The sequence below is a fragment of the Hafnia sp. HMSC23F03 genome (genome assembly GCF_001816025.1).
Lineage (GTDB): Bacteria > Pseudomonadota > Gammaproteobacteria > Enterobacterales > Enterobacteriaceae > Hafnia > Hafnia paralvei.
In genome coordinates this window covers 185,635-233,304 of sequence record NZ_KV824188.1, presented here as the reverse complement: position 1 = coordinate 233,304, position 47,670 = coordinate 185,635, and the positions used below count along the sequence as shown (strand labels likewise).

At 48.2% G+C, this 47,670-nt stretch carries 55 protein-coding genes, 2 tRNA genes and 1 pseudogene; 53 read left to right on the top strand and 5 right to left on the bottom strand.

Annotation, left to right across the window (positions count from 1 at the left end):
• Positions 1 to 322: 322 nt before the first annotated feature.
• The gene (gene dinB, locus HMPREF3091_RS02255) at positions 323 to 1,384 is read left to right on the top strand and encodes a DNA polymerase IV (RefSeq protein WP_035503907.1); all 1,062 of its coding nucleotides are present in this window, start codon (positions 323 to 325) and stop codon (positions 1,382 to 1,384) included.
• 63 nt (positions 1,385 to 1,447) lie between these two features.
• On the opposite strand, the gene pepD is transcribed toward dinB, so the two are convergent.
• Positions 1,448 to 2,908 (bottom strand): beta-Ala-His dipeptidase, encoded by a 1,461-nt coding sequence (pepD, locus tag HMPREF3091_RS02250; RefSeq protein ID WP_070713874.1) that lies wholly within the window; start codon positions 2,906 to 2,908, stop codon positions 1,448 to 1,450.
• A gap of 256 nt (positions 2,909 to 3,164) precedes the next feature.
• Here pepD and gpt point away from each other — a divergent pair, with 256 nt between their 5' ends.
• The 5 genes from gpt (at position 3,165) to proA (ending at position 7,997) form a co-directional block, all read left to right on the top strand.
• Positions 3,165 to 3,623 carry a xanthine phosphoribosyltransferase gene (gpt, locus tag HMPREF3091_RS02245; protein WP_035503893.1) on the top strand — a complete coding sequence of 153 codons (459 nt, stop codon included), beginning with the start codon at positions 3,165 to 3,167 and terminating at the stop codon, positions 3,621 to 3,623.
• Positions 3,624 to 3,793: 170 nt separating this feature from the next.
• Entirely contained in the window at positions 3,794 to 5,041 is a 1,248-nt protein-coding gene (gene frsA, locus HMPREF3091_RS02240) for an esterase FrsA (RefSeq protein ID WP_004095194.1), read from the top strand.
• Between the two features lie 60 nt (positions 5,042 to 5,101).
• A complete protein-coding gene (gene crl / locus HMPREF3091_RS02235; protein ID WP_070713871.1) occupies positions 5,102 to 5,503 on the top strand; it encodes a sigma factor-binding protein Crl in 402 nt (133 codons plus the stop codon).
• A 113-nt stretch (positions 5,504 to 5,616) separates the two neighbouring features.
• Positions 5,617 to 6,723 carry a glutamate 5-kinase gene (gene proB, locus HMPREF3091_RS02230; protein WP_004095198.1) on the top strand — a complete coding sequence of 369 codons (1,107 nt, stop codon included), beginning with the start codon at positions 5,617 to 5,619 and terminating at the stop codon, positions 6,721 to 6,723.
• Between the two features lie 20 nt (positions 6,724 to 6,743).
• Positions 6,744 to 7,997: a glutamate-5-semialdehyde dehydrogenase gene (gene proA / locus HMPREF3091_RS02225; protein WP_070713868.1), complete on the top strand. Its 1,254-nt coding sequence runs from the start codon at positions 6,744 to 6,746 to the stop codon at positions 7,995 to 7,997.
• 47 nt (positions 7,998 to 8,044) lie between these two features.
• Here proA and HMPREF3091_RS02220 read toward each other — a convergent pair whose 3' ends face one another.
• Positions 8,045 to 9,076: an NADP-dependent oxidoreductase gene (locus HMPREF3091_RS02220; RefSeq protein WP_070713865.1), complete on the bottom strand. Its 1,032-nt coding sequence runs from the start codon at positions 9,074 to 9,076 to the stop codon at positions 8,045 to 8,047.
• Between the two features lie 269 nt (positions 9,077 to 9,345).
• Here HMPREF3091_RS02220 and HMPREF3091_RS02215 point away from each other — a divergent pair.
• From HMPREF3091_RS02215 to HMPREF3091_RS02190, 6 genes are all read left to right on the top strand, one after another.
• Positions 9,346 to 9,421, top strand: a tRNA-Thr gene (locus HMPREF3091_RS02215).
• A 165-nt stretch (positions 9,422 to 9,586) separates the two neighbouring features.
• A complete protein-coding gene (locus HMPREF3091_RS02210) occupies positions 9,587 to 10,786 on the top strand; it encodes a tyrosine-type recombinase/integrase (protein ID WP_070713864.1) in 1,200 nt (399 codons plus the stop codon).
• Between the two features lie 380 nt (positions 10,787 to 11,166).
• Entirely contained in the window at positions 11,167 to 12,168 is a 1,002-nt protein-coding gene (locus HMPREF3091_RS02205) for a hypothetical protein (protein ID WP_070713860.1), read from the top strand.
• A 224-nt stretch (positions 12,169 to 12,392) separates the two neighbouring features.
• Positions 12,393 to 12,590 carry a helix-turn-helix transcriptional regulator gene (locus HMPREF3091_RS02200; RefSeq protein WP_070713858.1) on the top strand — a complete coding sequence of 66 codons (198 nt, stop codon included), beginning with the start codon at positions 12,393 to 12,395 and terminating at the stop codon, positions 12,588 to 12,590.
• Positions 12,591 to 12,689: 99 nt separating this feature from the next.
• Positions 12,690 to 13,205: a hypothetical protein gene (locus tag HMPREF3091_RS02195; RefSeq protein ID WP_070713855.1), complete on the top strand. Its 516-nt coding sequence runs from the start codon at positions 12,690 to 12,692 to the stop codon at positions 13,203 to 13,205.
• Positions 13,202 to 13,825, top strand: coding sequence for an ORF6N domain-containing protein (locus HMPREF3091_RS02190; RefSeq protein WP_070713853.1), 624 nt, complete (start codon positions 13,202 to 13,204; stop codon positions 13,823 to 13,825). Before HMPREF3091_RS02195 ends, HMPREF3091_RS02190 begins: the two co-directional genes overlap by 4 nt.
• Before the next feature lie 630 nt (positions 13,826 to 14,455).
• Here HMPREF3091_RS02190 and HMPREF3091_RS22805 read toward each other — a convergent pair.
• Positions 14,456 to 14,641, bottom strand: coding sequence for a YlcI/YnfO family protein (locus tag HMPREF3091_RS22805; protein ID WP_083321338.1), 186 nt, complete (start codon positions 14,639 to 14,641; stop codon positions 14,456 to 14,458).
• A 64-nt stretch (positions 14,642 to 14,705) separates the two neighbouring features.
• On the opposite strand from HMPREF3091_RS22805, the gene HMPREF3091_RS02185 reads away from it, so the two are divergent.
• The 12 genes from HMPREF3091_RS02185 to HMPREF3091_RS02135 all read left to right on the top strand — a co-directional run bounded on the left by HMPREF3091_RS02185 (position 14,706) and on the right by HMPREF3091_RS02135 (position 22,366).
• Positions 14,706 to 15,095 carry a host cell division inhibitor Icd-like protein gene (locus HMPREF3091_RS02185; protein WP_371328670.1) on the top strand — a complete coding sequence of 130 codons (390 nt, stop codon included), beginning with the start codon at positions 14,706 to 14,708 and terminating at the stop codon, positions 15,093 to 15,095.
• Positions 15,088 to 15,258 carry a hypothetical protein gene (locus HMPREF3091_RS22590; RefSeq protein ID WP_168168164.1) on the top strand — a complete coding sequence of 57 codons (171 nt, stop codon included), beginning with the start codon at positions 15,088 to 15,090 and terminating at the stop codon, positions 15,256 to 15,258. Before HMPREF3091_RS02185 ends, HMPREF3091_RS22590 begins: the two co-directional genes overlap by 8 nt.
• Entirely contained in the window at positions 15,251 to 15,484 is a 234-nt protein-coding gene (locus tag HMPREF3091_RS02180; protein WP_070713850.1) for a hypothetical protein, read from the top strand. Before HMPREF3091_RS22590 ends, HMPREF3091_RS02180 begins: the two co-directional genes overlap by 8 nt.
• Positions 15,477 to 16,268: an ORF6N domain-containing protein gene (locus HMPREF3091_RS02175; protein ID WP_070713845.1), complete on the top strand. Its 792-nt coding sequence runs from the start codon at positions 15,477 to 15,479 to the stop codon at positions 16,266 to 16,268. The genes HMPREF3091_RS02180 and HMPREF3091_RS02175 overlap by 8 nt, the downstream gene beginning before the upstream one ends.
• Positions 16,265 to 16,570: a hypothetical protein gene (locus HMPREF3091_RS02170; RefSeq protein ID WP_070713842.1), complete on the top strand. Its 306-nt coding sequence runs from the start codon at positions 16,265 to 16,267 to the stop codon at positions 16,568 to 16,570. Before HMPREF3091_RS02175 ends, HMPREF3091_RS02170 begins: the two co-directional genes overlap by 4 nt.
• A gap of 79 nt (positions 16,571 to 16,649) precedes the next feature.
• Positions 16,650 to 17,018, top strand: a complete 369-nt coding sequence (locus HMPREF3091_RS02165) for a hypothetical protein (RefSeq protein WP_004092361.1) — start codon at positions 16,650 to 16,652, stop codon at positions 17,016 to 17,018.
• Positions 17,018 to 17,638: a hypothetical protein gene (locus HMPREF3091_RS02160; RefSeq protein WP_070713838.1), complete on the top strand. Its 621-nt coding sequence runs from the start codon at positions 17,018 to 17,020 to the stop codon at positions 17,636 to 17,638. The genes HMPREF3091_RS02165 and HMPREF3091_RS02160 overlap by 1 nt, the downstream gene beginning before the upstream one ends.
• Before the next feature lie 9 nt (positions 17,639 to 17,647).
• Positions 17,648 to 18,004, top strand: coding sequence for a hypothetical protein (locus tag HMPREF3091_RS02155; RefSeq protein WP_070713835.1), 357 nt, complete (start codon positions 17,648 to 17,650; stop codon positions 18,002 to 18,004).
• Positions 17,997 to 20,717: a TOPRIM and DUF927 domain-containing protein gene (locus tag HMPREF3091_RS02150; RefSeq protein WP_070713832.1), complete on the top strand. Its 2,721-nt coding sequence runs from the start codon at positions 17,997 to 17,999 to the stop codon at positions 20,715 to 20,717. Before HMPREF3091_RS02155 ends, HMPREF3091_RS02150 begins: the two co-directional genes overlap by 8 nt.
• Entirely contained in the window at positions 20,717 to 21,058 is a 342-nt protein-coding gene (locus tag HMPREF3091_RS02145; protein ID WP_051874088.1) for a single-stranded DNA-binding protein, read from the top strand. The genes HMPREF3091_RS02150 and HMPREF3091_RS02145 overlap by 1 nt, the downstream gene beginning before the upstream one ends.
• A gap of 148 nt (positions 21,059 to 21,206) precedes the next feature.
• Complete coding sequence (locus tag HMPREF3091_RS02140) at positions 21,207 to 21,986, top strand: antitermination protein Q (RefSeq protein ID WP_070713829.1); 780 nt, start codon at positions 21,207 to 21,209, stop codon at positions 21,984 to 21,986.
• A 302-nt stretch (positions 21,987 to 22,288) separates the two neighbouring features.
• A tRNA-Ile gene (locus HMPREF3091_RS02135) sits at positions 22,289 to 22,366 on the top strand.
• A 529-nt stretch (positions 22,367 to 22,895) separates the two neighbouring features.
• Here the strand turns inward: HMPREF3091_RS02135 and HMPREF3091_RS21995 are convergent.
• On the bottom strand, positions 22,896 to 23,171 hold the full coding sequence (locus HMPREF3091_RS21995) for a DUF1883 domain-containing protein (RefSeq protein WP_083321337.1): 276 nt from the start codon (positions 23,169 to 23,171) through the stop codon (positions 22,896 to 22,898).
• Between the two features lie 264 nt (positions 23,172 to 23,435).
• On the opposite strand from HMPREF3091_RS21995, the pseudogene HMPREF3091_RS22800 reads away from it, so the two are divergent.
• The 29 genes and pseudogenes from HMPREF3091_RS22800 to HMPREF3091_RS21975 all read left to right on the top strand — a co-directional run.
• Positions 23,436 to 23,638, top strand: a pseudogene (locus HMPREF3091_RS22800) (type II toxin-antitoxin system HicB family antitoxin); the annotation flags it as partial.
• A gap of 163 nt (positions 23,639 to 23,801) precedes the next feature.
• Positions 23,802 to 24,062 (top strand): phage holin, encoded by a 261-nt coding sequence (locus tag HMPREF3091_RS02130; RefSeq protein WP_227660456.1) that lies wholly within the window; start codon positions 23,802 to 23,804, stop codon positions 24,060 to 24,062.
• Positions 24,062 to 24,589 carry a lysozyme gene (locus HMPREF3091_RS02125; protein ID WP_070713821.1) on the top strand — a complete coding sequence of 176 codons (528 nt, stop codon included), beginning with the start codon at positions 24,062 to 24,064 and terminating at the stop codon, positions 24,587 to 24,589. Before HMPREF3091_RS02130 ends, HMPREF3091_RS02125 begins: the two co-directional genes overlap by 1 nt.
• Positions 24,586 to 25,086: a hypothetical protein gene (locus HMPREF3091_RS02120; protein ID WP_070713818.1), complete on the top strand. Its 501-nt coding sequence runs from the start codon at positions 24,586 to 24,588 to the stop codon at positions 25,084 to 25,086. Before HMPREF3091_RS02125 ends, HMPREF3091_RS02120 begins: the two co-directional genes overlap by 4 nt.
• Positions 25,087 to 25,143: 57 nt before the next feature.
• Positions 25,144 to 25,683, top strand: coding sequence for a hypothetical protein (locus HMPREF3091_RS02115; RefSeq protein WP_070713815.1), 540 nt, complete (start codon positions 25,144 to 25,146; stop codon positions 25,681 to 25,683).
• Positions 25,684 to 26,303: 620 nt separating this feature from the next.
• Positions 26,304 to 26,648 (top strand): HNH endonuclease, encoded by a 345-nt coding sequence (locus HMPREF3091_RS02105; protein ID WP_070713810.1) that lies wholly within the window; start codon positions 26,304 to 26,306, stop codon positions 26,646 to 26,648.
• 86 nt (positions 26,649 to 26,734) lie between these two features.
• Complete coding sequence (locus HMPREF3091_RS02100; protein WP_035503171.1) at positions 26,735 to 27,202, top strand: phage terminase small subunit P27 family; 468 nt, start codon at positions 26,735 to 26,737, stop codon at positions 27,200 to 27,202.
• Positions 27,153 to 28,898, top strand: coding sequence for a terminase large subunit (locus tag HMPREF3091_RS02095; protein ID WP_004092336.1), 1,746 nt, complete (start codon positions 27,153 to 27,155; stop codon positions 28,896 to 28,898). Before HMPREF3091_RS02100 ends, HMPREF3091_RS02095 begins: the two co-directional genes overlap by 50 nt.
• Entirely contained in the window at positions 28,898 to 30,202 is a 1,305-nt protein-coding gene (locus HMPREF3091_RS02090) for a phage portal protein (protein WP_070713807.1), read from the top strand. Before HMPREF3091_RS02095 ends, HMPREF3091_RS02090 begins: the two co-directional genes overlap by 1 nt.
• Before the next feature lie 14 nt (positions 30,203 to 30,216).
• Positions 30,217 to 31,074 (top strand): head maturation protease, ClpP-related, encoded by an 858-nt coding sequence (locus HMPREF3091_RS02085; RefSeq protein WP_070713803.1) that lies wholly within the window; start codon positions 30,217 to 30,219, stop codon positions 31,072 to 31,074.
• A 10-nt stretch (positions 31,075 to 31,084) separates the two neighbouring features.
• A complete protein-coding gene (locus HMPREF3091_RS02080) occupies positions 31,085 to 32,308 on the top strand; it encodes a phage major capsid protein (protein ID WP_070713800.1) in 1,224 nt (407 codons plus the stop codon).
• 54 nt (positions 32,309 to 32,362) lie between these two features.
• Positions 32,363 to 32,554 carry a DUF7210 family protein gene (locus HMPREF3091_RS02075; RefSeq protein WP_070713795.1) on the top strand — a complete coding sequence of 64 codons (192 nt, stop codon included), beginning with the start codon at positions 32,363 to 32,365 and terminating at the stop codon, positions 32,552 to 32,554.
• A gap of 9 nt (positions 32,555 to 32,563) precedes the next feature.
• Positions 32,564 to 32,890 carry a head-tail connector protein gene (locus HMPREF3091_RS02070; RefSeq protein ID WP_070713793.1) on the top strand — a complete coding sequence of 109 codons (327 nt, stop codon included), beginning with the start codon at positions 32,564 to 32,566 and terminating at the stop codon, positions 32,888 to 32,890.
• Positions 32,887 to 33,231, top strand: a complete 345-nt coding sequence (locus tag HMPREF3091_RS02065) for a phage head closure protein (protein WP_070713788.1) — start codon at positions 32,887 to 32,889, stop codon at positions 33,229 to 33,231. Before HMPREF3091_RS02070 ends, HMPREF3091_RS02065 begins: the two co-directional genes overlap by 4 nt.
• Complete coding sequence (locus HMPREF3091_RS02060) at positions 33,212 to 33,601, top strand: hypothetical protein (protein ID WP_070713786.1); 390 nt, start codon at positions 33,212 to 33,214, stop codon at positions 33,599 to 33,601. The genes HMPREF3091_RS02065 and HMPREF3091_RS02060 overlap by 20 nt, the downstream gene beginning before the upstream one ends.
• A complete protein-coding gene (locus HMPREF3091_RS02055) occupies positions 33,598 to 34,005 on the top strand; it encodes an HK97-gp10 family putative phage morphogenesis protein (protein ID WP_070713783.1) in 408 nt (135 codons plus the stop codon). The genes HMPREF3091_RS02060 and HMPREF3091_RS02055 overlap by 4 nt, the downstream gene beginning before the upstream one ends.
• A 35-nt stretch (positions 34,006 to 34,040) precedes the next feature.
• Positions 34,041 to 34,499, top strand: a complete 459-nt coding sequence (locus tag HMPREF3091_RS02050) for a phage tail protein (RefSeq protein WP_070713781.1) — start codon at positions 34,041 to 34,043, stop codon at positions 34,497 to 34,499.
• Complete coding sequence (locus HMPREF3091_RS02045; RefSeq protein WP_210403536.1) at positions 34,496 to 34,759, top strand: immunoglobulin domain-containing protein; 264 nt, start codon at positions 34,496 to 34,498, stop codon at positions 34,757 to 34,759. The genes HMPREF3091_RS02050 and HMPREF3091_RS02045 overlap by 4 nt, the downstream gene beginning before the upstream one ends.
• A gap of 45 nt (positions 34,760 to 34,804) precedes the next feature.
• Positions 34,805 to 35,152: a hypothetical protein gene (locus HMPREF3091_RS02040; protein ID WP_070713776.1), complete on the top strand. Its 348-nt coding sequence runs from the start codon at positions 34,805 to 34,807 to the stop codon at positions 35,150 to 35,152.
• A 235-nt stretch (positions 35,153 to 35,387) separates the two neighbouring features.
• On the top strand, positions 35,388 to 38,384 hold the full coding sequence (locus HMPREF3091_RS02035; RefSeq protein ID WP_070713773.1) for a phage tail tape measure protein: 2,997 nt from the start codon (positions 35,388 to 35,390) through the stop codon (positions 38,382 to 38,384).
• Complete coding sequence (locus tag HMPREF3091_RS02030) at positions 38,384 to 38,722, top strand: phage tail protein (protein ID WP_004094825.1); 339 nt, start codon at positions 38,384 to 38,386, stop codon at positions 38,720 to 38,722. The genes HMPREF3091_RS02035 and HMPREF3091_RS02030 overlap by 1 nt, the downstream gene beginning before the upstream one ends.
• The gene (locus tag HMPREF3091_RS02025) at positions 38,719 to 39,468 is read left to right on the top strand and encodes a phage minor tail protein L (RefSeq protein WP_070713772.1); all 750 of its coding nucleotides are present in this window, start codon (positions 38,719 to 38,721) and stop codon (positions 39,466 to 39,468) included. The genes HMPREF3091_RS02030 and HMPREF3091_RS02025 overlap by 4 nt, the downstream gene beginning before the upstream one ends.
• 1 nt (position 39,469) lies before the next feature.
• A complete protein-coding gene (locus tag HMPREF3091_RS02020; protein ID WP_070713767.1) occupies positions 39,470 to 40,183 on the top strand; it encodes a C40 family peptidase in 714 nt (237 codons plus the stop codon).
• Between the two features lie 42 nt (positions 40,184 to 40,225).
• Positions 40,226 to 40,567, top strand: coding sequence for a hypothetical protein (locus HMPREF3091_RS02015; RefSeq protein WP_070713764.1), 342 nt, complete (start codon positions 40,226 to 40,228; stop codon positions 40,565 to 40,567).
• 33 nt (positions 40,568 to 40,600) lie between these two features.
• Positions 40,601 to 41,212 carry a tail assembly protein gene (locus tag HMPREF3091_RS02010; protein WP_130974168.1) on the top strand — a complete coding sequence of 204 codons (612 nt, stop codon included), beginning with the start codon at positions 40,601 to 40,603 and terminating at the stop codon, positions 41,210 to 41,212.
• Between the two features lie 50 nt (positions 41,213 to 41,262).
• Positions 41,263 to 44,550: a TipJ family phage tail tip protein gene (locus HMPREF3091_RS02005; protein ID WP_070713763.1), complete on the top strand. Its 3,288-nt coding sequence runs from the start codon at positions 41,263 to 41,265 to the stop codon at positions 44,548 to 44,550.
• Positions 44,550 to 44,849, top strand: a complete 300-nt coding sequence (locus tag HMPREF3091_RS02000) for a hypothetical protein (protein WP_070713760.1) — start codon at positions 44,550 to 44,552, stop codon at positions 44,847 to 44,849. Before HMPREF3091_RS02005 ends, HMPREF3091_RS02000 begins: the two co-directional genes overlap by 1 nt.
• Before the next feature lies 1 nt (position 44,850).
• The gene (locus tag HMPREF3091_RS01995; RefSeq protein ID WP_070713758.1) at positions 44,851 to 45,513 is read left to right on the top strand and encodes a hypothetical protein; all 663 of its coding nucleotides are present in this window, start codon (positions 44,851 to 44,853) and stop codon (positions 45,511 to 45,513) included.
• Positions 45,514 to 45,558: 45 nt separating this feature from the next.
• Positions 45,559 to 47,229, top strand: coding sequence for a tail fiber domain-containing protein (locus HMPREF3091_RS21975; RefSeq protein ID WP_083321333.1), 1,671 nt, complete (start codon positions 45,559 to 45,561; stop codon positions 47,227 to 47,229).
• A gap of 190 nt (positions 47,230 to 47,419) precedes the next feature.
• On the opposite strand, the gene HMPREF3091_RS01985 is transcribed toward HMPREF3091_RS21975, so the two are convergent.
• A partial coding sequence (locus tag HMPREF3091_RS01985; RefSeq protein ID WP_246839943.1) for an MmcQ/YjbR family DNA-binding protein occupies positions 47,420 to 47,670 on the bottom strand: 251 nt, incomplete at its 5' end.

The window sequence follows — 47,670 nt, the reverse complement described above, 5'->3', positions numbered from 1 at the left end:
CCTTCGCCAGTGGGCTCATGGAAATGCATTTGCTGACTGGCGAACGAAATATTTCACTGCAATCCCATAGTCACCGCAATCCCATAGGATATTGACGTTCCAAACCGGAGCGGAGATGGCGTCTCGGATAAAAGCGCGCGAGTTGAGAGCCCCCGCGCAGCTGATTGGCGAACGAAATATTACACCGGAGCCTCATAAACGTCAGGCGAAAGAAACAATACCCCGCGGCCACATCAACGGCAGACGAACAAAATTCCCCCACTTCCCATCCCCCACAAATAACCTGTATACTTATACAGTCATCAACTCCAATATTCTTTTTATGCGCAAAATCATTCATGTCGATATGGACTGCTTTTATGCCGCAGTCGAAATGCGTGATTTCCCTGAATTACGCGATGTTCCGCTGGCGATCGGTGGTAGCCGCGATCGCCGTGGCGTCATTAGTACGGCGAACTATGCAGCGCGTAAATTCGGGGTGCGTAGTGCCATGCCAACAGGGCAGGCGCTGAAACTTTGTCCCCATCTCACGTTGCGGCCGGGGCGCATGGATGTATATAAAGATGTCTCCAATCATATCCGCAGTATTTTCCAGCGCTATACGTCTCTGATTGAGCCGCTGTCGCTTGATGAAGCCTATCTTGATGTCACAGACTGTACTTTATGTCATGGCTCGGCCACGCTGATTGCAGAGCAAATCCGTAAGGATATTGCAGCAGAGCTGGATCTCACGGCATCTGCCGGTATTGCCCCAATCAAGTTCTTGGCAAAAATAGCGTCAGATTTAAATAAGCCAAATGGCCAATACGTGATCACACCTGCTCAGGTTGATGAGTTTATCCTTCAACTACCGCTGAAAAAGATACCCGGTGTGGGCAAAGTGACTGCGGCTAAGCTGAGTGAGCTTGGGCTGAATACCTGCGCTGACGTGCGCCGTTATAATTTGGCGGAGTTATTGCGCCGTTTTGGTAAATTTGGCCGCGTCTTATGGGAGCGCTGTCATGGTCAAGATGAGCGCGAAGTAATGCCCGACCGTTTGCGTAAGTCGGTCGGCGTTGAGAGAACGCTGTCGGAAGATATTCATCGTTGGGATGAATGCGAAGTGTTGTTGGAAAAGCTGTATGAGGAGTTGGAGCGTCGTTTGCGTAAAGTACAGCCTGATCTGCATATTGCTCGTCAGGGGGTAAAACTCAAATTTCATGACTTCCAACAGACAACGCAGGAGCATGTATGGCCAGTGCTTGATAAACAAGATTTATTCAAAGTGGCTCAGCAGGCATGGGATGAACGCCGCTCTGGGCGTGGAGTTCGTTTGGTGGGGTTGCACGTGACGTTGCTTGATCCTCAGCTAGAAAAACAGCTTTCTCTGGATATTGATGGTTAGCGTTAACATACAAAAAAGCCAACCCGAGGGTTGGCTTTGTTTTTTGCTAAACAATCAGAGGGACTAAGCTTTCTCTGGAATCGCTTTTAACAGTGCGGTCAGCAGCTGCCAGTATTGACCAACGCTGGCAATGTGAACCTGCTCATCTGGGGAATGTGGGCCGGTAATGGTTGGGCCGATAGAAACCATATCCATTTCTGGGTAAGGCTTTTTGAACAGACCACACTCTAGACCGGCGTGGATCACCATGATGTTCGGCGTAGTGTCGAACAACTTTTGATAGGTTTCACGCACCAGATGCATCACTGGAGAGTTAGCATCTGGTTTCCAGCCAGGGTAGCTCCCTTTAGCTTCAACGTGTGCGCCAGCCAGTTCACCCAGCGAGGTCAATTGGCTCACAACCGAGTCTTTGCCGCTGTCGATTAGAGAACGGATCAGACAGATAATTTGTGCTTCTTTGGCGTCTGTTGTCACCACACCTACGTTCAGAGAGGTTTCCACCACGCCTTTCACTTCGTCGCTCATGCGAACAACGCCGTTAGGCGTACCGTTCAACAGGGCGATGAAGCGCTGCTGGCTATCAGCCGTCAGGGCTTGAGAATCGCTCTGTGCGGATTCAACCAGAATATTCAGGTTTTTTTCTACCGCGGCGAGTTCGATTTTCAGAATGCTCAGGAAGGTTTCTGCCAGCGTTTTTAGTTTCGCCAGATTTGCCGAAGGAACGGCCAATACCGCTGTCGCTTCACGCGGAATTGCGTTACGCAGCGTACCGCCGTTCAGATTCAGTACACGCAGACCCAGCTCGGTGGCGTGGCCAGCTAAAAAGCGCGCCATCAGTTTGTTGGCATTGCCTAAACCTAGATGGATATCACCGCCCGAATGGCCGCCTTTCAGACCTTTGATCGTCAGCTTAACGATGTCATGGCTTGCAGGAACGGCTTCGCGCTGCAGCGGCAGCGTGGTGATGAAGTCGATGCCACCAGCACAGCCCATGTAGATCTCACCTTCTTCTTCAGAGTCGGTATTGATCAGAATATCAGCCTGTAACCAGCCGGCTTTCAGGCCGAACGCACCTTCCATGCCGGCTTCTTCGGTCATGGTCAATAGCACTTCAATAGGACCATGAGAAACGCTATCGTCAGCCAGAACGGCCAGCGCAGAGGCCATACCAATACCGTTATCAGCGCCTAGCGTGGTGCCACGTGCTTTTACCCAATCACCGTCGATGTATGGCTGGATGGGGTCTTTAGTAAAATCGTGTACGGTATCGTTGTTTTTCTGTGGAACCATGTCCAGATGAGCTTGTAGCACAACGGGTTTACGATTTTCCATTCCACGGGAAGCGGGTTTGCGCAGCAAGACGTTACCGACTTCATCACGTTCAACGTGGATACCTTTTTCTTTTGCCCATGCAACGATGTGCGCGGCCAAAGCTTCTTCATGATAAGAAGGGTGGGGAATAGAACAGATATCCGCAAAGATTTGCCATAGTGGCTGTGGAGATAGCTGAGACAGTTCAGACACGTTAAGTCTCCTGATGATCAGTTGTGCTGCTGACAAGAGCGACACAATAGGGGGTTAAGAGATATTCTCATTTTTTCAGAGAATACCACTATATTTGCTTATGTGGACAGACTAAGGCACTAAATCCGTCATCAGCAGTGCGCCTTTGTGTGAAAGAGGCTGGTTTTTATTGCTCTGGCTCTCTATAATCTCGCGCAACCTTTTTTCCCCCCCGACCAATCTTTAAGCCATGAATATTATGGCTGGGACACTATTAATGAGCGAAAAATACGTTGTAACTTGGGATGTGTTGCAAATGCACGCACGTAAGCTGGCTGCACGCCTGATGCCTTCTGAACAGTGGACTGGAATTATTGCGGTAAGCCGTGGTGGTTTGGTTCCTGCCGCATTACTGGCGCGTGAACTGGGTATCCGTCACGTTGATACCGTTTGTATCTCCAGCTACGACCATGACAACCAGCGTGAGCTCAAAGTCGTTAAGCGTGCTGAAGGCGATGGCGAAGGTTTTATCGTTATCGACGATCTGGTTGATACCGGTGGTACAGCACTGGCGATTCGCGAAATGTATCCAAAAGCGCATTTCGTGACTATCTTCGCAAAACCAGCCGGTCGTCCACTGGTTGATGATTACGTCATCGATATCCCACAGAATACGTGGATTGAACAGCCATGGGATATGGCCGTTTGCTTCGTTGATCCCATCAGCGCTCGCTAATTAGCCTCTGGCTATCAAATTTGATGTAAAGAAACGTCCGGCTTTGTCCGGACGTTTGTTTTTTAGCTCCCGAGTTCGTTACACTAGCTTTAGCGCTCGCTGTGCGAGATTTAGCTCCGTCGCTTCTTGTTTGCGACGGTAAAGACAGTACTCGGAGGCTGCCGTCTATCATGTCCCAAGCAAACCTTTCTGAAACCTTATTCAAACCTCGATTTAAGCATCGTGAAACATCCACGCTGGTCAAACGGCATGGGCATGTTCCACAGGCTTCGATTGCCTCTGCGCTGGAGGGAACCTCGCAGGCCAATTGGTATCGCACGATTAATCGCCTAATGTGGGTCTGGCGTGGCGTCTCACCTATTGAGATTGAGCATGTATTATCGCGTATTGCAGCCTCTACGGCAGAACGTAGCGACGAAAAGTTGCTCGACACCGTGGTGGGCTATCGCAGCGGTAACTGGATCTATGAGTGGTCACATCAGGCCATGGGCTGGCAACAGCGCGCTCAGGAAGAAAAAGATCCGCAGGTGGCTGGAGATTATTGGCTTCAGGCAGCAAATCTCTACAGCATCGCGGCTTATCCGCATTTAAAAGGTGACGATCTGGCTGAGCAGGCCGAGGTTTTGGCTAATCGTGCCTATGAAGAATCGGCCAAACTGTTGCCTTATTCGCTTAAAGAGATTGAGTTTGCCATTGACGGCGGTCGTAAGATCACCGGTTTCTTGCATATGCCGGATAACAGCAACGGACCTTTCCCTACGGTGCTGATCTGTGGTGGATTGGATATGATGCAGAGCGATAGCCATCGTCTGTTCCGCGATTATCTAGCGCCAGCAGGCATGGCGATGTTAACCATTGATATGCCTTCGGTCGGTATGTCGTCACATTACTGTTTGACTCAGGATTCCAGCCGCCTGCATCAGCAGGTCTTAAACGCATTGCCGAATGTGCCGTGGGTTGATCACACTCGTGTATCGCTATTTGGTTTTAGGTTTGGTGCGAACGTGGCGGTACGTTTGGCTTATCTGGAGCCTCGCCGTTTACGTGCGGTCGCAACTTTGGGACCGGTGGTGCACAACTTGCTCTGTGACCCGCGTATTCAGGAGCGAGTGCCTGATATGTACATCGATGTTTTAGCCAGCAGGCTGGGAATGGAGAGCATTTCGGATGCCGCTTTGCGCACTGAGCTAAGCTGTTATTCATTGAAAACGCAGGGATTGTTAGGACGCCGCTGTCAAACGCCGATGCTGGCAGGATATTGGGATCGCGATCCATTCTGCCCGAAATCTGAGGCTAAGCTAATCGTCGATTCTTCCTTGAATGGCAAATTACTGATGGTGCCATCATCGCCACTGTATGAAGGTTTTCATAAGGCTTTACATCAAGTTTGTGATTGGATTAGCGAACAATCATATTAATTTGATTGCTAAAGTTTGTAAATTTGTTAAAAAAGAGTAACCACAACAGGAGGATGCTGTATGACATTACCAGGTGGTTACTCTAAAAGCCGCTTAATCAAAAAATTTACTGCGCTTGGCCCTTACATTCGTTCGGGGCAGTGTCAGGAAGACCATTTCTTTTTTGACTGTCTGGCTGTTTGCGTCAACGTCAAACCGAATCCGGAAAAACGAGAATTTTGGGGATGGTGGCTCGATCTGGCCGCTGAGGAAACACATTTCACCTATCGCTATTCGTTTGGGCTATTCGACAAACAGGGTGTTTGGCAAGAGCAAGTTATTAAAGATCCCGAAGTGACCGAGAAATTAGAACAAACCTCGCTTAACTTCCATAACCGCCTACAAGAGCTTTTAACGACGCTCGAGATTAAAATTCAGCCAGCCGACGACTTTTCTGAAGAGTTAGTTCGCCTTAGAGCCTGATCCGGCGCAGTAATAAGTGTGCTTTTGCGTTATGCCTGTTGGCATAACGCGCCTCTCCTGATACTTTTTCTCTTTCCCCTAATTTCTCAAACACCAATAAACGGCAAAAGATTATGAGTGGCAGCCAAACCCTAGTTGTAAAACTAGGTACCAGCGTATTGACCGGCGGTTCGCGCCGTCTAAACCGTGCCCACATCGTGGAACTCGTTCGCCAGTGTGCTCAACAGCATGCGGCGGGGCATCGTATTGTGATTGTAACCTCCGGTGCGATTGCCGCTGGACGTGAGCATTTGGGCTACCCCGAGCTCCCCGCAACGATTGCCTCAAAACAGTTGCTGGCTGCCGTAGGACAGAGCCGTTTGATCCAGCTGTGGGAACAGCTCTTTTCCATTTACGGTATTCACATTGGGCAAATGTTGCTGACGCGCGCCGATTTGGAAGATCGTGAGCGTTTTCTGAATGCGCGTGACACTCTGCATGCTCTGATGGACAACCGCATCGTTCCTGTTATCAACGAAAATGATGCGGTCGCCACCGCGGAAATTAAAGTTGGCGATAATGACAACCTTTCCGCGCTCGCGGCGATTTTAGCGGGTGCCGACAAACTGCTGTTGTTAACCGATCAGGCAGGATTATTTACCGCCGATCCCCGCCATAACCCAACGGCTGAACTTATTCGTGAAGTCACCAGCATCGATGATGCACTGCGCGGTATTGCGGGCGATAGTGTATCGGGTCTTGGTACGGGCGGTATGACGACTAAATTACAGGCTGCCGACGTGGCGTGTCGCGCCGGTATCGATGTGATTATCGCGGCGGGTAGCAAGCCGGGCGTGGTTGGAGACGTGATTGACGGTGTTTCCGTTGGGACTCGTTTCCATGCGCTGGAAACACCGTTGGAAAATCGTAAACGCTGGATCTTTGGTGCGCCACCAGCGGGCGAGATCACCGTGGATGACGGTGCCGTTGCGGCTATTTTAGAGCGTGGAAGTTCACTGCTGCCAAAAGGGATCCGTGAAGTTAGCGGTGATTTCTCACGTGGTGAAGTGATCCGTATCCGTAACTTGGAAGGGCGCGATCTTGCCCATGGCGTAAGCCGCTACAACAGCGATGCGCTGCGCATGATTGCCGGTCATCATTCCCAACAGATCAGCGGCGTACTGGGTTATGAATATGGTCCAGTCGCGGTACATCGTGACGATATGATCGTGAGCATATGATCGTCAGTGAAGGAGCAACCATGTTAGAAGAAATGGGTAAGGCCGCTAAACGCGCATCCTACCACTTAGCTGTTCTTAGCTCGGCACAGAAAAATCAGGCGTTGGCGCTGATTGCTGATTACCTTGAGCAGGATAGTGAATCTATTCTACAAGCTAATCAGATGGACGTTCAGCAGGCTCGTGAAAATGGCCTGAGCGAGGCGATGTTAGACCGTCTCCAACTGACTCAGAGTCGTTTGGAAGGCATTGCTAACGATGTGCGGCAGGTATGCAATCTGACCGATCCGGTTGGCAAAGTGATTGATGGCAGCGTGCTGGACAGTGGTTTGAATCTGGAACGTCGTCGTGTGCCGTTAGGTGTGGTTGGTGTGATTTATGAAGCCCGCCCTAACGTTACCGTAGATACCGCGGCACTGTGCTTGAAAACCGGTAACGCGGTGATCCTACGCGGCGGTAAAGAAACGCATCGTACCAATCAGGCAACGGTAAAAGTGATCCAACGTGCGCTGGAGAAAGCCGGCTTGCCGAGCGACGCCGTTCAAGCGATTGAAAGCCCTGACCGAGCGTTAGTTACTGAGTTGCTCAAGCTGGATCGTTACGTTGATATGCTGATCCCACGCGGTGGGGCAGGGTTACATAAGCTGTGCCGCGAACAGTCAACAATCCCTGTGATTACCGGCGGTATTGGGGTGTGTCATATCTATGTCGATCAGGGCATGGACGTTGAACAGGCCTTGAAGATTATCGTGAATGCCAAAACCCAGCGCCCAAGCACCTGCAATACGGTCGAGACGTTACTGGTGAATCAGCATGATGCATCGCAGTTCCTGCCAGCGTTAAGTCAACGCATGCAGGACGTTGGTGTGTCACTGCACGCTTGCCCACGAGCATTACCGCTGTTGAGCCAAGGGCCAGCGCCGGTTAAGCCTGTGCAAGAGGCAGAGCTAAATGATGAATGGTTGTCGCTGGATCTGAATGTCGTCGTGGTTGATGGATTAGACGGTGCCATTGAGCATATTCGCGAACATGGGACTCAGCATTCAGACGCTATCTTGACGCGTAATATGCACAACGCCGATCGCTTCGTGCGTGAGGTCGATTCTTCTGCGGTGTATGTCAATGCCAGCACCCGCTTCACCGACGGCGGCCAGTTTGGTCTTGGTGCTGAAGTGGCCGTGAGCACGCAGAAACTCCATGCCCGTGGTCCAATGGGGTTAGAAGCGTTAACCACCTATAAGTGGATTGGCTATGGTGATGATTTAGTACGCAGTTAAATATTTAGCCAAAGTGAAAACGGCGCTTAATGCGCCGTTTTTTTGATCTACTCAGCGACTTTAATAATCAACTTACCAAAGTTTTTCCCGCTCAATAATCCTTGGAATGCGGTGATGCTGTTCTCTAACCCGTCCACAATATCTTCTTTAAAGACAATTTTTCCCTGAGCCAGCCATGTACTCATTTGGGCATAAAACTCAGGGTAACGATCGCCGTAATCCTGCGAAATAATAAAGCCTTCAACCCGCATACGTTTCTTTAGAATGGTCGACATGAATAACGGCAACCGATCTTGCTGGTGGTCGCTATGATGTCCGTTATATTGGCTGATCATACCGCATACGGGAATGCGCGCTTTGGTATTCAGCAGCGGAAGAACGGCGTCAAACACGGCACCGCCTACGTTTTCATAATACACATCAATGCCTTGGTCACAGGCTTGTTTAAGCTGATGGGCGAAGTCAGGGGCTCGATGGTCTATACATACGTCAAAGCCCAGCTTTTCAACGGCATAGCGACATTTCTCTACGCCGCCAGCAATGCCGACTGCACGGCATCCTCTCAGTTTCGCAACTTGACCGACGACAGAACCGACAGCGCCCGTTGCTGCGGCAACCACCACGGTTTCTCCCGCTTGTGGATTGCCGATATCGGTTAATCCCATATAGCCCGTAAAACCGGGCATACCCAGCAAACCTAAAGCATAAGAGGGATGCGCCATATTCGCGTCTAGCTTTTGTAGGCCTTCACCATCAGAGAGCGCATAGTCTTGCCAGCCGGTGTAGGCTAAAACTAGATCGCCTACTTGATAATCTGAGTGCTGCGATTGCTCCACGCGACATACGGTACCGCCGCAGATAACATCACCAATCGCGAGTGGGGGAGAATAGGAGGGAGCGTCATCCAAACGGCCACGCACGTAGGGATCTAAAGAAAGATAGAGCGTACGCAACAATACCTGACCCTGTTCCGGCTCTGGCTGGGCGACTTTCTCTAAGCGAAAATCCTGATCGCTGGGCATTCCCTGAGGGCGTTGCGCCAACACATAACGGCGATTAATGCGAGATGAGATAGACATAACAGGCTCCGTAACAAGTGAACGGTCATTCCACTATTCTGCATAATGGAAACTTCTTCCAGCCTAACGAAAAATCTCAGTATGTGATGTCGTTTGTGTGCGGCTTCATATGATTTTTGGATATAAACAATATCCTTAAGAACGAAATAGGTTGGAGTGTTGATTAAATCGTCATACGAAACCGGATGCCCTTGACGCTGCTAGAGAATTTCACTATCGTAATTTCCGCACTTCGGGTGATACCGATACCCAGCAAAATTTCTCCCTGTGCCGATATAGCTCAGTTGGTAGAGCAGCGCATTCGTAATGCGAAGGTCGTAGGTTCGACTCCTATTATCGGCACCATTTCAACTTCTACTTGTGTCTACCAAAATCAACAGAACCCTTCTATAATCATGCATTCGCAGCCTTTCATAGTCTCCCTTGGTCTACTGACATAGCATAAAATCTACATGCAAATGGGGGTATATATGGGGGTATTCTCTGTTCGGTCTAGTTTAGGTACCCCCAATGAAGCTAAATGCTCGTCAGGTAGATACTGCAAAGCCTAAAGACAAACCTTATAAGCTCGCTGATGGCGGTGGTCTGTACTTGCTTGTGAAGCCAAATGGCTCTCGTTACTGGCGATTGAAGTACCGCATTGCAGGTAGAGAGAAATTGCTCGCTATTGGTGTTTATCCCGATGTTTCTTTGGCTATGGCTCGTGCAAAACGTGACGAAGCGAAAAGGGGAATTGCGGGAGGTATAGATCCGAGTGAAGCTAAAAAAGAAGAAAAACAGGTTCGTGAATCCCTCGCTAAAAATACTTTCCGTGAAATAGCTCTCGAATGGCACGCTAGCAAAATTAAGAAATGGTCTGCTGGATATGCCTCCGACATTATAGAAGCCTTCAATAACGATATTTTCCCTTACATCGGTAGTATGCAAATTTCAGATGTAAAGCCTTTGGTTCTACTGAACGTCCTCAGACGAATAGAAGAGCGCGGAGCAACTGAAAAGGCCAAGAAAGTGCGTCAGCGATGCGGTGAGGTATTTCGTTATGCAATCGTGACAGGGAGAGCTGAATATAATCCAGCACCAGACTTAACTATTGCGATGCAAGGCCATGAGGCGCAACACTACCCATTCCTGATGTCTGAAGAGTTACCTGACTTTTTTAAAGCCCTTACCAGCTATAGTGGCAGCGAGATGGTTGTACTAGCTGCGAGGACTCTCATTATTACTGGGCTCCGAACGGGGGAGCTTAGATTTGGTGAATGGAGAGAGGTTGATTTTGACAAAGCTATATGGGAAATCCCTGCAGAACGCATGAAGATGCGACGCCCGCATGTTGTTCCGCTATCAACACAAGCTATAGGCTTACTTAAGAAGCTAAAAGAAATTTCTGGCAACTACCCTCTGATGTTCCCCGGACGAAATGATTCACGCAAAGCAATGAGTGAAGCCAGTATTAACCAAGTATTTAAGCGTATTGGTTATGCAGGTAAAGTCGTTGGTCATGGCTTCCGTCATACCATGAGCACTATTCTTCATGAGCATGGATATAACACGGCTTGGATTGAGGCTCAGCTGGCCCATGTGGACAAGAACAGCATACGAGGTACGTACAACCATGCTCAGTATCTTGATGGGCGCAGAGAGATGCTGCAGTGGTATGCCGATTATATAGATAGCCTTGAGTTAGGACTGCCAGCCAGAAAGAAGGCTTAATAGTTCCATTTCCTCACGTGCGTAGAAAGTAGGTCGGTTAGGTTGGTTAAGTCGGTTAATTGTTATGTTTTATAGATATATTAATTAGTTATGCATTAGCATTTAACCGACCATTACCCGACTTTGAGGTGATTTAACCGACTTCATTCATTGTGGCTGGTTATACATACAGTTTTGATAACCTAATTTGAACCATTCGACTCAATTTTGTGACCTCGGATAGTAACTGTGATTTCATACAGTTATTCTTGTTGGTAGCCTTCAATAGACTGAGGTAGACTTGTGCCCAACAAAGCTATGCCTAGGCTGATCCCCGAAAACCAGCACACCTCTACTGGCTGGCATAGTCACTAATATTGGTAGAGGGCGTGAGGTGGCGTATGAGTCAGATAGATGGTGCAGATCTTATTAACGAGCTTGAAGCTAAGTCCACTAAATATATGTGTTTAGCTGATGTGTTATTGCTTTTTAGTCAGAAGCTTAACTGCGATGTAGGGGTTGCTGCTGAAGTCCTTCTTAGCCGTATGCCTCTTGAACAAGATATAAATCCCCCTTATTTTGGACAAAAGATAGGTATAGCGACGTTCAAAAGATCTGACGGTCTACCCCTCCTTTCTAGTCTGTTGGAAGATATTATCATTGGGAAGAGTGACGTTTTTGAGGACAATCCCTTTGGTGAGTCATTATTATCTGAAAAATACTGGGAGTACTCTTTTATTATTGAAGGATTGGAACAAGCAATTTCCTTCAAATTGGATACACTATCCCAAGAGCTCCCTGATTATCTTAAGCCATACAAAACAAGAGTTGGCATTCAATTAACAGAAGTAGCTAATATTATGGCTGGTTGTAAGCCAAGAGAAGTAATAAACAGGTTACCTGAAGCTGAGATTATTGGCGGTTTTATGGCATCATTGTGGGATGCTGTAGATCATAATGTATTATCTGGAACAAATGAAGTTGTTGATTATGGTTACAATGAGGCTCATCGTGCAGATATTACTCTTCTAAAAGATGAAGTGACAGAATGGGCAAAAAAGCACGATATAAAATGGCCTTTTGATGTACCTAATAAGGAAATAGAACTAGCGGATAGTTTTGAGCAAACCATTCAAACATTAAAGACCGAAAAAGAGGAACTTGAAAAAGAGTTGCAACAACTTAGATCCAGCTCTCCGATTTTACTAGGGCACCACAGGACAGATGATCCGTTGGCTATTGCTATAGAACTACGTAACTCTGAGTGGTCGTCTTATAATGAAAACGTTCGATCCACCATCCCTTCAGCAGAATATCTTATCGCAAAGATAAAAAGTGAACATGCTATGTCAGATGCTTTAGCTAAAGCTATTGAAAAAGTGGCATGTCCCATCCAGAGATAATGCTAACCACTTAGGCCTCAGGGTTTTTTACTTCAACCCTGAGGGTAAAAGTTACTCTTAACCCCTAACCCTTTAGGGTATCGCCATCTAGTTATGGGGCAAATTACCCTCACCCTTAGGGTGAAAATAATATCCTCTGCCATTATCCCTAATAGTATGAAAAAATTAGCTATTTCTATGTAACCATATGCCTCGTAAACCGCAATAGACGTTACGAGGTAAATATGTCGCAGTCATTCATTAGATTATCTGAAGTTCAGCGCCGTACAGGTTATAGCAAGGCTTGGATCTATCGCCTTATGTCTCAAAGTAAATTCCCAGCATCAGTGAAAATTGGTTCGCGTTCTATCGCTTTCATAGAAAGTGAAGTCGATGAATGGATCAATTCCCGCATCGAAGAATCTCGCAAGGAGATCGCATAAACACCCTATGTGCATTATTTGCGAGAGTTTGCGGCTGTTTTCATTCATCCTTCGATTGCCGTCGCGACAGCTAACAAAAGCTTAAACTGAGAATAACCAATGAAACTGAAAAAAAGTCCCTTTGCTGGGGAGGGACAGACTCACTCCAAACCCATCACGAGCGGTATTTTGGTTAATGGCTTGCCTATCGAATTAGTTCGCCAATGGACCGAATATTCAACAAAGCAAAGTTTTGCCGTATCGGTATCTACTGAAGTGCGTCGTCAGTATTACCCGAATGATGCTGCATTTGGTAAGGCTATGCGTGTGGCTGGCTATGTACCGGTTCGTACGAGAAAACTAACAGGTAAGAAAGATAGCTTTTGGCTCTACCGTAAAACTGTCAATGATAAGGGGGTATGTCCACAAGAAACCGCACCGCAAAAGGCTTACAGCGTTTTTGTGCAGGCGTCAGAGCAGCCGAAAAAGGCGTTTAAGCGTGTCGCTGTCGATGGTAAATGGCTGTATGTCTATGCTGACCACATTCGTTTTTTGACTAAAAAACGTGTGCGCGTTGAGGGTAAGCAGGTCATGGGCTACACGGCTAAAGGCTTGCTGGTGGAGGTATTGGCATGAGTGCTTATTTAAATCGGCATGCTGGCCAGAATGAAATCCTTATTCAGCTTAAACAACTTCCTACCTTGGAATTTAATAGCCAACGCGTGGTGACATTCTCAATGATTGATACTGCTCACCAGCGTCCGAAAGGTACGGCGAAAGCGGCTTTTGGTCGTCATCGCTCGCGGTTCGCTCTGGGTCGCCACTTTTTTGAGCTAACTGGGGACGTAATACGTACTCAGTTGCTTTCAGAGTTTTTCCCGAAGCATACCAGCAAGGGGATTGTGATTACTGAGATGGGCTACCTGCTGCTAGTTAAGCCCTTTCAGGACGATCTTTCTTGGCTGGTTCAGGAAGAATTGGTGAATGCTTATTTCCGCTGCCAAGAGGCAGTCACTTTCCATCATGTGGAACTACCGTCATTGCAAGAGCTGGCTGCCATGCCGGTTGCTGATGCGCAAAGTACTGTAACTCGCGCAGACAAACATTCTAAGCAGCTTCATGGCTCACAGGGGAGTAATGGCATGAACCTGCGAAAGAAAGAACTCAAAGCCCTGCGTCCGGCGGAAAAGCTAGTACATGCGATGGGGCAGATTGGTTTTGATAAGTACAAGTGGGAGATTCAGCATAATGGCTAATATCTATGGGGTGTGTCCAGAAAGAGCCTCGCAGTACAAGGGCTGTGGTGATTTTGTCCAGCACACTAACCCTCTTAATGAGGGTCTGTTGCGGTTATCAATTAGTTGGGCACAAACTTTGTGCAACTCTTTTAGAGGTGTGCAAATCACAATCGGTGAAACGCCCAGTTTGAAACTGAAAGCAGATAACTCGTTGTTTGGCCTTATCTCTGTCAGAGAACCAGAATTAGTCAACCTGTTGATCCAGCTTAATTCCGTCGATTCAACGGAATCAGCTAGCTCATTGATTATGTCTAAAATCTGCACCGCAGGGACTTCACCTAATGTATTGATGAAGTCTGATTTTGGCAGTTTTCCTAGCGGGGATGACACGCATAAGACGCAAAAAGAAAAAGGCAGCGTTCGCAGCGCTGCCCTTTGGGATGATTGCTCGTTCAATCATGAGGAGAATCATTATAGTACAGATTTGGATAATAACGCAGATTTGCATTTGTATGGGACTTTAAGTCCTGCACAAACTTTGTACACCGAAATTATAGGTACGCAAAATTTGCAGGTAACTAAACGATACTCGCAAAACAACGCCGAAATAATCGGGGCAGTTCACAGCGCTAACGATATTAGCTCCGCTCAGCTTTCCGGTTCTGGTCTGGCTTTCTTGCGCTGGCGTCGTTTGATTTCGCCTTTAAGTGCAGTAATTATGTACTGTGCTGTACTCTCCCCATCCTCTTTTGTTGCTTCGACATTCTCAGCAATCTCATGGGGTACTCTAGCCTGCATTTTCTGTGACTTGTTATTTACATTATCTGGTGGCATCACTGGTTTCCTTTGTTTTAACTGGGTGCCAGTATACATCAAAAATAATTATAATATAGACTTGATGTGGGTGCCAGTTAGTGCCTATACTGGGTGCCAGTTAAGTGTTGCCGCACTTAATGCAGTCGAAGCTCCGCAGGATTGCCGTCCATGCGGAGCCTCTATCCACAATGTTATCGGAGCTAACACTATGGCATTTACTCATAGTACCCAAACTCGCCCTAAATTTACATACCTGTTCTTGGGCACCCCAAGTGATTTACCTACCTGCACACCCACTGTTCTTCGCGCTGAAGCGGACACGGAAGCAGAAGCACGTGCCAAATTTATTGATTGGGACCTGACCTTTGCAGCTCAGATCCGCACGGCTGCACCTTCTCGCCTGCAATTGTTCTCTACTGACGACGGTTTCATGTGGATCTACGAACAACGTCAGGAGGCCAGCCATGCGTAAAGCTAACCGAACTGAACCCGTTGATGCCTTGGGCAAGATCCAAGCATTGGCAGCCGCAGCCGGATACCTCGTTTCGACTGAACGCGAAACCCAGCTGTGCTTCGAGCTTATTGACCTGATTGAAGGGATCGCTAGCAAAGTGTTGGAGGAAGAAAATGCCTAACAACCATATCTATCACACTGACTCAAATGTATTGCTTGGCTTGCAACGCTCCTTAGACCTGATGAATTGCACCCAACTGATCCTCAATAGTGGCGACAAGAAAATGCAAATGTACGTGCAGTCATTAGTTGATGTCGCTCAGGAGTTGACCCAGCAGGCGGTGAATGCACTGGATTTTGGTGAACAGCCACAGAACAAAGGTGAACAGGGGGTGTGCAATGGCTAAGAAAACTGAGCTGATGGCTGTTGAAGCCAAAGATCTGCAAGTTATCGAATATCGTGGGAAGCGTGTAGCAACCACAGAGCAGCTAGCGGCGGGGTATGGCACAACGGTGATCCGCATTCAGCAGAACCACACCCGTAATGCAAACCGCTTTGTTGAAGGTAAGCACTTTTTCAAAATCAGCGGAAATGAGCTGAAGTCATTCCGACTATCTTTAAGCGAGTCGGTTAATAAACATACAACCTCATTGATTCTCTGGACTGAACGCGGCGCCGCCAACCACGCCAAGATGCTGGAAACTGATCAGGCTTGGGAATACTACAACGACCTGACCGAGTTCTACTTTACTCAGCGTGATGCCAAGGCATTATCTGCACCAGTGGAGCTATCCAAGCTAGAAATCATTCAGCTTGCGTTGGAATCTGAAAAAGGCCGACTGGCGGAGAAAGAACGCGCTGATCATGCTGAGCGAACCAAAGGCCAGATTAGCCGCAAGCGTGAGGCCTCCGCACTCGGCAAACTGAGCGCCAAGAGTCGCCGCTGTAAGGAGTTGGAAGAAAGACTCGGTGAAGGTGTTAAACACGCGACCATCAAGAAAGTCGAGAAGGCTACGGGTGTAAAGGATACCTACAAGTTTGTTCCGCTACGTAAGTGGTGTCGTGATAACGGTATGGATGCAAAGGATGTGGTTGATGATCGCTGGGGAAGCGTGAAGGCTTGGCCTGCACAAGCATGGTTGGCAGTTTATAACATCGACCTCAACGTATTATTTGGGGGTAACCTATGAGCCACATCGAAAATGTTTTATCTAGGACTGACTTAGATAAAAATAACATAGAGTCCCTGAAATATATTCGCCAGCATTCTGAAGCGGCTTACGCTGGATTAATCTCGGGGCTTGGTGCTATGGGTAATGCCATATTTTGGGCTTGCGATAATGAAAATTATACCGAGTCGGAAGCAAAAGAGGATTTACGCGGTATCGGTGAAATGATGATGTATATACCCGGCATTATTGCAGCATTGAAATTTAATGCGGATGAAGCGGACTTTAATATTAAGGAACGCGATAAAACACCGAAACGCTAACGACTATTTTCTTTTAACTATTTTCATTACGGACTCAGTCCGGGGCATCACTCGGCCTGAATCCGGAGAGGTTCATATTATGAATAAAAACATTGAATCAAATCGTAAGCACATTGCTAATGCTTTTGTGGATTATTGCAAGCGCCGTAATTGCGGCCATTCCGTCTGTGTCGTTACGGTCGGGCGCAAGCAGATTATCTTGGGTGACCTGACGGCTGACGGGGTGCATCGTTGCCTGAAGGACTGCTTTGAGGTTGAGTGCATCAAAAAATACGGAAAGGCAAGTAGCCAGAGTTTATTGGAGTCGACCTATCCGGGAATGTTGAATAAGGACAATACAAAGCTGACGCCAGAAGGGATTGAATTTATGTCATCGCTTATGGCTAACGCCGTCGAAATTGCATTAAAGGACCCGAAAGGCAATCACTTTGGATTGGAGATGTACTAATGAACAATATTATTCATACCGAATTTGGAAAAAATAAAGCTGTCGGTAAATACCGTGTAGAGGCTACTGCGGATGGCGTCAATATTATGCGCTCCAACCATAAGGGTATATTTGAACACGTCGATTTAGTGCCATTTTCCGATGTAATGCGCCGACTGGATGCTGGCGAATGGGAAGAAGAGATCACGTTGTCATTCGACATTATCAAAGCATGGGGCAGTAGCCGAAAAAGCGCAACGGACAGTGATTTATTACTGCTGTGGCGCTGGCTGATTGCTACCGCATTTATACGTGAGCAGCGCGAGGAAAACGGCACAGAGCGGGTTGAATGGCGACCGGGCGAATTCAAGGACTGTGCAATATATGTCGGCGAACATGGCAGCATGAATCTCTATCCCCTAACCGAACGCTTGGCGATGGCGAATAACATCGAAGGGGCGTTGATTGAGCGTTTTGGCCCTGAGCAAGGTGTCAAAAATGTCATCGGGTTTTACACGATGATGGTTGGTAACGATCAAGGGCTATCGAAGGTCGGGCGTGAAATATTGGCGGATTTGCACGATAGCTTCATTGAACAACTGAACCGTGAAGGTTTACCTACTGCGCCGACGGCTCATTAAGGAGGAAATATGAAACTCATTACCAAGAATTTTCGCCTGAATGCGCTGGCAAACCAGTTCTCAACAGCCATCTTCGACCTTATCCGGCAGCAGAACGGCGGAGACTGGTTCATTGTCAATGCAGACGGACAGGAGATTCGCGTGGAGGTTATTGGTGGCGTTAGCGGAATACGTGATCTGGTGGATGCGTGTTTTCTCGCGGCTCTGAAAGACATTGGCTCTCAGTGGGAGGGGATAGCTATCAAATGGCTGGCGCAGTGTGTTGTTGATGGTGAATTGTCCGAGCGGGGCATTGAACTTTGGACATCCATGCGGGCGGATATGGGTGATTCAGTCGCCAGACGCGGAGGGGCGTTCCATGCGTAATATTGACCTGATCCGTGAGGTAAAGCGGCGTTCTGCTGGTGGTTGGTCGCAGCTTTTACCTCAGTGTGGCATTGATGTCCCTGTTCGTGACGGGCATGGACCATGCCCTATCTGTGGTGGTACTGACCGATTTCACTTTATTGACGACCACAATGGTGGTGAATGGTATTGCCGTCAGTGCGACGCACCGAACCATGGGGATGGACTTGATCTGATCGCTCGAGCCAACAGCATCAACATCACCGAAGCAGCTGAAATGGTTGCTGTGGTGTTGGGTATCGGTGACCGTACAGTACAACAGGCGGGTATCGTAATCCAACCGCCGGTGAAACTCGTCAAGGCCGATAAGACTGAAAAGCCGATAGCGGACCGTGTCGCAGGGCTGCTGTTGAAAACCCATCCGGGTGATTCGCTTTACCTTGCTAACAAGGGGCTTCCAAGCCCCTTTGAAGCCCTGCTGGATGATGGATCAATGGTGCTGGTGTTGCGGTCGATTGACGGTGCTGTTACCGGTGCGCAAATCATCAAGCCGACAGGTGAGAAGCGGTTATTGTCCGGTACCCAAAAGAAGGGGGCATTTATCGCGGTGTGGCCGCTACCAGCCGCAGTTGAAACGGTAGTGATCGCCGAAGGTAACGCCACCAGCGTTACATCAGCGTTACTGATGCCTGATGCGCTGCATGTCACCGCGATTGATGCCGGTAATCTACTGCCAGTGGCACAAATGTTTCGTGAAGCCTATCCATCGGCGCGGATCATTATTGCTGGTGATAATGACTGGCACGAACCCGGTGAGGTTGATGAACACGGAAAGCCTCGGGTTAATACCGGAAAACTATCGGCAGAAAAAGCGGCTCTTTCCGTGGCTGGCTGGGTATCTGTACCGCCGACAGACAAAAAGGCGGACTGGGATGACTACCGCCAACAACATGGGCTTGAAGCAGCCGCAAAAGCTTTTGCATCTGCCCTCTATCAACCTCAGGCGGATATTCAATCCGAACCCACTAAAGGTCACAAAGAGAACGATCTCAAGCCTTACGTGGATAAACGCCGAGAAGGGCTGTACTGGGTAGAGCCCAAGTTGGACAACAGTACGAATGAAATCCTCGAAAAGGAATCATGGCTATCGACGTTAGTCAACGTTGTTGGCGTTGGTGAGGATGATGCTGAGCGCTATTTGATACTCGCATGGACACCCGAGGGAACGGACAAAGAGCGTATTGAAGCGATCCCTTTGCGCGATATTGGCGAAAAAGAGGGATGGGCAAGGATGAAGTCGGGCGGAATGCTGATCACTGCAAAAAGTGGCCTGCGTTCTCTCTTAGCCGATCACCTTCAACGTAGCGGCAACCGCGAGCTGTGGTCTATCGCTAATGCGACCGGTTGGCAGTACGGCGCTTACATCATGCCGGATGCATCCATTATTGGGCGTCCAGAAAGGCCAGTCTTGTTCAATGGTCGATCGGCAGCGGCGAAAGGTTACTGCGTAAAAGGTACGGTCGAGAGTTGGAAAGGCAGTGTTGCGAAGCTGGCTTATCGTAATCCATCAATGATGTTGGGCATTGCCTGCGCCTTGTCTGCACCGCTGATCGGTTTAGCGGGGGCTGATGGTTTTGGCGTTCATCTGTTTGGGGGCTCTTCTGCGGGTAAAACGACTACCGCAAATGCAGCCAGTAGTGTTTACGGTGAACCTGATGCGTTGAAACTCACGTGGTACTCAACGGCACTCGGCCTCGTGAACGAAGCTGCTGCACATAATGATGGTTTTATGCCGTTGGATGAAATCGGTCAGGGGGGCAACCGTCGTGCGGTGGCGGAATCGGCTTATGCCTTATTTAACGGTGTAGGGAAAATTCAAGGCGCTAAAGAGGGCGGGAATCGCGACCTTAAACGCTGGCGAGCGATGGCCTTTAGTACCGGAGAAATTGACCTAGAGAGCTACATTCGAGCCGATGGTGGGAAGATTAATGCGGGGCAATTAGTCCGACTTCTTAACGTTCCCATCAGTAAAGCGACAGAATTTCATGGCTATGCAGATGGTAAGGCGCATGCGGATGCGATGAAAGATGGGTATCAGAATAACTTTGGTGCCATTGGTCGGAAATGGATCGCATATCTTGCAGAGCACCATGAGCAGGCAGTGAAAATTGTCAGAGATTCTGAACGTCGCTGGTTGTCATTATTACCCCCTGAAGCGAGTGAGCAAGTTCGACGTGTTGCGAGTCGCTTCGCCATTCTGGATGCCGCATTGCGCCTGTCCTCCGATTTAACGGGGTGGGACGAGTCCGTAAGCCACGATGCATTGTTGCATAGCTTTAATGCGTGGGTTAGTGAGTTCGGCATGGGTAACCGCGAAGCCAAAGCATGGGTTGAGCAGGCCACTGCATTTCTACAGCAGTTTGGTTTGAGTCGGTATTTGCCTTACCCAGACTCTGATCCGCGAGATTTACCCATTAAAAACCTTGCAGGGTACCGTGTCACGAACCGTGTGACGGATGTTATCGCTTTCCACACATGGCCAACGGTATTCAAGGACGAAATAGCTGCGGGTGCTAATTACACTGCCTTTGCCCAAGCGTTGGCAGATGCGGGAATGTTGGACAAACCCAGCAAAGGTATCAGTAAAAAAACACTTAGCCACGGGGGGAAACAATGCCGGTTCGTTGTGTTGAGTTTGCCCATTGATGATTCAGATGATGAGGAGAATGACTAATGACCGCACATATTGCCGCACATGGACGCCTTGTGTCTGACGTGCAATCAAAGGCTACAACCAATGGCAACTCAATGGCATTGGCGCGTATGGCCGTGTCGCTACCTTGCCATGCCGCTGATGATGGGCAGTCCACATTCTGGCTTGCTGTCACCGCTTTTGGAAAACAGGCTGATTTCTTAGCTAAACATGGAAAAGGCGACCTCATTAGCGTTTCCGGTTCAATGAATATCAGCCAATGGACGGGGCAGGATGGGCAAGTGAACACCGGGTATCAGGTACTGGCGGATTCTGTCATTAGCGCCAAAACAGTGCGCAGTGGTGGTAGTCGTCGCCAGTAAGAGACATGGCGGCCTGAGTGCCGCCTTATCTCCTCTGAATATAGAGTGAAGCTACTTAACAATATTGATTGCAATAAATGCAATGATATTAAGTTATATTGCGCATTGTGGGATAATAAGGCATCAGAAATCCCCATAGGGTATTGCTATGAAAATCGAAAATGCGTTAAAGCACTTTGGGCCTAAAGGGATGAATATTACCGGTATGTCTGGCGGGACATCTCCCGATCGCATTAGGGGTACCGACCTGATGGCGGCGATGGGCATGGCGGAAGCGAGAGCCAGCTTTGGTATGGCGGCTTTCCTCGGTAAAAGTGGTATCAGTGCTCAAGATAAGATCCGCACTGTTGAAGAGTTGAGCAAGTACGCTTTGCGTCATGCGCCGAAACTGGTTGTTAAATCTGCAGGTAACCGGTTAGGGCAATGCATGGTCGTTCTTGCGAAACTTGCCTTTGAAGAATACGCACGATCGGCGGCGTCAATGTCGGAATGTGATAAGTGTAAAGGTGATGGACTCATCTATAGCTACCAAGATGTTGTGAAACATCCCGGCATCACGAACGCCGATGGTGAGGTCGTTTATTCTCCTACCATCAAACGCGAGCGAGTAGGTGTGTTATGCAAGCACTGCAACGGTAAAGGCAAAGTATCTCAACGCTGCCGCTGTCATGGTACAGGGAGAGTGCGGGATTTAGAGAAGTCAGCACTGCTTGGCCGACCGATAGATAAAACGTGTGAGCGCTGCTCTGGAAGAGGATATAAACGTACGCCAGCCTCTAAAGCTTACAGAGCCATTACAGCATGGGTGCCAGAATTACAGGAAAGGACATGGAATCGTAATTGGAAGCCTTACTTTGAGGCGCTGGTGGCAAAATGTGATATTGAAGAGAGTTATGCGGATAGCGTGTTTAACGAAGTGACTCGTTAGACACTGTTTGGAAACGATAGCGACAAATTAAGACATAAAACTTGCATTTTGTCCGAAGCTGGTTTAATTTGGCTAAATAGTGGGAATTTGTATCGTTTATCCACTCGCAATCATTTGAACCCGCCTAGTGCGGGTTTTTTTATTGTCATTGTCGTACTTATCCGAAAATAACGCTTAGTTATTGTAATGAATTATCTTATATGGTTATTATTCCGCTGCTGTAGCGAGCTAGCGTAGGGATGAGCGTCGTTATCATTGGTGAAAGCCAATTTATCAGCTCGTTACAGCGCCGCGCGTCCTAACCGCCACTAGCTCAGCAGGATAGAGCCGATGACCATATAAGTTGTAGGTGCGAGGTTCGAGGCCTCGGTGGCGGACCAACTATATAAATGGAAATATGGAATGAAGTCATCTAAAGATCTGTATGTATTCTTAGGAATTTGTGTTCTGATGATGGTGTTCTATTTTTCTATGGTTTTGTTCTATGAATAAGTCAGCATATCAATCAGCGAAGAAGGGGTAGCCCGGAGCGTTTGGTATGCTGCACAACTGCATGAGCCATCTTCATATAGCACCGAATACAGGTGCGCGTCTTTCAACCAGTGGAGATGGCTCAGCCGATTGTGTTGATGCTGTATTTCAGGCAGCCACAATATAGAACAATAGTAATATAAAGATTAATGATGATGTAAATGCCGTCATCCCTGTAAGCCATTCACTAATGAAAATGCTCATATCTACCTTTCGATGCCTCTGCAAATCAGTTATATTTTGATACAAATCATAAAGTGTTTTTTTTCAAAATGACATTTTGTTTTTATATATTTTATTGAATTAATATCAGGTAATGGCCTTCGAATAACTGATATGATCATTCATGTGACTTTATTTTCTGCAATACGTAATTCTCTACTTTATGGTTTTATCTCCTGATAGGATACTTATGATGGCTTCATGATATAAACATCCTGAAGTGTGAGTGTCTACTACCACATTCCAAATACCATCATACGGAACTTCAATTATCACAGGGAAATGGCTAAAAAATCCACCGTGATAATCAGCCCAGCTATCTCGGCAAAAGTGGTCGTAATGTTTTTCATTAATTAATAGAACGTTAGCTGGCTCGGAACATACCACTTTAACGTAGGTATTGGCTGTAAGATAGAGTTGAGTCAGTTTCATTTGATGGATCTCTATTGGTAAAAAAATCCCACTGCGATCCGATTCAACACAGTGGGGAGACCAAAAGTTTATAGTCACAACAACAGGGAACCTTCCTACTTGAAAAGATGCCAATACCTATAAATGGTTATCTATGGCGGCACAATAGGTGATTCATAAATTTTACTGAATAATTGATCGTAGTCATTAATTGGTTTGAATGATTTAAAAACACGATAGCATTATTGTGCTGCTAGCTTTCCTTATAGTGAGGTAACAGGGGAGTTTGTTGATGTGCCGCTTAGTGTGGCCTCAAAAGTGCTTATGCTTAATGCTTTTATTGATTCCAGCTTGACGCAAACCGAGCTGGCTAATCGCATGGGTGTCAAGAAACAAGAGATCACCCGGTAAAGCATGCGACTAAAATCGATGCGATTCAGAAAGCTATGCAGGCTCTTGGTAAGAGGTTAGAGCTCCAAGTCATTTAGCTGTTAGGTTCAAGCAAAGGCTACCTTCGGGTGGCCTTTTTCATATGTAGCGCCCAGCCAACAACCATCCACACACAAAACACTTTCTAGCTGAGAGTGGTTACGGCTGGGCGCTATTCACTACATAACCCCGCCTCGCTGGTGGAGGTGAAGGATGAAAAGAATGTACACACGTGCTGCCGATAACACCTTGCTTGCTGGTGGGCTTTCGTCATGGCTATTCAGCCTGATTAATTTCTTCTCACCCAGCGAGTGGATGGTTGTCGGCATCATTGTTGGCATTTTTTGCACTCTGGCTGGCCTTATTTCGGGAATTTATTTCCGCTGCCGCCGTGAGCGCTTATTGCGTGAGTGGATTCAAAGCCGTCAGGTGATAGCAGCTGCGCCGGTGAATGAAGAGCTGGAGATGCTGGAGCGTGATTGATGGGGACTAAAACCAAACTCAGCGCTGCAGTTCTAGCATTAATTCTCGGTGGGGCTACAGCTGACAAAATCCTTGATCAGTTTTTGGATGAGAAAGAGGGCGTTCGAACTATCGCGTATCAGGATGGGCGGGGGATCTGGTCAATATGTCGTGGATTGACACGTATTGAGGGGAAACCAGTCACTCAAGGGTTGAAGCTTTCATACAGCCAGTGCAAACGTTATGACGCCGTAGAACGTGATAAAGCCATCGCTTGGGTTAAGCGCAATGTGATCGTGCCACTATCCGAGCCAGCAATCGCGGGTATCGCTTCTTTTTGTCCGTATAACATCGGTCCCGCTAAATGCTTCCCCTCTACGTTTTATAAGAAGTTGAATGCCGGTGATCGTATTGGTGCTTGCGCCGAGATCAAGCGCTGGATATTCGATGGCGGCAGAGATTGTCGGATTAAAGCAAATAATTGCGCGGGGCAGCCGGTGCGAAGAGGGCAGGAGTCGGAGCTTACTTGCTGGGATATTGATAAATGAATACTAGATCAGCGATCACCATCGCAGTTGTAGCTGTTCTTGCTTTTGGTACCTATTACTACCACGACAAATACCAAGAGCAAACCGAAGCAATTGAGCATCTGCAGGGGGAGATTGATGGACAATCTTCGATCATTGCTGGGCAGTCTTTGCAGTTTAATCGCTTTAATCAGATAGCGGCAGCAGCGGGACAGTATGGCGTGACAGTCCAAGCCAAGGCGCAGGAGAAAGAAATTGAATACCGCAAGATTATTGAGAAAGAGCCAACCTGTGATCTGCTTATCCCTGCTGATATTGCTAGCGGGCTGCTCGGGTACACACACCGTTTACGTGCCACGGCCTTGCACGCCGGTACCGGCAACATTAACTCAGATGGTAGTGCCACCGTTGCCCCCAGCTCGATAACGTATTGTCAGGCTGTTCTGTGGATTAGGCCGCTATTGGCAACTATCGATCAGGCCAATAATCAATTAAGCTCAATTGAACGGTTGAGGTGACTCATCCAGTAGGTGTTTTCTTGTGATAGAATTAATATCTCGATATATGGAGATGTTATGTCACAGAAATTATCATTGGAAAATAATGCACGGCATGAAGCTGGGCATTGGATATCTGGGTGGGTGCTTGGTAAGGCAAGTTTAGATATTGTTCTTGTTGTGCCTGGTAATGGAAACGGTGATAGCTATTGCGATCGCGAACCTCACCCTGACTTTTTATCCTTAGACGGAATTAATAAACACCTATCCGAGCGGATTATAAATCTATTAAGTGGTGCTAAGGCAGAGAGTTATAATGGATTTGTCTTCAATCAAGATATGTTTAATTATTTAATTTCTGACTATGCTGGGGCTTGGCCTGATTATTTTATAGCTGGGGAGCTTTTCAGATATTATTATCGTACAATTCCTTCAGGTTCCAGAGATAGTTACCGTGAGGAATGGGAAAAGCTGCTGACTGCTACAGAGAAACTTATTGTTTCTAATTACCCATTTATTTCAGAGGTGGTTGCTAGGGTGCAGGAAATAAGTAAGCAGCCCGGACAAAAGATTGTTCTCAAGAAGGACGAGTTAGTTGCTTTATATAGCCGGTGCTAGATTACAATGACTATTTCTCTGATGATGGATGCTGGAGTTAGCTAGGTGTTTAGGTATTCATCAACACTATAGATAAGTAGCGAGTGTTCAAATAGTGTATTCTGTCATTTGCTTGTTACTAAAATGGAAGCGGGAAAATGAAAGAATACTTGTTAGTTTGGGAGTTCTATTCAAAGGACTGGAGTCTTTTAGGAAAGGGTAATCACATACTTAGTGTTGGGCATGATGAAATGTTTGAGGATTCCTTAGCTGAATACTGTGAAAGGATGGCAAGCATCAGAAAATCAAGTAAACAGTATTTCATCATTAGTAATTGCATACTGATATAGTTTAATGGAGGCAGTATGAGACATTGCCCTGAGTGTGGTTCATCTTCTGTGGTGAAAGATAAAAAACGAGGAGGTTGGACAGGCGACTATATCTGTGAGGATTGTGGATACAATAATTCTCTGAACGAATTTTTTTCGGAAACTGAATATAAGATGAGAAAGAAAGCAGGAACCTTGCCAAATAATGAAACTCAATAGCTAGGTTCTAATGCTATCGCCTCAATTTTGAAGATTTCAATATGTGATTATTAACCTCGACATAGTTCGGGGTTTTTCTATTTGAGGCTACGAATGAAAGGTCTACGAGTCTACGGAAGCAAATGGGATAGAGCGCGGAAAGAATTCCTGCGGCTGTACCCACTCTGTGCCATGTGCAAAGAGCAAGGCGTGATTAGCGCGGCGACCGTTGTCGATCACATTGTGCCTCACCGTCTAAAGCTAGCGATTCATTCAGGCAACCGTGAAGAGATAGCCAAAGCGCAAAAGCTTTTTTGGGATCGTAAGAACTGGCAAGGGCTCTGTACCAGCCATCACAGCTCGACCAAGCAACGCATGGAGAAACGGGGGCATGCTATCGGATGTGACGAGGATGGGCTGCCGATTGGTGCTAACAAGCACTGGGGAGGGGCGGGGTAAGAGTTCACCCCTCTCACGCTAAATGACCGCCGCTTGTGCTTTGTGTGCACAACCGCGAAATGAAAAGTTTTTTTCTGGAGGGAATTATGGCCGGAAGACGCCCAAAACCCACTCACTTAAAAGTGGTCACAGGCAATCCGGGCAAACGAAAACTCAACGAGAAAGAACCTCAGCCAGCAAGAGAAATTCCTAGCCCTCCAGCACATTTAACGGACTGGGGAAAAACAGCGTGGGGAAGAATGACGGTGCTGTTGGATGGCATGGGGATTTTAACCGTTGCAGATACGTTTGCTCTTGAACGTCTCTGTGATATTTACGCCGATATTCTACAGCTAAGAAACACCATTACTGATGAAGGACGCACTTATACCGTTCAGACCGAAGGTGGATTTCTTATTAAGGCAAACCCTGCAGTTTCCATGCTCGCTGATGCCGATCGGCGCTTTAAAAGTTATTTGGTTGAATTTGGGTTAACCCCAGCTGCGCGTTCAAAGGTACAGGTTAATGGTGGAGAAAAAGAAAAAGACCCGCTCGAAGAGTTCTTCGGTACTTGATCCCGCCACGCAATATGCCACTGATGTCACCGATGGGAAAATCCTTGCCGGGCCAGATATACGTAACGCTTGCAAGCGTCATTTACGCGATCTTGAAATGGGAACCTCTCGCGGCATCGTTTGGGATATTGAATCCGCACAACGGGCGATCGATTTCTTTGCCAAAGTTCTCAAACTCAATGGTGGAGAACATGAAGGGAAACCTTTTATTTTACTGCCATGGCAATGTTTTATCGTTGGGTCGTTATTTGGATGGAAATCCGAAGACGGTACTCGCCGTTTTCGTATGAGTTATATCGAATCAGGTAAGGGATCGGGAAAGTCTCCATTGGCGGGTGGCGTGGGCCTTTATTGCCTTGTTGCAGATAAAGAGCCGCGTGCTGAGGTTTATGCTGCGGCCACGAAAAAAGACCAAGCCATGATTTTGTTTCGTGATGCTGTCTCAATGGTTGATCAGTCGCCAGCGCTATCACAACGGATCGTTAAATCGGGTACCGGTCTGAACGTCTGGAATTTGGCATTTCTGCAAACGGGCTCATTCTTTAAACCCATCAGTTCGGATGATGGTCAATCTGGTCCACGTCCACACTGTGCACTTATTGACGAAGTTCACGAGCATAAAACCAATACCGTTGTAGAAATGATGCGAGCCGGGACAAAAGGCCGCCGTCAGGCGTTGATGTTTCTTATTACTAACAGCGGGCATGATAAAACCAGCGTTTGTTATGACTACCATGAGTACGGGAAAAAGGTTGCTGCAGGCGATATTGAAGATGACAGTTTTTTCTGTTTCATCTGCTCATTGGATGAGGGGGATGACCCGTTCAAAGATGAGTCGTGTTGGGGAAAGGCAAACCCTTCTCTTGGATACACGTTTACCGATAAATATTTGCGTGAGCAGGTCACTCAAGCTCGCGGCATGCCAGCCAAGGAAAGCATTGTCAGGCGCTTAAACTTCTGTGAATGGGTAGATGCGGCGAACCCATGGATCGGAAGTGATGTATGGATGGCACATGAAAATGATTTTGATGTTGATGACCTCGACGGTGAGGAGTGTACAGGCGGGCTGGATTTATCGGGTACGCGAGATCTCACCGCGTTAGCGCTCTATTTCCCAAAAAGAAAAAAATTGCTTGTGGAGTTTTGGACGCCAAAAGACACATTACTGGAGAGGGCGAAAACTGACCGTGTTCCCTACGATGCATGGTTAAGGAAAGGCTTCATTCATGCTCCTCCGGGGAAAGCGATTAAGTATGCTTTTGTCGCTGAGCGCATTGCTGAGTTGGCGCTAAAATTCAACATTAAAAAAATTGCGTTCGACCAATATCGGATTAAATACCTCGAGCCTGAGCTTGAAGAGGCTGGCGTAATGGTTCCTCTTGTCCCTCATGGGCAAGGATATTTCAAGGCCGCTGATTCAGGTCTTTGGATGCCTCATTCTTTGGAGCTTTTTGAAGGTCTGCTCGATGAAACTGAGCTAGAGGTTAAGTTTAACCCTTGCTTACGATGGAATGCGGCATCAGCTGTTGTTGAGGAAGATCAGAAAAAGAACCGTATCTTTGCCAAGAAAAAAAGCACTGGGCGTATTGATGGCATTGTTTCGGCGGCAATGGCAATTGGTGCTGCGGATGATGACGATGAGGATGAGGGGGATATCGATGGTTTCTTTGATGATCCAATAATGGTGGGGCTGTGATGAAAAAAAACAAAGAACCGGGGCGCGTTAAAAGCGCCCTTTTAAATTGGCTCGGCGTCCCCATTAGCTTGACTGATGGCACGTTCTGGCAGGAATGGTTTGGTGCGAGCAGCAGCGGAAAAGTGGTTACGGCAGATAAAGCCATACAACTTTCAGCGGTGTGGGCTTGTGTCAGATTGTTAAGCGAGTCAATTTCTACACTGCCACTTAAGGTCTATCAGCGTGAGGCTGATGGTTCTAGAAAGCTTGCTCAGCAGCATGCGGCCTATCAGGTTTTATGCCGTCGTCCGAACCTAGAAATGACGCCATCACGTTTCATGTTAATAGTGGTAGCCAGCATTTGTTTGCGTGGTAACGCTTTTGTCGAAAAAAAGGTAATTGGCAAAAAACTGGTGGCGCTGCTCCCGCTTTTACCACAAAACATGGTGGTAAAGCGTAGCGATAATGGATTACTGCAATACACCTATACCGAAAACGGCGCTAAGCGAGATATACCGCCCGATAGAATGATGCATATCCGAGGCTTTGGGCTTGATGGGGTATGCGGAATGATGCCGCTGCAAGCAGGGAAAGATGTGATTGGCGCTGCAATGGCTGTTGATGAGGCGGCGGCTAAGATTTTCGAAAATGGATTACAGAGTACAGGCTTCCTTTCATCCAAAGTGGCTTTAAGTAAAGAGCAGCGTGATCGGTTGCGTAAAAACCTTCAAGAGTTTGCCGGCTCTAAAAATGCCGGAAAATTGATGGTGTTAGAAAATGAGCTTTCTTACCAGAACGTAACAATGAATCCTGAGGCTGCACAACTTCTAGAGAGCCGCTCATTCAGTATTGAAGAGGTGTGTAGATGGTTTCGTGTCCCGCCGTTTATGGTCGGTCATACCACTAAGCAAAGCAGTTGGGCATCAAGTGTTGAAGGGATGAACCTGCTTTTTTTAACCAATACGCTACGCCCGTTATTGGTGAACATAGAGCAAGAGATTGCGCGTTGTTTGCTTGATGGTGATGAGGACTACTTTGCCGAATTCTCGGTTGAGGGATTACTCCGTGCTGATAGTGCTGGGCGAGCTGCGTATTACACCACGGCCTTACAAAATGGTTGGATGAGTCGTAATGATGTGCGCCGTCTTGAGAATATGCCGCCGATACCAGGGGGCGATATTTACACCGTTCAGCTTAACCTGACAGCGCTAGAAGATCTCCGCAATGGCAATCTTGTTACACAAGCTAGAGCTATAAGAAGCTTACATAGCGAAATATTCCCAGATATCCCTTTCGAACAGTCTCCCTTTAAACAGGCTGCTTAGGAGCTAAATTCTCAATGAAAAAAAAACGACTTCCGGTGGCTCCGGTGGGGCATCCCTGCGCGGGTGTTTCATGTGAGCCAGTTCCCTCAGCGTTGGAACGGTGGGATGGTGGAATAAAAGCAGCATCCACAGATGACAATAGCATCTCTGTTTTTGATGTTATTGGGCAGGATTATTGGGGAGAGGGCGTCACCGCCAAACGGATCGCTGGAGCGCTTCGTACGATGAATGGCGCTGATGTCACTGTCAACATCAACTCTCCGGGCGGAGACATGTTTGAAGGTCTCGCTATCTACAATCTGCTGCGTGAATATCAAGGCCGAGTGACCGTAAAAATACTGGGTATTGCTGCTAGTGCCGCGTCAATTATCGCTATGGCCGGTGATGAGGTACAGATTGGGCGCGGCGCTTTTTTGATGATCCATAACTGCTGGGTTGTCTCAATGGGAAACCGTCACGACTTTGCCTCATTATCGGAATATCTTGAGCCCTTCGATAATGCCATGGCAGATATTTACGCTGCTCGTTCTGGTATGGATGAAACCACTATCCATAAATTAATGGATGCAGAAAGCTATATTGGTGGAAGTGATGCCGTTGAGAAAGGTCTGGCTGATAGCCTACTTTCCGCTGATTCCGTCATCGATGGTGATGACTCGCCTGCAGCAGCATTACGCAAACTCGATGCCTTGCTAGCGAAAACCAATACACCGCGCTCTGAACGCCGAAAACTGATTAAAGCCTTATCTGGAGGTACGCCGAGCGCTACATCCAATTCCGATGGCATGCCGAGCGCTGCCGCACAACCCTCCCCTGAAACTTTAGCTCAGCTAGGTGCCGCACTTGACGGCCTAGCGAACGCATGCAAATAACGGAGTTTTTATGTCTGAAGTAAATGAAATCCTGAAAAAAGTCACCGCGTCTATTGAAGAAGCAACCAGCAAATTCAATGCCAAAGCGGAAGATGCGCTGAAAGAAGCGAAGAAGTCAGGGCAGCTCTCTGCAGAAACGAAAGATTCTGTGGATAAAATGGCCTCGGAGCTGAACGCAATGCGTGAAGCCGAAAAAACATTAAAGGCATCACTGGGTGAACTGGAACAGCATGTCGCACAAATGCCGTTGTCCAATGCGCGTGATGTGATTGAGTCCGTCGGTCAGCAGGTCATTAGCGCTGAGGCAATGAAAGCATTTGCTACCAGTGTTGAGGGAAATAAGCGTGTCAGTATCCCCGTCAATGCAGCATTAATCTCAACAGATGTTCCGGGGCAAATTGTTGCGCCGCAGCGTTTGCCGGGGATTGATACCGCACCTAAGCAGCGCTTATTTATTCGAGATCTGATTGCGCCGGGTAAAACGATTTCGAATACCATCTACTGGGTTCAACAGACAGGTTTTACTAACAAAGCTTCTGTTGTGGCTGAAAATACCACTAAACCTTACAGCGATATCCAATTTGCTGAGAAAATCACGCCTGTACGTACCATTGCGCATTTGTTCAAAGCCTCCAAACAAATCCTTGATGACTTTGCTCAATTGCAATCTTCCGTCGATGCGGAAATGCGTTACGGTCTGAAATACGTTGAAGAACAAGAAATTCTGTTCGGTGATGGGACTGGGGCGCACCTCGAAGGCATTATTCCTCAAGCCTCGGCTTATGCGGCGGCCTTTGAGGTTGAACAGAAAAATGGCATTGATGATTTACGTCTTGCGATGCTGCAAGCACAACTCGCCCGTTTCCCTGCCTCTGGTCACGTTCTCCACTTTATCGATTGGGCCAAGATCGAACTGACTAAGGACACGCTGGGTCGCTACATTTTAGCTAACCCTGCGGCGCTCACTGGGCCAACCTTGTGGGGATTACCTGTTGTGGCGACAGAGGCCGCCGCCTTCAAAGGTAAATTCCTAACGGGGGCATTTAATGCGGGGGCACAACTGTTTGATCGTGAAGAAACTAACGTTGTCATCAGTACCGAAAACGCCGATGACTTTGAGAAGAACATGATCACTATCCGTTGCGAAGAGCGCTTAGCGTTAGCCGTCAAGCGTCCTGAAGCCTTTGTGTATGGCTCCTTTACTGTTCCAACCCCACCAACCGGTGGCGCATAACTCAAGTCATGATCAATAGGCGGCCTTCTGGCCGCTTTTCATAAAGGTATCAAGATGAAACTTAAAGCGATTAAGCCGATTTATATTGGCGGGGATGTTGTGGTTGAGGGGCGTGAGTTCGAAACCAATGAACAACATGGGCGGGAATTAGAGCGTAAAGGGTATGCAGTGGAAGTGGAAATAATGGATGCTGCGGAACCTGTAGAGGCCGTAAATAGCGACAAAGGCAAGAAGGGCAAAAAATAAGGGGGCAACATGATTGATCTTGGATTGGTCAAATCACATTGCCGAATCGACTCTGACTTTACCAGCGATGATCAACTATTGAAGGTATATACAGAGGCAGCAGTCAGTTACGTTCAGTCATGGACAAGGCGGCAACTCTACCCATCTGCTGATTCTCCCGGCTACAGCGATGACCCTGACGGTATGTTGTTAAATGATGCAATAAAGGCCGCCATATTACTGTGTATCAGTCAGTGGTATAGCAATCGTGAAGGTGTTGTTGTCGGTGAAACTGTTGCTGAGATGCCGATTGCCGTTCAAGCACTGCTTCAACCTTATCGGATTTATGGTCTATGAAGCCACTCTCGGCTGGCGAGCTGAATAAACGCATTACATTGAGACGGATTGAGCAACGGCGCGGCCAACTAGGGGAGCCGCTGCCGGATGAGCCGGTAGAGGTAGCAAAGACATGGGCAAAGGTTGAGCCGATTTCTGATCGCAAGATCCGCACCTCCGAACAGCAGCAGGTTGTCCAGACCTACCAATTTACGCTGCGACCGCGCGAGGATGTTGCGCAGGACTGGCAGGTTGTTTTTGGGCAACAGTTCTTCACGGTGCGCTCAACCGATCGTACCCATGCCGATCGGCTCATCATTACGGCGGAGGCGGATATTCGTCATGATAGAACAGGCCATTAAAACAGAACTGGAAGCGCTCACCGGACTGCCGGTTTATCCCTTATTACTACCAGCCGATGTGGTGGAGGGGATCACTTATCAGTGTGTGTCCGATCCGCCACTTGAAACAGGGCTTGTGCGGACTTCGGTAGTGCGTGCGCGTTTTCAGATACGCATCATTATTCTTAATGATTACACGCGATTGAAAACGTTAGATCGGCAGATTTGGGGCAAGTGGCAGACGATACGCCACGGCTTTATTGCCGATTTTCCCGTTCAGTATGTCGAGCGCGGAAACCTACGAGAAACACCGATCCCACAAACCAGTAACCAGCAACTCTATGATCTCTTACGGGAGTATTTCATTACGTATGTCGAGGTTTCCCCATGATCACTATCGAGGTGAAAGGACTGCAGGAGCTTGAGCGGCAATTATTGGCCATGGGGGATAAGGCCGTAAAAGTGATGCGTAACGCGGGGCGCGAAGCATTGGCTCCGGTACTGGAAGATATGAAAGCGCACGCTGGATTCGACGACGCCAGCGCCGGTGAGCACATGCGCGATACCATCAAAATCCGCAGTACCAGCCGTATGAATGATGATAAGTACCTTACGGTGATTACGCTGAGAGTAGGCCCCGGCAAAAAGCACCATATGAAAGCGCTGGCGCAAGAGTTCGGCACCATCAAACAGGTGGCAGCGCCGTTTATCCGTCCTGCCATGGATTACAACAAATCCCGCATTCTTCGCGTTCTCGCCGTCGAGTTACGCGCCGGTATTGAACAAAACCAATAGCACTCGCTATACCAACCAAATGAAGAGAGAAAACGATGGCTGATGATAAAAAAACTTCGCCAGAATACGCCATGCTGCCTGCGGGTACCGTGGTGAAATGGGGCGCGGTAGGCGCTGAGGTTGCCGCGTTAAAACCGCTGATTAACTGTAAGGCGTTGGGGGCAACGGGGCAGACGGGTAGTTTTGTGGATTGCACCACGCTGATTGATACCAGCAAACAATTTATTTCTGATTTACCGGAGGGGCCTGAAAAATCGCTGGGCTTTGTTGACGATCCTGATAACGAGGATTTTGCTGAGTTCTTAAATGCCGCTGAAGTACGCCAAACGGTGCAGTTCTATATTGAGCTACCGAACCGCCGAACGGCCACAATGCTGCTGGCGTTATCTGGTTGGCAGATGAATGAAATCACCGCTCCGGCAAGTGAGGTTATCCAGATCACCGTACAGGGTAAACAAAACAACCTGAAGTGGGGTGTTGTCCCAAAGCCGTGATCAACGTATCGGTTCAACCTACTAGCGCAACACTGGCGGTAGGCGATGCGTTGGATTTATCAGTTACCGCCTCGGCAAGCAACGGGGCGCCGCTGTCTTATCAGTGGTTTAAAGACGGTAAAGCGATACCGGGTGCCAATACGAATACGCTGACTAAACCGTCCGTCACGGCGAACGATGCGGGAACCTATCACGTTGTGATTTCCTCTGCGGCATTAGCGACGGTCACCAGTTCGGACGCGGTTATTACGATTTCTTAATCTCTTATGCGGCCTACGGGCCGTTTTTTATATCAAGGACATACTATGAAAAACCTGAAAACGGCGTTGCTCACCCCTTCAGCCAATATTCTTGCCTGCCAGCTGTTTGGTGCAAACGTCTCTATTCGCCAACTGACATTGGGTGAGCTTTATGACTACGAGGAAAAACTCAAGACACTACAAGATAAAAACGATGCGCACGCAACCAGCTTGCTCGGTGCTGAGTTAGTGTTAAGCGCCATTGTTGATGAGACAGGGGCCGCTATTCCCGCTGAACAGTTGCCGACCGCCGACGAGCTACTGCGTGCTCACGCGAATACCGCGCTGCTCGATGCCAGCCTATTAGTCCAGCGCCACAGCTACGGCACGCTGGAGGATGCGCAAAAAAACTAACCGACTCCCCTCTGCTGCGGCTGATATTCACATTAGCCGATCGTTGGGGGGAGCCAGACCCGAGAAAAATTGCCGCGTTGCCTGCCAGCATTTTGCAACATTGGCGTGCGTTCTTTGCACTTGACGATCCTGCCCCGTCAGAAACCCCACACACCGATACCGAGCCTCCTTTATCAGCGTTACTGAAAAGTGATGTTGAGGCGCAGTGTGCGGATGTCATGAGGAAATTAAACCTATGAGTGATGTTGCCAGTTTAGCGGTCGCACTCCATCTCAACTCGGCAGGATTTAAGTCGCAGATTGTGGATGCATACCGCAGTGCAGAAACCGCGTCGAAAAGTTTCACCGCCAAGGCGCAGCAAGAGTCGGCTAAAACCAGCGTGGCATTGGCACAAACCGGCGCGCAGGCGCGTAATACCGGCGTTCAAATTCGCTCGTTATCTGATGCACTGAGTCAATCAGGCGGCGGATTTGAGCAGATCCGTACTATCGTGAGCAGTTTTGCATCGGGGAGCAATGTTGCCGCAGGTACGCTCGCCAATGCGTTGATCCCGAGCATTGAGCGCACGCTCACTGGGTTCGATAAGTTATCTGTTAGCTGGGATTCTCAGCGTGAGCTGGCGCGGGTATCTGCGCAGGCCAGCGCCGAGGCCGCCAGCAAGCAGATTGAAAACGCACAAGCGGCGCGAACGCAAGCACAAGCGCAGATGGCCACGGCAAAACGGAGTCGCGAAAGTGCGCAGGCATCCCGCGAGCAGGCGCAGGAATTAGCGCGGTTTTACGCCGCTCAGACACAGGTTAACCAGCAATACGGCCTTGCTGTTAGCTATCAGGATGAGTACGTCAAAATCAACCGGCAGGTCAGAGAGGCCGATCTTGCCGAGGCTAAAGCTAAGCAACAAATGGCTACGGCATCCAAGGCGGTCTTGGCAGCCGATGTGAGTGAGGCTGCGGGGAAAACGCAGCTTCTGAGTTCGCTCAACCAGATAAGTGCAGCTAACCAGAAAGTCTCATTCTCAGCGCGTGCGGCGGCGGTCAGTACCGGATTAATGCGCAGCGCAATGAGCTTGCTCGGTGGCCCTGTTGGACTGGGGATTATGGTCGCAGTGTCAGCGGCCACCGCTCTGTATACCGCGTATCAGCGCAATGAAGCTGAAATGAAGGGATTCAATGCGGCATTGATGAAAAGCGGTAACGCTGCGGGTATGACAGCCAATGATCTGAGAATTCTATCCACGCGTTTAGGGGGAACAGAAAGCGCAGTCAAAGCCGTAACAGCAGCGGCATCCGCAGGGTTTACCGGGGATTTGCTCTCTGAGGTTTCCTCTCTCGCTCAGCAAATTGAAGATGTGGGCGGAAGTGCTGATCAGTTAGTGTCGCAGCTGGGTAGCTTACGTGATGATCCATTAAAAGCGATGGAGTCTTTGACGAATCAAGGCATTGTGCTCAACGACACCATTATCCAGCAGATAGCAAGCCTAGAGCGTCGTGGGCAGAATATCGCTGCGAGCGATCTGGCACAAAAAGAAGCGGCGGCAGCGGCACAACGTAACCTAGACGAGCAGAAAAAACGCACTGATGAACAGTCAAAATCTGTGCGTGAATTAGGGTTAAGTTGGCGCATGGTGAGTGTGGCCATGGGCGACGCGGGTATTGCAGCCGCGCAGATCCAGCAGGTGAAAGTTGTTGGGGAGAATGTCAAAGAGCAGCAAAAAAAGGCTGATGAGCAGCTTAAGTTAGAGAAGAAAAAACAGCAGCAGGCGTTGGAGACACTTCGGCTGGAGAACCAACTTAATGCGGCCTATGTTGCCGGTAAAGATCCGGCGAAAGAAAGAGCCACACTGACGGATGCGCTCGAGAAAAGATACAAGGCTGGGAAAATTTCGACAGAGGAATATACGCAGACCTTAAAGGGGTTAAATAAGCAGTTTGCGGACAAGCCAACGTCTTCAAAAGCCTATCAGGAAAACGAGGGCGCAAAACGCCTCCAGCAACTCCAAGAACAAGCTGCTGTATTACGCAGTCAGCAGTCAGAAGCCGACAAGCTCACGGATTCTGAGCGCAAGCTGGTGGCCTTTAAGCAAGAGATTGCAAGCTATCAAGGCAAGCAGTTGACCGCCGGCCAGAAAAGTGTGCTAGCGATGAAAGATCAACTCAGCGCACAACTGCAAGAAAACGTCTCGCTGGAAAAAGCCAACCAGCAGCGCCAACTTGCCGTGAAGTTGCAGGAACAAACTCGGGACGCCGTTAAGCAAACGGCTTCGCTCCAGCTTGAGCAATCCAACAAATTGGCAGAAATGAGTTTATCTCAGCCTGCCTATGAACAGATGCTCGAGGAGCAAAAGATCCGTGAGGATTTTACCCAACGCCGCGTGCAGCTAGAGCAGGATGTGACAGATAAAAACTCCGCACTTTATCGCCAACAAACGGCATTTTTAGCCAGTGAGCAGCAAAAGCAGCTCGAGATTGTCCGTAGCAGTGCCGATGAACGCGCTAAAGCGGAGGGCAGCTATTCGTTGGGATTCCGCAAAGGGGTATCCGATTGGGTAACAACCTCCAAAAATGCGTATGCGCAGATGCGTGATTTGGCTGTCAGTAGTTTTGATGCCATGGCTGATGGCGTCGCGACCTTTGCCACGACGGGGAAGTTTAATTTCAGCAGCTTCGCCACGTCGGTTATCGCGGACCTTATCAAAATTCAGACCCGCATGGCGGCGTCCAGTCTGCTTTCATCCCTGTTTGGTATCGGTATGAGTGCAGCAGGTGCAGCAGCCGGTGGCGCGGCGAGCGGCTCTGGTGGTGCTACTGGCGATATGGGCATGGGGACTGGCTGGCAAAACTATGTTCCTAATGCCAAAGGGGGCGTGTATGCGTCGCCGTCGCTGAGTGCCTTTAGTGGGCAAATTGTCGATCGTCCCACTACGTTTGCTTTCGCAAAAGGCGCGGGGCTTATGGGCGAAGCGGGGGAAGAAGCCATCATGCCGCTGAAGCGTGGCGCTGATGGTGTTCTTGGTGTTCGCGGTACGGTCGAAACTAATCAGCAAACTGTGAGCGCCGCGCCACAGGTTCATATCCATATTGATGGCACAGGAAATACGGCGACCCAAGCCTCTGTGGGCTATGAGCAATTCGGTGCCGATATTGGTCGTTATGTCGATCAGCGATACCGCACATTGCGCGATCGGGACCTGCGACCAGGTGGAACTATTCAACGAGCGATAAAGGGGCGCTGATGGCTATCGAAACATTTCAGTGGAGCCCACGCACCAACGCGGCAGCGGATGCAACTTTCCGAATACGTAAAGCGCAGTTCGGGGATGGGTACGCGCAGGTGGCGGGGGACGGGATTAATTTTCGCGCCCAGAATTGGGATCTCAATTTTGTGGGAAGTGAGGCTTATATCGCAGCGATCGCGGCGTTCCTCGATCGGCATGCCGGTAGAACCTCTTTCCAATGGAAACCGCCGTTATCTCCCTTGGGGCTTTATCGCTGTGAGCAGTACAAGCCGAACGCGTTGGGCGGGGGGAACTACTCGCTTTCCGCTACTTTCATACAGGCATTTCATCCATGATTAACGCAGATATTCAAAAATTAGAGCCGGGCGATAAAGTCCGGCTTTTTGAGGTTGATGGCTCGGCCTTTGGTGCTGATGTGTTGCGGTTTCACAGTTGTACGCTTCCCTACACAGAAAAAGAGCTCATCGCAGCCGGTGGTGATGAAAACAAGCTGCCCGTGAAATCTATCTGGTGGCAGGGGAATGAGTATGGCTCATGGGCGGTGCAGGTTGAGGGGCTGGAAATGTCCACGGATGGACAGGCCGCGCAGCCGACGCTGAGCGTGTCCAATATTGACGGGCTTATCACGGCGTTATGTCTGCGCTTTGATGATATGGCACAGGCTAAAGTGACGATCCATGACACGATGGTCCACTACCTCGATGCTAAGAACTTCCCCGAGGGCAATCCTACCGCCGATCCCGAGCAGGAAAAAAAGCAGGTTTACTATATCGACCGTAAGTCGCTCGAAAACGATGAAACCGTTGAGTTTGAGCTGGCGAGCCCTGCCGATTTACGTGGCCTGCAAATACCGACGCGCCAAATCCACTCGCTGTGTACATGGTGCTCACGCGGCTGGTACCGAACAGGCAAAGGGTGTGATTACGCGGGGACGCGCTACTTTGATGAGAATGGGCAGCCGGTTGATGATCCGAGTCAGGATAAGTGCGGTGGGTTACTCAGCGATTGCCAAAAGCGCTTTGGTGAAAACAATCCTGTTCCATTTGGTGGTTTCCCCGGTTCATCACTGATAAGGCAATAGCATGAGAGAGAAAACGATACAGGCTATCGTGGCACATGCCGCAGAGGTTTATCCGGCTGAATGCTGCGGCGTGGTGGCACAGAAATCACGTGTGGAGCGTTACTTCCCCTGCCGTAATATTGCGGAAAACCCAACGGAGCAGTTTCATTTATCTCCGGAGGATTATATTGCAGCAGAAGAATGGGGAACCGTAACGGGGATTGTTCATAGTCATCCCGATGCCACCACGCAGCCGAGTGAGCTGGATAAGGCTCAGTGTGATGCGATGGCAATACCGTGGCATATCGTGAGTTATCCGGAGGGGGACTTGCGCACTGTTATGCCGCGTGGGGAATTGCCGCTGGTGGGTCGCGCTTTTGTGCTGGGGCATACCGATTGCTGGGGGCTGGTTATGAGTTACTTCCGGCAAACGCATGGCATTGTGCTTAATGATTACCGTGTTGATTATCCGTGGTGGGAGTCAGGCCGTGAAAACCTCTATCTGGATAACTGGTACGAATGCGGTTTTCGTGAGTTTAGCGGCCCACCTAGAGCGGGGGATATGGTGATAATGCAAGTCTCCGCGCCGGTCGCAAATCATGCCGGTATTCTGCTAGATGATGGAATGCTATTGCATCATATGTACGGCATGTTGAGCCAGCGTGTTCCCTACGGAGGATACTGGAAAGATCGAACTGTGAAGATAGTCAGACATATGAGCCTGATTAACCAATAAAGCTTATGGTACCCTTTGAGCATTAACTAAAGGGATACTTATATGAAAAAAACAATCGTTGTGTTGGCTATATTGGGCTTGGTTGGATGTAAAAGCTTATCTGACATTAGATCAGAAAAGCCGGATACCTCTTTCAATTCGAGCAAATCGCCTGATGCTGTGGCTGAATGTATTCTATATGGATGGCAAAGTCAGAACCTTCTTGATGGTCCGATGAAGGTATATATTCAACCAGCACCAGAAGGAAAAACTGTATACACGGACAGTTTCTTAGCTGTAGCTGATATATCAAAAGTGGAACAAAACAAGTCGAACATTAAGTTATATCTTCGTGGCTTGTATAAAAAAGATGACTTAAGGCAGATAGCCTTAAGCTGCAAATAAACCCGCAATCGCGGGTTTTTTTATGGAGATAAAATGTCATTCATAACACTCCCCGAAAGAAAATTAATATTCCATGGATTACTAATCAATGAATTTGGAAAAGAATTTACGTATAGGGCCAGCAGTGTGCCTAAGATGGTCAGTGCCGCAAAAAACTTAATTCCAAATTTCGAAAAATATTTAATGGAGGCTCACCAGCGTGGACTGACGTTTGCAGTATTTGTTGGTAAACGCAATGTTGGCTTAGATGAATTGGAAATGACTAAAGGTTCTGAGCCTATTCATTTACTTCCTGTAATTATGGGAAATAAACGTGGTGGGCTTTTCCAAACAATTTTAGGCGTTGCTTTAATTGGCGCTGCTCTAGCAATGGGGCCTATAGGTTTGGGATTAGTTACATCGACTACAGCGTGGAGTATAGGCATGGCGGGTGCATCGATGGCGCTCGGCGGTGTAGTCCAAATGCTATCCCCCCAACAAGCTGGTATTCGAATGCGACAAGATCCAGACAACAAACCCAGCTATGCCTTTGGTGGTCCAGTTAACAGTACCGCTCAGGGTAATCCTGTTGCCATCGGTTATGGTGAGCGAGAGATCGGCGGGGCAGTTATTTCCGCTGGGATATATACCGAAGACCAAAAATAAATATATCAATTCACATGACCCGCTGCGGCGGGTTTTTTTATGGGTGAAATATGATAAATGAGATTAAAGGCCATAAAGGTGGCGGTGGTGGTGGGCATACGCCTGTTGAGTCACCCGATAGTATCCAGTCGATGGCCATTGCCAAAATATTGCTCGCGCTGGGTGAGGGGGAATGGGCTGGTGGCCTTGATGGTACCAATATCTACCTAGATGGAACGCCGCTCACTAATGAGGACGGAAGCTCGAATTTCGAGGGAGTAAACTGGGAGTTTCGCCCCGGTACCCAATCGCAGGAATATATCAAAGGTGTCCCCGCTGTTGAGAATGAAATCACCATCGGTACCGAACTTAAAAGTTCAGCTCCGTGGGTGCGTGCGGTTAACAATACCCAGCTATCTGCAGTGCGTTTGCGTTTTGGTTGGCCTGCATTACAGCAGCAAAAAGATAACGGCGATGTGAACGGCTACAAAATTGAATACGCTATCGATGTGGCCACGGACGGTGGCGCATATCGCGAGGTGCTCAAATCTGCCGTTGATGGTAAAACGACAACGCTTTATGAGCGTAGCCACCGTATCGACTTACCTAAAGCGACAACCGGCTGGCAGTTGCGTGTTCGCCGTCTAACTGCCAACGCTAATAGCGGTCGTATTGCCGATACGATGAACGTTGAAGCTTACACTGAAGTTATCGATGCTAAATTACGCTATCCAAACACTGCGCTGCTCTACGTAGAATTTAACGCCAAGCAATTTCAAAACATCCCTAAAGTGACATGCCGACCCAATATGATGATCGCCAGAGTGCCGGATAATTATGATCCGGTCACGCGGCAATATTCTGGTGTCTGGACGGGCGGGTTCAAGTGGGCATGGACTGATAACCCAGCATGGGTGTTCTATGACATCCTGATCTCTGATCGTTACGGTTTAGGCCAACGCATTGACTCCACACAGGTGGATGAATCTGAGCTTTATCGTATTGCGCAGTATTGTGATCAACTGGTACCCGATGGACGCGGCGGGGATGGTATGGAACCGCGCTTTAAGTGTGATGTGTACATTCAGTCGCGTGAAGATGCGTGGACCGTTCTGACGGACTTTGCCGCGATATTCCGCGGTATGACCTGTTACGGTCAAAACCAGATAGTGACACTGGCAGATATGCCGCGAGACTTGGACTACACCTATAACCGTACCAATGTTATCAATGGGAAGTTTGCCTACTCAGCCTCGAGCGAACGCACGCGTTACACCACTGCCATGGTGGGATGGTCAGACCCAGCCAATCATTATGCCGATGCGGTCGAGTCAGTGTTCGAAAATGCATTGGTACGCCGTTATGGGGTAAATCAGACCGAGATCACGGCCATTGGTTGTACGCGTCAAAGCGAGGCTAATCGCCGTGGACGCTGGGCGTTATTGAGTAATAGCCAAGATCGAACGGTTGAGTTTTCCGTGGGGCTCGATGGCTTAATCCCGTTTCCGGGGCATATTATTGGCGTTGCCGATCAGATGCTCTCCGGGCGTGTTATGGGAGGCCGCATTAGCGGCGTTGAAGGGCGAAATGTCCGCCTCGACCGCGAGCCAGACATTAAGAGCGGTGACCGTCTGATCGTTAATTTACCTTCTGGTATCAGTCAGGCCAGAACGGTGCAATCGGTAAATGGTCGCCTTGTCACGGTGACAACAAGCTACAGTGAAACTCCGCAGGCCGAATCAGTATGGGCAGTTGATGCTGATGAACTCGCTGTGCAGCTCTACCGCGTTGTGAGTGTGGCAGACAATAACGACAACACTTACACCATCGTTGGGGCTTACCATGACCCGGACAAATATGCGCGGATTGATACCGGCGCACGCATAGACGAACGTCCCATTTCCGTTATTCCTCCGGGTGTTCAGGTGGCACCAGAAAATGTTCTTATTACCAGCTACTCGAGCATCAATCAGGGGATAGCCGTTACCACGCTGCGCGCAACGTGGAACGCGGTGAAGAATGCGATCGCTTATGAGGCTGAGTGGCGAAAAGATAACGGTAACTGGGTATCAGTCCCTCGCACCTCGGCGCTGGGTTTTGAGGTTCCTAACATCTATGCGGGGCGCTATTTGGTCCGCGTTCGTGCTATCAACGCCAGCGATATTTCTTCGCTGTGGGCAACGTCACTTGAGACGCAGCTTAACGGGAAAGAAGGAAAGCCGCCGCTCCCTATTGAGTTCAAAGCTAATCCGCTGGTTTTTGGTATACAGCTTTCGTGGAATTTCCCCGATGGGGCGGAAGATACGCTTAAAACTGAGATTCAGTACAACGATAAAAACGCTGAAGACGGAGCCATGCTTCTATCTGATATTCCGTATCCCCAGCGCAGCTATCAGCAGATGGGGCTAAGCGCGGGCCAGTCATTCTTCTATCGTGCTCGATTGGTGGATAAATCCGGCAATCAAGGTGATTGGATTGATTGGGTATTAGGAGAATCGAGCACGGATGTTGATTGGATTGCCGATGAAGTTAAAAAAGAGATCGAGCAATCGGAAGCCTTTAAGGAGATCGATAAAAATCTCACGGATTCCAACGCAAAGCTACAGGATGCTGCAGAGGCTGCCATTCAGAATGCGCTGGCAAATGATGCCGATGTACGCCGCTGGATGGCGCAGAATGGCGATCGTAAAGCGGAAATAACGGAAACCCGTCAGGTCGTTGCCACGGAATCAGAAGCTCGAGCTGCGGCGGTTGATAAGCTAAACAGTAAAACGGATAAGACTGAGGCTGATTTAACCACGCTACGCGAAACGGTGGCGACGGATATTGAAGCCATATCAACGCAAGTCACAGGGATAACGTCTACCGTTGGAGAGAATACGGCAGCTATACAGGTTCGTGGCCAGACCATATTTAATCAAGATGGGACAGGTAGCGCGGTTTACAGTATTGGGACTGGGGTGACCTATAACGGCCAATATCATGCTGCTGGATTGTCCGTTGGTGCCGAAGTGAAAGGCGGAGTGGTAAGTACGAAAATCCTCGCCAGCGCGGATCAGTTCGCGGTGTTAAATCCTGCGACTAACGGGTATACGCTGCCATTCTTCATCCAAGGCTCACAAACCTTCATTGTTTCCGCGCTCATCCAAGATGCCTCGATCACGAACGCCAAAATTGGCAGCTATATCCAGTCAAACAATTACGTGGCGGGTAAGGCTGGATGGCGCATTGATAAAAATGGTGTATTGGAAATGAACTCGGCGTTGCCGGGAGGGGGGCGATCCGTGTTCGATTCTAATGGGATGGCTGTGTATGACCAAAACGGTGTAAAACGCTTTGCTGCGGGGTACAAACCATAATGGGAAGTTACGGTGTTTTTGCTTATAACGCTAAAGGCGTTGAAACGAGCGCCATCGATGGGCGCTCTTTTTTTCTTGATAGCATCGGCATTTCGGGAGCAAACGCCAATGGCAGTAAAAGTTACCCTAGCGTGAATCTCAATATCTATAAATTAACGTACGCGATATCAGGATCGGGAGGAAGTGCCGGCGCTTATATTCACGCCAAAATCAACGGCAATAAGATTACGTGGAACAGTGTTGTTCAGGATGCAAAATATATAACGGGATATATTTTTGTTTGTTTAGTGGAGATTTAAAATGGCCTACGTTGTTGAATTAAAAAACGCAAAAGGCCATACGATTTATGACACGAGTTTGCGTAATGTCTCACTGATTTCTAGACAGCGGGTTACCGTTCCCCCTCCTCAAAATGGCGGCGTCGAAATAACCATACCTAATCCAGAAACTACGATCCCTTTTGTGCGCATTGAAGGGAACTACGAATCTAACGTTTGCTTGATCGGTGGGGTGGTCGGCAATAAGTTGAGCTTAACGCTAGCACCTCCTGCGTCTGGTTCAGCTGCGGTAACAAGCAAAATCGCCATTATTTATTTTATGGGGGTGGGGACAACCGGTATCGTTCCTGAATACGGTGCTGTTATTCGAAGCGCTTCTGGTGCCGTTGAATGGTCTTCGTTAGATAATCCCCTGTTTATTCGAACGATGGCGATTGCGGACGCTCACGCTACGCCGAATGCCAGCATGATAAGTGGACGACCTATTGCCGTTTGTCCTGCGATTACAGGAACCATACAGCGTAATGGTGGGGGCATTGCATTTAGCGTTGTCACTGGGTTTGCCAACGGTTTGCGTTCACAGGCATTTGGTAATTTCAGCGGTTCAGGTGCTTGGTATTGGAGCACAATGGTATCACCAAGATTGGATTATCAGGTTTACATCGAAACTGATTACATGGACTAATTCTTACTAACCCGCTTCGGCGGGTTTTTTATTGGAGAAAATCTTATGTCTTTATATGAGACAGGCACGATCACGGGCGCTTTAAATTCAACGACTATTAGCGGTACTGGCACGAAGTGGAGCGATGCAAAGATCGGCATAACAAATGGCTCAGTGCTGTTTGTATCTTCTAGCGCGGGCATGGATGGCGTTTATCAAATCAAGCGCGTTATCAATGATACCTCCATAGAGTTAGCCCAGCCGATCTATAAAGCATTTACCAATGCTAAATATTCAATTCTCGTTTCCGAGGCGTCCAGTACGGCTTCATTCGCTAATCAATTGGCGGCGGCACTTGGCTACTATCAAGCACAGATCGACGGCTGGCAGCAGATTATGACAGGAACGGGTGACGTGGAATTAACGGCACCGGACGGAACAAAGGTAACGATTAGAAGTTTCAAAGATAAAGCAAACTCTGGTGTAAACAGTGACATAACAGAACTTAAAGGATTAACAAAGCCTCTATCTCTTAAACAAGGTGGGACCGGGGCAATTGATGCTGCAAAAGCAAAATCAAATTTAGGGCTTGGCTCTACAGATGTCGTAACTTTCGGTCATATGAATCTTGAACGATATGATGATTCTAATGTAAGCACATCAGGCATTCTTAATTTGAATAACTATAATGCCGACGGTAGTGTCAGAAAAGCTAGAACGAGATTATACGAAGAAATAAGACAGGACGGAAAGCACTGGATAACCCTACATCTTCAAGTTGGTGATACTAATCAGTTTTGGGGATTTCAAGAGAATGGATCGTTTACTTCGCCTAAGAGTATAGTAACTTTTTGGCTGAAGACATTAAGTGACGGTGAAGGTTATTCTAACGTAAACACTGGAGCAGGCCAGCCAAACTACATTGTGGGTAAAAATTACGATAACTCTAATATTTGGTACTTTGGCAAAGGATCCGGTGCGAGTGATAACGTACAGGCGAGGAACTATGTGGGCGATTGTTCACTTGGTCTGCTTGCAAACGGGAATATAGAATTACTAACAAAAGGTAATAAGGGAGAAACTACTTTCACGGGCACTGGCACTAAACTATATAGCGGCCTTTCTAACAGGAATTGGAGAAACCAGATAAGCAATACCCCAGCAAAAGATCTTTATAACAGGTTTTGGGGAACGACAGGGCGTCCCTGCGTGTTTGAGGTTGGTTTTGATTCCACCTATTGTACTTATACTCAAATTAACACTGATGGCTCTATTCTCTTTAATGTTAATGGAAACATAACCTGTAAGACTCTCACTCAAACATCTGATATAGCACTGAAGGATAATATTGTCGCTATAGATAATGCTTTAGATAAAATCTCGCAGCTCAATGGATACACGTTTACATGGAAGGATAGTGGGCTTCCGTCTGCAGGTGTCATTGCTCAAGAAGTGATGGAGGTTTTGCCAGAAATAATCTCAACAACACGGGATGAAGCCGGATCAAATTCACCGTCGAATGAAGGTGATGCATCGTTTGAACAAACAGATGAAGGATCACGGCATTACGCTGTGGAGTACAGTGGATTAATTGGGCTTTTGATTTCAGGAATTAATGAAGAAAGACGAAACCGCGAAGAAATGGAAATAAAGGTTACCGCTCTACAAGAACGCTTAACTTCATTAGAGGAAATCTTTGATAACTTGCCGTTAAATAAAGCTCCCACACAGTCATAACAAATCTATAATTTGGCCTTAAGCGAAAAAACTCCCTGATTGTTTTGCGCCGGAGCGTATGCAAGACTCCGGCGCAGTGACAATACCAGTGGATCGCTAATGCGTTTAAGTGATTCAAATGGTTATTGTCAGGCGCGGATCAAATGATATACACACGTTTATAAGTGCATGTATATCATTAATCCTGCAATCAATTTGAGGTCAGCTCATAACTTTCGGCCAATAGGTCGTGAATCTCTTTCGGTGATAACGGACCTGAGAGTACGATACTTACCCAATGCTCTTTATTCATGTGGTAAGCAGGTAATATACCCTCTTTTTGTCGTAGGGACCCAATGTGTTCTGGCCTGATTTTAACCTCAAGAACGTCGACTTCATCATCGGTTTTAAGGCCAAGTTTAGAGCCTGACACATTCATGACTATAGCGAACCACTTTTTAC

Coding starts and splice junctions, on each gene's coding strand:
- proA (WP_070713868.1), top strand. CDS start 6,744: ATGTTAGAAGAAATGGGTAAGGCCGCTAAACGCGCATCCTACCACTTA.
- HMPREF3091_RS01995 (WP_070713758.1), top strand. CDS start 44,851: ATGGCCTACGTTGTTGAATTAAAAAACGCAAAAGGCCATACGATTTAT.
- HMPREF3091_RS02200 (WP_070713858.1), top strand. CDS start 12,393: ATGTCGCAGTCATTCATTAGATTATCTGAAGTTCAGCGCCGTACAGGT.
- HMPREF3091_RS02120 (WP_070713818.1), top strand. CDS start 24,586: ATGAATACTAGATCAGCGATCACCATCGCAGTTGTAGCTGTTCTTGCT.
- HMPREF3091_RS02020 (WP_070713767.1), top strand. CDS start 39,470: ATGAGAGAGAAAACGATACAGGCTATCGTGGCACATGCCGCAGAGGTT.
- HMPREF3091_RS02105 (WP_070713810.1), top strand. CDS start 26,304: ATGAAAGGTCTACGAGTCTACGGAAGCAAATGGGATAGAGCGCGGAAA.
- HMPREF3091_RS21975 (WP_083321333.1), top strand. CDS start 45,559: ATGTCTTTATATGAGACAGGCACGATCACGGGCGCTTTAAATTCAACG.
- HMPREF3091_RS02205 (WP_070713860.1), top strand. CDS start 11,167: ATGAGTCAGATAGATGGTGCAGATCTTATTAACGAGCTTGAAGCTAAG.
- gpt (WP_035503893.1), top strand. CDS start 3,165: ATGAGCGAAAAATACGTTGTAACTTGGGATGTGTTGCAAATGCACGCA.
- HMPREF3091_RS02080 (WP_070713800.1), top strand. CDS start 31,085: ATGTCTGAAGTAAATGAAATCCTGAAAAAAGTCACCGCGTCTATTGAA.
- HMPREF3091_RS02090 (WP_070713807.1), top strand. CDS start 28,898: ATGAAAAAAAACAAAGAACCGGGGCGCGTTAAAAGCGCCCTTTTAAAT.
- HMPREF3091_RS02015 (WP_070713764.1), top strand. CDS start 40,226: ATGAAAAAAACAATCGTTGTGTTGGCTATATTGGGCTTGGTTGGATGT.
- HMPREF3091_RS02165 (WP_004092361.1), top strand. CDS start 16,650: ATGAATAAAAACATTGAATCAAATCGTAAGCACATTGCTAATGCTTTT.
- HMPREF3091_RS02050 (WP_070713781.1), top strand. CDS start 34,041: ATGGCTGATGATAAAAAAACTTCGCCAGAATACGCCATGCTGCCTGCG.
- HMPREF3091_RS02010 (WP_130974168.1), top strand. CDS start 40,601: ATGTCATTCATAACACTCCCCGAAAGAAAATTAATATTCCATGGATTA.
- HMPREF3091_RS02115 (WP_070713815.1), top strand. CDS start 25,144: ATGTCACAGAAATTATCATTGGAAAATAATGCACGGCATGAAGCTGGG.
- HMPREF3091_RS02180 (WP_070713850.1), top strand. CDS start 15,251: ATGCCTAACAACCATATCTATCACACTGACTCAAATGTATTGCTTGGC.
- HMPREF3091_RS02140 (WP_070713829.1), top strand. CDS start 21,207: ATGAAAATCGAAAATGCGTTAAAGCACTTTGGGCCTAAAGGGATGAAT.
- HMPREF3091_RS02095 (WP_004092336.1), top strand. CDS start 27,153: ATGGTGGAGAAAAAGAAAAAGACCCGCTCGAAGAGTTCTTCGGTACTT.
- HMPREF3091_RS02145 (WP_051874088.1), top strand. CDS start 20,717: ATGACCGCACATATTGCCGCACATGGACGCCTTGTGTCTGACGTGCAA.
- HMPREF3091_RS02035 (WP_070713773.1), top strand. CDS start 35,388: ATGAGTGATGTTGCCAGTTTAGCGGTCGCACTCCATCTCAACTCGGCA.
- HMPREF3091_RS02185 (WP_371328670.1), top strand. CDS start 14,706: ATGTGGGTGCCAGTTAGTGCCTATACTGGGTGCCAGTTAAGTGTTGCC.
- proB (WP_004095198.1), top strand. CDS start 5,617: ATGAGTGGCAGCCAAACCCTAGTTGTAAAACTAGGTACCAGCGTATTG.
- HMPREF3091_RS02060 (WP_070713786.1), top strand. CDS start 33,212: ATGATAGAACAGGCCATTAAAACAGAACTGGAAGCGCTCACCGGACTG.
- HMPREF3091_RS02005 (WP_070713763.1), top strand. CDS start 41,263: ATGATAAATGAGATTAAAGGCCATAAAGGTGGCGGTGGTGGTGGGCAT.
- HMPREF3091_RS02160 (WP_070713838.1), top strand. CDS start 17,018: ATGAACAATATTATTCATACCGAATTTGGAAAAAATAAAGCTGTCGGT.
- HMPREF3091_RS02170 (WP_070713842.1), top strand. CDS start 16,265: ATGAGCCACATCGAAAATGTTTTATCTAGGACTGACTTAGATAAAAAT.
- HMPREF3091_RS02130 (WP_227660456.1), top strand. CDS start 23,802: ATGTACACACGTGCTGCCGATAACACCTTGCTTGCTGGTGGGCTTTCG.
- HMPREF3091_RS02070 (WP_070713793.1), top strand. CDS start 32,564: ATGATTGATCTTGGATTGGTCAAATCACATTGCCGAATCGACTCTGAC.
- HMPREF3091_RS02155 (WP_070713835.1), top strand. CDS start 17,648: ATGAAACTCATTACCAAGAATTTTCGCCTGAATGCGCTGGCAAACCAG.
- HMPREF3091_RS02220 (WP_070713865.1), bottom strand. CDS start 9,076: ATGTCTATCTCATCTCGCATTAATCGCCGTTATGTGTTGGCGCAACGC.
- dinB (WP_035503907.1), top strand. CDS start 323: ATGCGCAAAATCATTCATGTCGATATGGACTGCTTTTATGCCGCAGTC.
- frsA (WP_004095194.1), top strand. CDS start 3,794: ATGTCCCAAGCAAACCTTTCTGAAACCTTATTCAAACCTCGATTTAAG.
- HMPREF3091_RS22590 (WP_168168164.1), top strand. CDS start 15,088: ATGCGTAAAGCTAACCGAACTGAACCCGTTGATGCCTTGGGCAAGATC.
- HMPREF3091_RS02055 (WP_070713783.1), top strand. CDS start 33,598: ATGATCACTATCGAGGTGAAAGGACTGCAGGAGCTTGAGCGGCAATTA.
- HMPREF3091_RS02190 (WP_070713853.1), top strand. CDS start 13,202: ATGAGTGCTTATTTAAATCGGCATGCTGGCCAGAATGAAATCCTTATT.
- HMPREF3091_RS02075 (WP_070713795.1), top strand. CDS start 32,363: ATGAAACTTAAAGCGATTAAGCCGATTTATATTGGCGGGGATGTTGTG.
- HMPREF3091_RS02210 (WP_070713864.1), top strand. CDS start 9,587: ATGAAGCTAAATGCTCGTCAGGTAGATACTGCAAAGCCTAAAGACAAA.
- HMPREF3091_RS02085 (WP_070713803.1), top strand. CDS start 30,217: ATGAAAAAAAAACGACTTCCGGTGGCTCCGGTGGGGCATCCCTGCGCG.
- HMPREF3091_RS02125 (WP_070713821.1), top strand. CDS start 24,062: ATGGGGACTAAAACCAAACTCAGCGCTGCAGTTCTAGCATTAATTCTC.
- HMPREF3091_RS02065 (WP_070713788.1), top strand. CDS start 32,887: ATGAAGCCACTCTCGGCTGGCGAGCTGAATAAACGCATTACATTGAGA.
- HMPREF3091_RS02175 (WP_070713845.1), top strand. CDS start 15,477: ATGGCTAAGAAAACTGAGCTGATGGCTGTTGAAGCCAAAGATCTGCAA.
- HMPREF3091_RS22805 (WP_083321338.1), bottom strand. CDS start 14,641: ATGCCACCAGATAATGTAAATAACAAGTCACAGAAAATGCAGGCTAGA.
- crl (WP_070713871.1), top strand. CDS start 5,102: ATGACATTACCAGGTGGTTACTCTAAAAGCCGCTTAATCAAAAAATTT.
- HMPREF3091_RS02030 (WP_004094825.1), top strand. CDS start 38,384: ATGGCTATCGAAACATTTCAGTGGAGCCCACGCACCAACGCGGCAGCG.
- HMPREF3091_RS02000 (WP_070713760.1), top strand. CDS start 44,550: ATGGGAAGTTACGGTGTTTTTGCTTATAACGCTAAAGGCGTTGAAACG.
- HMPREF3091_RS02100 (WP_035503171.1), top strand. CDS start 26,735: ATGGCCGGAAGACGCCCAAAACCCACTCACTTAAAAGTGGTCACAGGC.
- HMPREF3091_RS21995 (WP_083321337.1), bottom strand. CDS start 23,171: ATGAAACTGACTCAACTCTATCTTACAGCCAATACCTACGTTAAAGTG.
- HMPREF3091_RS02040 (WP_070713776.1), top strand. CDS start 34,805: ATGAAAAACCTGAAAACGGCGTTGCTCACCCCTTCAGCCAATATTCTT.
- HMPREF3091_RS02025 (WP_070713772.1), top strand. CDS start 38,719: ATGATTAACGCAGATATTCAAAAATTAGAGCCGGGCGATAAAGTCCGG.
- HMPREF3091_RS02195 (WP_070713855.1), top strand. CDS start 12,690: ATGAAACTGAAAAAAAGTCCCTTTGCTGGGGAGGGACAGACTCACTCC.
- HMPREF3091_RS02150 (WP_070713832.1), top strand. CDS start 17,997: ATGCGTAATATTGACCTGATCCGTGAGGTAAAGCGGCGTTCTGCTGGT.